This is a genomic window from Pseudoneobacillus rhizosphaerae, from assembly GCF_917563885.1.
GTDB lineage: Bacteria > Bacillota > Bacilli > Bacillales > Cytobacillaceae > Pseudoneobacillus > Pseudoneobacillus rhizosphaerae.
Window position 1 is genome coordinate 57,672 of sequence record NZ_CAKJTG010000012.1, and the last position, 56,819, is coordinate 114,490.

Below are 56,819 nucleotides of genomic sequence, written 5' to 3' on the forward strand. Positions count from 1 at the left end.
AGAACTAATATTAAATCTTGCTAATCGATAAGCACCAAACAATGGAAATAATCCTGCGACTGCTAATCCTAATAAACCAAATTGATAAAAATATGTATAATACACTAAAAAAGATGGCGCTACGCCAAACGTCACAACATCAGCAAGAGAGTCAAGCTCTTTTCCTAAAGCTCCATTTACCTTTAACATCCTTGCCAATCTGCCATCCATACTATCAAACATCATCCCGATGATAATGAGGATGGCCGCATTTTTGTACTCCCCACTCGCTGCAAAGCCAATCGAGAGAAAACCGCAATAAAGATTTCCAATCGTAAGCATGTTTGGAATTAATTTAATAAAACGCACTAGTAGATATCACTCCTTTTAAAGTTTCACCTATGTTATCATGTATTAATTTTAGCAATATAATCCATTCTTTAACTTTAAGTTTTATCTATTATAGCATTTATTTCATTTCCCTGCTTACTATACTCAGAAAAATCACGACAGGTTTCCTGTGAAAAGCCAAAGCAAAAGAGACTAATTCAAAGATCGTTAAAAAACGATTTTTAAATTAGCCTCTTATTATTTACCATATGTAGACATTTATATTGATACGTCACCAATTTTAAAGCTCCAATTAAATGCTTTTGTGATTTTTTCTAATATAGAGATTTGTGGGTCGATTAAGCCTTGTTCAAGCTTTGTAACAGTTTCAGTATCTAAACCAACCACATTAGCAAATTCTTCTATTTCTAATCCTTTTAAAGTTCTCATATTCTCTACTTGTTGTGCGATTGTCATTTTTCCACACCTTTCTATGATGTAAGCGGTTACTTAAGAACAATTATACTAGATTTACTATTCTTTTTCAATAACTCAAAGATTCAGAAATAAAATAAAGTTAAGGCCCTTAAATTTTTAAGGGCCTGTAGAATATTTTAAAAAGGTTAATAACTTCCTGTTCCTTTTTCACCTTTAACAATTGCAATACCAGCACTAGCGCCAATACGTGTTGCTCCAGCTGCTACTAATTTACGTGCTGTGTCTAAATCACGAACACCAGCAGATGCTTTAACACCAATATCTGGTCCTACTGCTTCACGCATTAAGGCAATATCTTCTGGAGTTGCAACTCCAGGACCAAATCCTGTTGAAGTTTTTACAAAGTCCGCTCCAGCCATTTTTGCTAGCATACAAGCTTTTTTCTTTTCTTCGTCTGTTAAGAAACCAGTTTCGATAATGACTTTTAAGATAGCCTGACCTTTAATGGCTAATACTAATCCTTCAATATCCTTCTTTACCGTTTCGTAATCACCAGATTTTAAAGCACCAATGTTTATAACCATATCGATTTCGGTTGCTCCGTCTGCTAACGCATCACGTGCTTCAGAAACTTTTGTGAATGTGCTAGTTGCCCCTAATGGGAATCCTACAACTGTCGTAATACCAACCTTGCTTCCTTTTAAAACTTCAGCAGCTGTACGAACCCAGTATGGATTCACACAAACAGTTGCGAAATTGTACTCGATTGCTTCCTTACAAATTTGCACGATTTGTTCCTTTGTGCTTTCAGGCTTTAATAATGTATGATCAATCAGTCGGGCCACCTGTGGTCCAGTAATGACTTTGTTGTCAAAGTAAGATGATTGTGTTGTGCTAACAGCTTGAGGGGCTGGTTGGCTTGCACCTGCATTCGTAATTTGAGTCATTACTTGTTCTGTAATTTGTTTAATCAATAATTCCATGTCCAACTGAACTCACCTCCGTAAAAACTTTAAGTTTTATGCTTCTAAGTAGTCAATAATACCAACTATTATGGCGTCGACGGCTGCATCGGGCTTTTTTAATATGTCCCGAGCAGCGCCGCCTTCTTCTAAAATTAATACAATGTCACCAATTCCCGCTTGGGCTGCATCGACAGCCATAAACGAATCACCGATTGATTTTCCATCGATATCAATGGGTTCTACTACCATAAACTTCAAGCCATTATGGCTCGGCGTTTTAATGGATGAGACAACATTTCCAATTACTCTAGCAACTTTCATTATTAAGCAAGTTGAGGTAAGATTTTCTCGATATCTGAATGTGGTCTTGGGATTACGTGTACAGAAAGTAATTCTCCAACACGGCTAGCTGCATCCGCTCCAGCTTCTGTTGCAGCTTTAACTGCGCCAACATCTCCGCGAACCATTACACAGATTAAGCCTCCGCCAACATTTACTTTACCGATTAATGTTACGTTTGCTGCTTTTGTCATTGCGTCTGCTGCTTCAACTGCTCCAACTAAACCTTTTGTTTCGATCATTCCTAATGCGTTACTCATTTTTTATTCCTCCATTTTTCGTATATGATAGTGTTCAATAATTCCTAATATCCCTGCATCAGAGGCTGTTAGTTCTCTATCAATAGGGAGAGACGATTCCTTGCTTTTTGCCATATAAACCAAGTCTCCTTGGCCAGACTGACGAATGGTATCGATCGCGATAATCGGCTTTCCTTTTGGTTCCAAGTCATCCGTCAATGGTTGAACCACAAGTAATTTCAGACCTATTAAGCTTTCATCCTTTTGGCTGCACACGACATTTCCAATGACTTTACCAATAAACATCCTGATTTACCTGCTTTCGCGCTTAATAAAACGACTCTCGATTTCCATAATTTTGGTTACACGCTTATCATGTCTGCCACCTTCAAAAACTGTTTCTAGCCAAGTTTTAGTCATTTGCAGAGCTAATCCTTGTCCTAGAAGTTGTCCTCCGATAGAAAGAACGTTGGCGTTATTGTGTAAACGGCTATTCATGACCGATGAGAGATCCCAACATACTGCAGCACGTACACCTGGAATTTTATTTAATGTCATTCCACTTCCAATTCCAGCGCCATCGATCATGATGCCAACATAATCATCATGAGTGGCTACACATTCCCCAACAAGGAAGGCAACATCTGGATAATCAACGGCTTCATGATTATGACAACCAAAATCAATAAATTGATAGCCTAAGCTTGTAAGCTGTTTCTTTACAGCTTCTTTTAATTCAAACCCACCGTGATCACTGCCGATTGCAACTTTCTTCATTGTTTCCCCCCCTTTAACAGAACGCTGAAATTATTTTTTTGAAATCGTCTGCCTTTAAGCTTGCTCCACCGACTAATAAACCGTCGATATCGTTCATCGCACTATAATCTTTTGCATTATCTGGTTTTGCAGAACCACCATATAAAATAGGTAATTGGTTAGCTAGTATTCCAAAATGCTTGATTAAGACAGATCGGATAAATTGATGTACTTCCTGCGCTTGTTCAGGTACTGCTGATTGTCCTGTTCCAATAGCCCAAACAGGCTCATAAGCAATGATGACTTTCGATATATCATTCATATTTAGAAGTGCAGTTAAAACCTGCTTCTCTACAACAGAATTTGTTTTTCCCTGCTTGCGCTCTTCTTCCGTTTCCCCAACACAAAGGATTGGAATTAAGCCAGTCTCTAAGGATTGTCTCACTTTTTGATGAATAAACTCATTCGATTCACCAATCGCTCTTCTTTCTGAATGGCCAATAATAACATAATGACAACCAACATCGAGAAGCTGATCCGCAGATACATCACCGGTGTAGGCACCAGATTTTTCGGCATGTACATTTTGTGCCCCTAATGTAAACGAACGATTTTGCTGCTTTTTCAGGGCGTCTAAAATATAAAGATACGGTGAAGGTGGGCATACTACTACTTCTGCAGAAAAGGATTCGGTTCCAAAATCATCCACAAACTTGGAAATTGATGCTAAAGTCATATTCATTTTCCAATTTGCTACTACTACTGGTTTGATTCTTTCAAACGATACGGGACTTGTCTGAAGAGAATTGGTTACTACTTGTCTAACAATCTTTTCTATATAACTCTCAATATTTGATTGAGTCATGATTGATTACACCTACTTAAGCTTTCGGTAAAATGCCTTCCACTTCGCTATTCGGTCTAGGAATAACATGAACAGAAACTAATTGTCCTACACGACCAGCTGCTTCAGCTCCAGCTTCAGTAGCCGCTTTAACGGCTCCTACATCACCACGAACCATTACACTAACTAGTCCTGCTCCAATCATTTCTTTACCTACAAGTGTTACATTAGCCGCTTTTACCATTGCATCTGCCGCTTCAATTGCACCAACTAAACCTTTTGTTTCAATCATTCCTAATGCTTCTCTCATGTGTGTTCCTCCTTGTACAATATTAGTTGTAGAAGCTGAAGCTTTTTGCCTCGGCTTTTTCACTACGTCCTTCCCAGATTTGGGTTGGCGTTTGTTCGAGTTATTCGCATTCTCAGACATCTACGTAACCTCACTTAATCTTGCAGTTTTCACAAATCTATTGATTAGACGATTCTAAAACCATCGACAAGCACGCAACGTCTTTGGCGACTAAAGGATCTAGCTGAGGTTAATCCTTCACCTGTTGGGCCAGCAATGGTCAAAGTTGTAAAGCCTTCAGCTCCAAAACCTAGCCCTGAATAGGAAGGGCCATTTTTAACAAAAATCGTCGCTTGAATTTCACGAGCCATTTTTGTTAAATTCGTAATGTTTTGTGAGTGCATAATAGCCGTATGACGATTCCCTTTTTCTGCTTTTACAGCCATTTCAATCGCAGTATCGACGTTGGCAACTTTGACGATTGGTAAAATCGGCATTAGCATTTCAGTCCAAATTAAAGGATGGTCAAAAGTTGTTTCCGCAATAACAAGTCGAACGGATGAATCTACCTTTTTTCCAATTGCAGCTAATAGAACTTCTGCATCTTTCCCAATGAAATCACGGTTCGGATAAAACTTTCCGTCCTTCTCAACTAAAATGACCTTTAATAATTTATCTAATTCAAAGCCTTTTAGTTCAATTGCACCGTTTTTAATCATTTCCTGTTTAAGGGTGTTAGCCACCTTATCGATGACAAAAACTTCTTTCTCAGCAGTACAAAGAACGTTGTTATCGAAGCTTGCGCCATTCACGATATCTTTACCAGCTTTAGCAAGATTCGCCGTTTCATCAACCACTACTGGTGGATTCCCAGGACCTGCTGCGATAACCTTTTTACCTGTTTTCATCGCCGCCTTCACGACGATTCCTCCACCTGTTACAACTAGGACACGAATAGCAGGATGGTTCATTACTTGATTGCTAGTTTCTAAGTTAGGGGATGCCACTGCAGTTAACACGTTTTCAGGTCCGCCAGCTTGAACAATCGCCTTGTTTAACAGTTTTAACGTCTGTAGAGAAACTTTTTTCGCACTTGGATGTGGGTTGTACACTACCACATTACCTGCAGCAACTAATGAAATACTATTATTAATTAATGTTGCCGCTGGGTTCGTAGACGGAGTAATCGATCCAACAATTCCAAATGGAGCATATTCAACTAAAGTCATACCATCGTCACCTGTGTAGGTAGTGCTAACTAAATCTTCTACCCCAGGTGTTTTGTTAGCTGCTAACAGATTCTTAGAAATTTTATCTTCCACTCTTCCTAGACCTGTTTCCTCCACAGCCATTTTGGCTAATTCCTCTGCATGTTGGATACTAATATCGCGCATTGCCTGAATCATTTTTCTACGGCTTTCAAGTGATACACTTCGCATTTTCGATTCAGCCATTTTTGCTGCGTTTACTGCTTCCTCTACTGTCGTAAAAACACCATTCCCAAGGGCAATTTCAGATGCAGGATTGGAAATATTCGCGCTAGATTCACCAGTCATATTGGCAAGAACCTGTTCAACTAGCTTTTGAATATCCTTTTCACTAATTTGCATTCTCTAGGTCCCCCCTTTTCAACTTTTTTCAAATGTTAATTTACCTTCAATTTCCACTTGATCGATGATTCCAATAATCGCAGCATCTACAGGTGTTCCATTTGTCACAATGGTTTGCCTTGCAGAAGAGCCACTAACAACCATGACCACTTCGCCTTTACCAGAGCCAACTGTATCAATCGCGATAACGGGCTTGCCATCTGGCTGAATGGAGATTAAATCAAGCGGTTGAACAATTAATAGCTTTTTCCCTTGCAGCTTTTCAGCTTTCATCGTTGACACTACATTTCCGATTACTTTACCAATTATCATGCGGTTACTCCTTTTGCAAAATTTTGACCCCTAATTCTCTTGCATAATCTTTACACATCGGAGTAATTAAACTATTTTTCGGTACTATTAATTGTGCCTCACCAAGATTTGCCGCTTCTTCAATATGCTTTGCTAAAACGACATGACGGTTTTCTGTAAAATTATCAAAATACGAATCTAGCCATTTATTAGCAGCAGCTAAGGTAACTACATGAACTTTATCTTCTCTCAGCGATCGTATGTACGATTGAATACGCTTGGCAACCGTGAAGGGTGTCGTTATTTTTTGAGTACCTTTTTGAATAAATTGATCTTTAGCTAATAAAATTTGTTTCCCATTTAACTGCATTTGAATGGTTATCCACATCGACAAGTTATCATCCAAAGTTAAAGAAAGTTTCGCTAACGTAGAATAACTTGCTGTTGCATAAAGCAATACATCCGCTTTTTGCATTTCCAGTTGAATTTTGTCCAAATGCACTTCGTCTAATGGAACTGTAGTTACATACTTCATATCATCTGGAACATTTGTCCATTTTTCAGATAGTAAAATGGTAGTATTATAGTTACTAGCTAATATTTTGATATCATTCCAGACATCATTTATTTTCATAACTGGCTGGTCATCAAGAATTATTAATAATTGTTTCGTCCTAGATGATTTTTTATCTTTATTTAGATAATCCTTCACCATTTTTCTGACCAGCAATTCGATTTTATCCTTCACTAGCATCCCCCCTTTTACGGAATAAGCACGCCCCATTGACCATTTTTTATTTGAGCAGCATTGGCTTCATCAACATCAATGTGCATTTCAAGCTTATATTTAGGTGAGACGCGAATTAGCACATTTTCAAAGATGACGCCTCTTTGCCCCGTTACTTTTACTTGTACACGTTGACCGTTCGTAACTTGAAACCGAGTTGCGTCATCTGGATTCATATGAATATGTCTTGCTGCACATATGAGTCCTTGATCAACTTTTAGCTGGCCTCTAGGGCCTTGAATATTGACAGAAGGGGTTCCATCAATATCACCTGAATCTCGAATTGGAGGGGTAATTCCCAATGTATATCCATCAAATAAAGAAATTTCAATCTGAGTATCACCACGTGCAGGACCGAGAACTCGTACTTTTTCTAATTTGCCTTTTGGACCAATCAAAGTGACTGTTTCTTTACTAGCAAATTGACCTGGTTGAGATAAATCTTTCCATTTATTTAACTGATAGTTTCGACCAAATAGTCTTTCAACATGCTCCTTCGAAAGGTGTATATGGCGATTGGAAACAGCAATAGGAACTTCTAATGTAGTTTGATTGTTAGCTAAAGCTCTTATTGTTACTTCCCTAATTAACTGAACTAATTCTTTTTGATCCACTACTCATTCCCCCTCCATAACAGAATTGAGTAAAATTTGAGCAGTGTGTTGATCGGTAATAAGAACATTTGTAAACTGACCTTTTAATGCACCCATAATGGCATCCACTTTTTCCATTCCACCAGCAATCATAATACTATAAGGTTTATGACTTAAATCTGACAGATTAATTCCAATCGTTCTTTCATCCAATTCTTTACTACAAATGTTCCCTTTACTATCGAAGATTCTTGAACAAATGTCTCCTACAGCATTCTGAGCTTTCAATCCATCAAAATCTTCTGATGAAAAATAGCCAGCTTTAAATAGGGTGGATTCCTTCGTAAATTCTCCTACTGTGTACAAGGCTATATGGCATTGTTTACCAAGGTTCAAAACCCTTTTAATATGACGGTCAGAGAGGATTGCATTTGCCACAACGGGATGGTCGACTACCGCTGGTAAAGGTAGAAAATGTGGTGATGTATTAAATGCGGTACTTAAAAAATTTAGTATCTCAGCAGCATAAGTATTCGATTCGGAATAACTTACCCCACCATTTAATTGAACGACCGAAACGTCTTTGACATTTTTAGGCTTAACATTCTCGGCCACTTCATATAAAGTAGTCCCCCAAGTTGTCCCGATGATATCCCCGTTTTGGACAATTTCTCCTAAATAGTTCGCAGCTGCTTTTCCAAGCTCCATTTTAATAACCTCTTCGTTATATTCTGGAACTGGGATGATGATACAATGTTTTAAGTTAAATGCCTCTTTTACTGAGTTAGCTAGTCTTTCTGTACCTTCTGATTGATCAAATATTTTGATTTGAACAATCCCTTGTTCCTTTGCTTGTTGTAGCATTCTTGAAACAGAAGGCCTAGAAATGCCTAACTTTTCAGCAATTTTTTGCTGACTAAAGTCAAATTGATAATATAACTTTGCCACTTCTATCAATTTACTTAGTTTTTCATCGCTCAATGGATTAACTCCTTACGATAATTTGTCAAACTTATTCTGAACGTTTGTGCATGTTTAGTATAATATGAATTCGCTTTCATTTGCAATATGAATCAAATAGTTTTCGGTTCTTTTTTGAAAAAAGAAAAAACTTTCATAATTCCGTAATAAAGTTAACAAATGTCCACTGTGGATGAAGTTTCTTAAGATCACAGAGGAAAACAAAAAAAACACAAAAAAACAGACTCTACAAGTAGAGTCTGCCTATATTTTGATTATTAAAATTAAGCTTTACGAACGTTAGTAGCTTGTGGTCCACGTTGACCTTGTTCTACTTCAAAAGTTACTGCTTGACCTTCGTCTAAAGATTTGAAACCTTCGCTTTGGATAGCTGAGAAATGAACGAATACATCGTCTCCAGCTTCGCGTTCGATAAATCCAAAACCTTTTTCTGCGTTAAACCATTTTACTTTACCTTGTTCCATTTGTGTTTCCTCCTCGTGTGCTTAGCACACATTGTGTTACTATCCTTGCGATCTTTAAGACGAAAGTTTTAACCACTATCAATCCTTAACGAACAAACAAAAATAATTCTTTATTAATATAACACGTATTCCTGTGAATTACAAGTGTAATGAAAATTAAATGCTACGTCATGAAATAATAATGAGGAAATTATTTTTTAAACGCCCTTTCCTTTCAAAAGAAGTTGAATAATATATACAAGATTAGAGGTGAGAATAATAATGGCAGCAAAAAAAGGTGGCAATGCAAGCAAGGGCGGTAATGCAGGTAAAGCTGGCAAAGGTGGGAACGCTAGTAAGGGCGGGAACGCAGGAAAAGCTAACAAAGGCGGGAATGCTGGGAAAGGTCGTAAGAAGAGATGAAATAAAGGTATTTCTTATGAGGTATGCCTAAAACTATAGACTATATAAACAAACTGCTAACCGGTGTCGAACTCTATGACAGCGGATTTTGGCATTCCTTCAACCAATTTTATACATTTAATAAGTTATAGGTGTACATAATACTGTTGAAGGGGCAGATTTTCCGATGGCAAACTTAAAACATTTACAGATAGACCATGATGATCCATTAAACAGCTATTATATTACGCTTTGCCACGTTTACTATTTCCATGTTACTGATGAAAATTCCGAAAAAGAAAAGCTCCAAGCAGAAGGAACCATTGAAACAATATGTAGTCTTCTTTTCCATGCCATTAATATTGAAGGTACAACGATTCGTGAAATGGATAATGAACGTTATGTAAAAGAATATAAGCGATTTTACAATGATATTATTGACGCCATTCGCGAATGCTGTAAAAACGAAGTGGATTTTGAGATATTTTTAGAAATCATTGATGAAATTATTGGTGCGGCACTTACCCTTGCCAATGCATTTAATAAATTACAAAGTGTAAAAGAAGAATATATGGAAGAAGTTGTAGTTGATGAAGCTCTCAAAGAAGAGGAATAAAATTCATAAAACAAGGCTGCTAATAACAGCCTTGTTTTTTTATATCACCCTGTGTTACGCAATCCCGCTGCTATTCCACTTATCGTCAATAATACTTGGGTTAATAATTCATCATCAGGTTCAGCCGTTTTTCTTAGCTCTTTAATAAGCTCGACTTGAATAAAATTTAGTGGATCGACATATGGATTTCGACGGAAAACGGAATCCTTTATGTTCGGTGTCTGATTTAACAGTTCGCTATCACCCGTGATCAAGAGAAGAATCTCTTTTGTTCGATTATATTCTTCAGTGATATTGGTAAAAACCCTTTCTGCTATTTCTTTATCATTCACCATCGCAGCATACTCTTTTGCCGTTGTAAGATCCGCTTTCATGAGAGCCATTTGTAAATTATCGATGGTTGATCGAAAAAATGGCCAATGCTCATACATTTCTTTTAGTACTTCCCTCTGCTCATTTCCCTTTGATGCATAGCTTTCAAGACCTGAACCCGCAGCATACCATGCAGGGAACAGCTGTCGACTTTGCGTCCAGGCAAACACCCATGGTATAGCTCTTAAATTTTCAAACTTTGCACTGTTTTTTCGACTCATGGGTCTAGAGCCAATATTCAATTCACCAAGCTCTTTTAATGGTGTTGCTTGGGTAAAGTAAGTTAAAAAATCCGGATCCTTAAAGACAAGAGATTGATATTTGCTTAAAGAGACCTCTGATATTTCCTCAATAGCTTGAACCCAGCTAGATTTACGAATATACCCTTGCTCCGACTCCTTTAAAACATGTGCAGAAGCCTTTAACAAGGTAGAAGTAGCTTGTTCTAAACTTCTAAAAGCAATATCCTCGAGTAAATAACGTGAAGAAAGGACTTCCCCTTGCTCGGTAATTTTCACTCCAGCACCTAATGTTTCAGCTGGTTGGGATAATAAACTTCTTTGTAAAGTTCCTCCACCCCGCCCTAATGAACCACCACGGCCATGGAAGAATTTGAGGCTTATCTTATAACGTTTTGCCATTTCCGTTATTTCCATCTGTGCTTTATATAGCTTCCAATTTGCCGTTAATGTTCCTCCGTCCTTACTTCCGTCAGAATAACCAAGCATAATTTCCTGTTGGTCACCTAACATTTGTACATGATTCCGATACATTGGCATTTGGAATAATGCTTCCATTATTTTAGGACCTGCAATTAAATCGTCTATCGTTTCAAGTAATGGTGCAACATTTAAATCCGTTTCCACTTTCCCGTCTGAGTGCAATCGGTAAACACCTGCTTCTTTTGCAAGCACAAGCACTTCTAGCAAGTCACTTGCCGATTGAGTCATACTTACTAGGTATACATTTATCGACCGTTTTCCAAAAACAGAGTGGGCTCTTTTAATTAATTTAAACACTTGAATCATTTCTTCTGTTTCTCTTGTGTAATTTTCATGTACCAGAAGTAGTGGTCTTGGGTCTTTAAGGATATTTTGTAATAGCTGGAGTTTCTCCTCTTCTGAGAGGCCAGAATAGTTGTTTGTTACACCAACTTTGGCAAATATTTCTGTAATAGCTGCCTCATGTTCTCCACTATGATTACGAATATCAAGTGTAGCTAGGTGAAAACCGAAAAGTTGTGCCTGTCGAATTAATTTTTGAAGCATTTTTAGCTCATGGTTAGTTGGATGATGTTGATAGACACTTCGTTGAATCAATAATAAGTCTTCTATTAATTCCTCTGATGACAGGTAACCAATGTCAGATTTCCCTACCTGTTTCACTCGTTCAATTATGATTGCCAGCTTCCTTCGGTAACTTTCTACCTCAACTGGCCATCTTTGATCTTCTGTTAAGTATTTCGACTCCTCTTCTTTTAATGTATCGAGAAGCTCCCTACCTACTTCAGCCCTTGTCGTTGAATGACTGAATCGCTTCATCAATTCTACAAGCACATGTTTATATTTTTTTAATACGAGTCTTCGTTGCCTTTCAAGAGTGTCCCAAGTTACCTCAGGAGTTACATTTGGATTTCCATCCCTGTCGCCACCAATCCATGAACCAAAACGAAGGAAATTAGGAATCTTCCAAGCTAGCTCAGGGTAATGTACCTTTAAAGAATCCTCAACTTCGTGATGGATATCTGGAAGAACGTCAAATAAGGTTTGATCAAAATAATACAAGCCATTTTTTACTTCATCCATTACGGTTGGTTTCGTATGCCTTAACTCATCCGTTTGCCAAAGGACCGTAACCTCATTAAATAGACTTTCCTCCAGCTTCTGTCTTTCCTTTTTAGACAAATCTGAATAATCGAGGCTCTTTAACAAATCTGCTATTCTTTTCTGAATTTCTAAAATAGAGCGTTTTGTTGCCTCTGTTGGATGTGCCGTTATCACAAGCTCTAAAGAAAGGGTATTTAAAACATTTTGGATTATATCTGCACTTATTTGATTGTCTTTTAGTGATAGAATAGCTGCTTCGATGGAACCAGGTTGAACGTTCATATCCGATTTCAACTGATATTCACGACGACGACGAATACGGTGATTCTGCTCTGCCGCATTAATTAAATGGAAATAGACTGAGAATGCCCGTATAACTTGCTCCCGAATAGGTGGTGTTAAATTAGAAATCACCTTTTTAAGTGATTCGTATGTAGCTTGATTATTTTCTGTTCGTAAATTTTTACACATTTCTCGGATTTTCTCGACTTTGTCCAGCAGTTCTATTCCGCCATGATGGACAAGTATTTCTCCAAGAATATTTCCGAGCATTTTCACATCTTTTCGTAGAGGCAAACTACTATCGTAGGTTTTCTGTTCAGCTGTCATTCTTTCACCTTCTTATCTGTTTTTAGTATTCCAAAAATAGGCTATTTTTGCTCATCCTTACGGAGAATCTCAATAAAATGGGCTAAAATTCTTGCTGTAAGTCCCCAAATGACCCTAGACTCGTAGAGGTAAAAATATTCATCAAGATGTCTTGTTCGCCAATTATATTCCTTCCCACCTATTAAAAGGTCGTATGGAAAATTCTCCTCTGGCTCTGCTTTAAAGTTAATTTCATAAATTTTCGGATCATTTTTCATAAAATAAGAAAGAGGGACAGTAAAAACCTCTTCTACCTCAGAAATATTAGGAGTAATTTTTTCTGGATTTGCAATGAAACCAACATAAGGATAAATAATCATTCCAAATGGGGAAAACAAATAATTCAATGGTGAAACATTGAAAATATCATTATTTTTGATCCCTAGTTCTTCAGTCGTTTCCCTAATCGCAGCACTTTTTTCATCCATATCCTGTAAGTCTATTCTTCCACCTGGAAAACAAATTTCTCCTGGTTGTCTTCGTAATTTTAACGAACGCACTTCAAAGAGAACATGGATATCATTCCCCTTTTTTACGAGCGGTAACAGAACAGCATACTTAGAAAAATTTTCACTTCCTAGAAAGGTTGGAGAATGACTTTTTAATTTTGCCAAGACGAAATCGATATCCATTACTGTACCCCTCTTTCTTTATTAAACAACTGAGGATTTTTCCCTTTAATCCTTTTAAGTACTTCGACTTTTTCCTACTAAAGCATTTTATTCTTTCTATAGTAACAAGAATCCCATACAGATTGCGAATATTTCTGTTCAATTTATCAAAATAATATTGAACCCAACAAGAAGGGTGTCCTTAAATTCCAGGACACCCTTTTGTTATAAATTTATATCTTGAACCAACCGGATTTGCTGACGTTTAACCTCTTTACGAAATATTGTAAATAAAACTAAATTGATAAATGTCAAAAACAACATAAGGAATGTCAGCTGGTATGCTTGTGCCTCAAAGGACAAGTACACATTTATTAAGCAATAAACCGCTACCGTTAAGTAAAGGTACATAAGGAATTTGCCCATAAATTTTTTCCTCCGATAACAATGATATTATTCATATTATACAGTCTATTTTTCAGAATTAACAGATTTTATTCACAGAAGGTTCATATTTTGACATAATGCAGATCAAAGGACCTGCATTTTGGAAAACCAAAGTATAATAGTAAATAAGTGGTGGTTAATTTTTCTAGTTCATTTATTTTGGGGGACAAATTTATGGTGATTCTAATTGCTATCCAGGTGTTTATCACTCTACTCTTTTTTATTTTCGGTTGGGCCATCCTTAAAAAAGAAGCCTATGGGATTATATCAGGATTTGCTACAAGACCGAAGGAAGAACAAAAGCAACTAATCGAAAACGGATTTCCTCAAAAAACAGGGAGATTGTTTATCTTCACTGGGCTTGGAATGTTGATTCTTTTACCTTTAAGCTTTACCTCTTTCATATATGCAGTGGAGGTACAATTTGGCTTCATGTTAGTCTTTTTACTTGGAGGGATCATCTATTTATCCAAATACGAATTACCTCACAAACGCAAACGCAGTTATATGATTAGTATCAGTTTGTTTGTTGTTGTTATGAGTTCGCTAGGCTATTTATCATTCCTTGGTTATCAGGACTATAAATTAGTAATGAAAGAAGACAGCTTTGAAATTACGGGGATGTATGGTGATGAATGGAAGTTCAAAGATATTAATAAACTTGAGGTATTAGAAAAAGTGCCAGAGGTTACTGTTAAGCAAAACGGATTTGGCACAGCATCCATGGCTAAAGGGGTATTCTCTGTTAAGGGTTATGGTAGCAGTTTGCTATTTATTAAGCACGGAGCTTCTTTGGAGATTCTTTATATTGAAGCTGGAAATACGAAAATCTTCATCAATGGCAAAGATATAACCGAAACAAGAGGTTGGTTTGAGCAGTTACAAAAGTATGCTGAGTAAATTTTACTCAACAAAAAACCATGTTTCGTGAAACATGGTTTTTTGTTGAATTTACTTGTAAAACACCTTGTCGATATTGTATTTCGCTTCCAACGTGTTTATGATGTATGTTTCATAGATTTCTCTTTCCATTGGATCTTCAATTTCACAGACCGTTATCTTATGTACTTCATCTCTATATTTCCTGATTGGCGATAAATTGTCTTCAAAGTTTTTTTTGATTCTTTGTCTTAATTTTCTAGCCTTACCAACATACAATAGCTGCTCATTTATATTATAGAACATGAAAATTCCGCCTTTATCTCTCGGAATGTTTCGATAATCAGTAAACCCATAAACGCTGCTTAAATCGCCTTCACTTTCTTCCCCTACTGTATTACTTTTTGTAATAACCACATCTGGTGTAGGTATCTCTATCTTAATCATTAAACGTCACTTCCTATTTTCAGTTAAATATGAATTGGTTCACTATGTTTTTTGACCAATCTATAAGTAACCTATCATAAAAATAGCTTAATAAGCAAATTTGTCATTTATTTCAGTTACGGTTTTATTCTTCCAATCGTTACGCAGTATGGCATAACCAACAGAATCATATAATTGCCCTTCTTGCGGCCAAGCTTTTCGGTGATACGCTTCTTTAACAAATCCACTATTATAGAAAGTTTTTCTCATCGCATAATTATCCCATCTCGTATGACCCTCTATTCGAATGATATCGTCGAAATTAGAAAAAACATGATTGGTAAGCCATTTTAATGCTGGAACTCCTTTCCCCTTTCCCCTGTAGTCATGTTTCAATCGAATATCAAAAAGACAGGTTGGATCCTCTAAATCAAAAAGTCTAATCATTCCTATTTTCACATTGTTATTTGTTATCCAAAAGGTTTGATTCCCATTTTCCGTATAGAACCCCTTCTGATAAGAGGCTCTAACAGATTCTTCAGTTGGATTAGGTTGGCCGTGAAATGGCCAAGTGTCTTTTGTTAAAAAACTTACTAAATCATCAATCATATGTTTTTGAAATTCGATAAATGAAAGCATGTGATCCCCCTCCTTATCTCCTTTAATTCCAAACTTCGTCTAATGTCTCTCTAAAAATCCGATTTAAACGCTCTGTCGGATCTTGAATATCATTTTTAATACTTTTAGCGTATTCTTCAAGTCTAATAATTTCACCATTAAGAAATAAATTAATTTGATCGATTCTTGGCTCTAGATTCAGCTCTTCACCAGCTATTTTTCGTCTTAGTAACTCATGGATAAGCTTTTTCAAGTCACCTTCAGGAATAATATCTTCCACTAGACTTTGAAATTGAATGGGTGGGATTGTATTATATTTTTCAATCCATTTTGCCGCTAATATCGGGCGAAGAACATAGAAGTATTTCTTAATTTTCACATCCTGGCCTTGTAAATAATCGCGATAATTACCCTTTGCCATGTTGAGATAGTGATAGATACAAGAATTTGGGGCAAAAATATTTGTGGCTAATTCACTCATTTTTTCAGTTGTAGAATAGGCTTGGTAATAGACAATACTAGATTTCAACCACTCTAAAAGTGGCGGATTCGATTTACGGAAAAGTTTTAATGCTTTCGATAACTCCCATCCACTTACATCTAATAGTTCATGTATAGGGATAGAAATTGGATCATTTTTAGGTATTTCGATAACATCGCGCCTTTGATCTATTGATAAATACCAATTCTTTTTATGTACATAGATAAACCTAACATCATAATCACTATCTTTAGAAGGAAATCCCCAAGCCCGACTTCCGGATTCACATGCATAGAGAATTTTAACATCATAATCGATTTCAATCTGTTTAATAATTTCAATTATATGCTCCCTCATATAGTAGAACACCTCACTTTTTAATCTATTCATACCTTACAATTGATGGTTCATTTTTTAGAATGGCATAAAGATTTTTAGTTAAACTAATAATAGTACATTTTGGGAGGATTTTCTATGAAGAAAAAAACGGTAATGATACGACCTCGCTTTTATACTGAAAGTCCCTATGCTAGAGAACTAATAAATGACTTGGAAGATGATTCATATGGATTAGTTTTTAACGAGTTTTTACATGAAATGGGGGCCATGCTCGAGGTTGATATCATTTATAATCAGCAAAATAAGACACAGTGGATCCACGCGGATAATAGACATATGCAAATTGTGTTAAGTAAAATGGACAATACTGGGGATCTTCTTGAATTTATTCCTAAGACGATAGAAGGAGAACAACTTATTTCAAAAATGGCTGAAGAGATTATTAAAATAAATGGTGAGTATTTAGATATAATTTAAAGAAAAAAAGGATAGAAACTTGAATTATCTATCCTTTTTCTTAGATTACGTACTCACCTAAAAACAGATGTAGGAACATTAAAGATGTTCCACAACAGAATAATAAACCCAAATGAAAGCACCCATGATATCAGTGGTCTAGTAAAATGAATTCTTAAAATGATAAAAGTTACCAAATTAAAAAAAAGCGACCACCACAAATTCCATCCATTGTAATGCTTAATAAGGTTAGCATTTAAATCAATCATTTCATTAACGCCATATAAAATCACCCAAAACAACACATATACCAGTTGCTTCCACTTATTTCGATTTGGAAATCTTGAAAGGTAAATTAATATTGTAGCAGGATATTTAATGGCCATTATCGGATAATGAAATATGGGCATTTGTTATCCCTACATCTTTATCATAGCCTTGTGGATTATATCTCCACATTGGGAATTGATCTGATAACAAATACAAATAGATAAAATCGCCTACAATAAAAAAGAGGATGGTTGGATAATACTTTTCCCAATTCCTCCAATCACCCCATTTAAACAAAATACCTAACCATACTAAAGCGTATATGGCGTTCATAAGAACTGCACCTACTCACCATTCGAATAAAATGTAATATATTTACATTTTATCCAAAGTTGAGTTTTTTATTATTCATTATAATCATCAAACCAAGGATACCCATGTTCATCGTATTCTTCTTCAGTAATTGGACTTGACGGTGGAATCTCCCCAGTGATTTTTTCAAACATTTTACTGTTAGCAAAATAAATATTTATTTCAATTCGACTATCTAGATCCCATGTATCGATTCCATACTGATCTGGATAGATATCTTGTTTCAACCTTGTCCCCTCGACATTATTATCCATAATCAAACAATCAGAAAATTTGCTGTAATTAATCTCCTCATCATCCTCTGATATTAGCCCAGGTTTTGCAGAATATATGACAAAATTCACACCATCAAATTGGTTTGTCGTTGATAGCTGTTCTTTTACTGTATAGTTATAACCAATTGGCTTAACAATAAATTGCCGTAAGTATCCATCTTCTGCATTGAAACCATCTAGCCAAGGTTGGCTTGGTGCAACAATATAGTTCTGTTCTTCCCCATCTAAAGTATTACTAATGCCCTTACCTGTAATGGCGTTAATCATCCCTGTATTTACAATCAAAGCATTCATTGACCCTGAGAAATTCAACCACATCGCTTCACTTTGGTACATTGGGATAAAATAACCTCTCTTGCCCCGCCACTCTTCAGGGACTGTTTCAACAAAATCAGATATTTTATATAATGGAAATGCACCTAGACTTGGCGGGAGTGGATATACTTTACCATCATCCGGAATTTTAAGTGTTCTTTCAAAACTAATTTGTAAACCACCGTCCGTAATTAAATGGTTTTCCTGGATTCTTGTTTCTGTCTGTTCCATCACTTTGACCTCTTCTCATTTATGTAAATCTTCATAAACCCTATTATCTAACATTTTTGAAAATAAAAAAAGAGGTGTTTGGAAAAGTCCAAACACCTCTACAATCAACGTTTTACCCTAGGGTCTCGCTCTTCTCCCATTTCCATTCCGTAAGCCATTTTCGGGTTGAAGCCTGCTTTTTGTTGCACAGTCACATCCGTATTTTTTAATAAGATACGATGGACAATGACTTCAGCACCTGTAATGAGGAATGCAGATAAAAGACTTCCCCAGCCAATTTGAACATAACTTTCTAATAGAACACTTCCAAATATCCAAACCATTGTATAATTGAGGAAAAAATCAATTGCCAGCGCATTCGAATTGCCAAGCCTCGGTAAAATGATTCTATCTCCAATTGCATAAGAAACAATCGTGACCAGCAAGCTAAATGAAATGATATCCACTATTGTTGCATCAAAAAATAAATCAAGTCCAACCGCAAAGGCGATTAAACATGTTATAAATTTTAGTAGCAAAATCGATATATGCCTCATCACAAAACCTCCTTTGCTAATAGTTTGAGAATATATTTAAAAACCATACATACCGGCTTTATCTCCTCTTTTGCTTAAACATAGCCATTTGGTAACTAAATGCCTTATAATAATAAATATTTAAAAAGCGATGAAAGTAAGGCGATAATATGGAACGATTGCACCCTTTGAAGGAAGCAGTTGTACGTTTTTGGAAAAAGAAACACCTCACACAATATATGTTATTAGTGTTATTAACCTTTTTCTTACTCGTCCTCCTTTACTTTGTATGGACCGCTAGCAGGGTTAATGTTAAATCTCTAAAAGAAGGCCTAAGCCAGCCTACCGTTATTTATGATCAAGATGGCGACATTGCTAGTAATGTTCTTACCAACCGGACAAAAGGTGTAGTTGTAGGCAAGCTTCCAAAACATGTGGGAGATGCGGTTGTCGCAATTGAGGATGAACGTTTTTATGAACACCATGGTTTCGATGTTAAAGGAATTACACGGTCTTTCTTTAATAATTTTTTAGCCGGAAGTATAACAGGTGGTGGTAGTACAATCACGCAGCAACTAACAAAAAATGCACTCCTTTCACCTGAAAAAACATACAAACGAAAAATTGAAGAATTATTTTTAGCAGTAAAAATTGAAAAGGTTTATGAAAAAGATGAAATCTTACAAATGTATTTGAATCAAGTTTATTTTGGAAGTAGTTCATGGGGAATCGGGCAGGCTGCAAGGAAATATTTCAATAAAGATATTGATGACGTATCCATTAGTGAAGCGGCAACACTGGCTGCCCTCCTTCAAGCACCAAGTGCACTTGACCCTTACAAACATTATGACCGTGCACTTAAACGACGGAATATTGTTTTAGGAAAGATGTTAGAACACGGAATGATATCTAATGAAGAACACAAACTAGCGATTGACGAAAAAATCAATCTAGAAGACGGCGGAGGAAGCTTTATTGAACGAAAGTATCCTTATTATGTAGATGCGGTTCTCGATGAAGCAATCAATGAGTTTGGGTTAACTCAAGAGGAAATTTTAACTAGAGGATATCGAATTCATACCGAAATGGATCAGAATTTGCAATCTGTTCTCGAGAAAATTTATCAACGTGATGCTAATTTTCCAAAAGGAAAATCAGGCGCTATCGTTCAAAGTGGTGCGGTTTTACTAGACCCAGCTACCGGAGGAGTTCTCGGTCTCATCGGAGGAAGAGGCGAGACAGTGTTTCGTGGTTTTAATCGAGCCACACATCTTAAAGTTCAACCCGGGTCAACACTAAAACCACTTGTGGTTTACACCCCTGCCCTTGAAGAAGGTTATACTCCAACTTCCATGCTAATTGACGAACCTATAACATTCGGTGAGTATAAACCAGAGAATGCTTCAAAGAAATATCTAGGCGAAACAACTATGTATGAGGCAATCGAAAAATCGTTAAATGTACCGACAGTTTGGCTGTTAAATCAAATAGGTTTAAAAAAAGGAACGGATGCACTCAAGCGTTTCGGAATTCCAGTTGAAAAAGAAGATGAAAACTTGGCGATCGCATTAGGTGGAATGCATCATGGGATATCTCCACTACAATTAGCAGAAGCTTTTTCAACATTCCCTAACGATGGTAAGCGAAATGATGGCCACCTAATCACCAAAATTGTTGGACCTACGGGTGATGTCATCGCTGAGCGAAGTGTTAAATCAGTTAAGGTTACATCTAAAGCGGTTGCCAATGATATGACCTCGATGCTGTTGAATGTAGTTGAATCCGGAACGGGGAAAGGTACAAAAATTTCAGGTATGCAAATTGCTGGGAAAACTGGGACAACACAGCTTCCGTTTTCAGATATAAACGGTGCAAAGGATCAATGGTTTGTCGGTTACACACCTACTATTGTCGGAGCAATATGGCTAGGATATGACAAAACTGACCGTAAACATTATTTATCAAATAGTAGTTCTGAAAATGTTGTTCCCATCTTTCGAGCAATTATGGAAGGGGCAAAACCATATATTGCATCAGAAAAATTTGAAGTTGAATCGATAAACGATAGATTAAAAGAAGACGGTGAACTTGAGGAAGCCAAGCTGGCCCTCGAAGAACGAGTAGAAAAGTTTAAAAAAGAAATAGAAGAAAACACCAAGAGTATGGAAGAGAAAATTAAAGAGGAATCCCCTAAATGGAAGGAATCCTTTGATAAAAGTATGTATAAAATCGGAAAAACGATTGATGGATTGCTTCAGAAGATAAAGAAAATTGGCGAATAAGTGAAATCTGACCCTTAATTTTGTTTCAGAACAGGATTAAGGGGTCAGATTTTTTTCACTTCCATAAATCCTTATTATTAGGTTCCCTTCTATTCCATAAACGTATAAAATCATGTACTATTGTCTATGTGTATTTTTCTTTGAATATAATCTCCAATAGACAGGAGGTAAAATAAATGAAGAAAAAAAGACTTTTAGTCTTTTATTTCATCGTGAGCATTGTGTGGATTTATGGTTCAAATTTTTTATTAAATGAACTTGTCTCTACTCAATACATTTCACAACTAGAAAGACTTAAAGAGATACTTTATGTACTTGTTACTGGTTTCTTCTTTTATTTTTTCATTAGTAAAACTGTGGAATTAAATGTGTCGAAAGAAGATGAAAAACGCCTATCCACCCTTATCAATTCGATGGTTGATTTTGTGAATTTTAAGGATGGTGAAGGAAGATGGATTGAAGCAAATGAATTTGGGTTAAAATTATTTCAAATTGATCATGTCGATTACAGAGGAAAAAAAGACTCTGAATTAGCTGATTATAGTCCCTTCTATGCAGAAGCTCTTCGTTTTTGTGAAATATCTGATGAGGATGCTTGGAAAAACCGAAAAATAACACGAATAGAAGAGCGCTTGGCATTACCAAATGGGACAATCAAAACCTTCGATACAATTAAGGTGCCCCTATTTAACCCTGACGGTAGCCGCAAAGGATTAGTCATCATTGGTAGAGATATCACAGAAAGAATAGAAATTGAAAAACTGCTCGAAGAAAGTAGACAACAGTACAAGTCATTATTTGAATACAGTCCAGACATCGTTTATATGCTGGACTTAGAGGGATATATCACAAACGTAAATGCACAATTCACAGTCATTACAGGGTATTCGCATAAAGAAATAATAAGAAAACATTTTACATATGTTTTACCGAATCACTTCCACGCCTCTGCAATAGAGTATTTATCAAAAGTCAAAACGAGCAAAATACCTGAAATGTTTGAACTTGAGATTGAACATAAAGATGGTCAGCATATTACTCTTCAATGTAACTCACTTCCGATTATCGTCGATGGGAAAATGACGGGGTTTATTGGCTATGGTAAAGATGTTACATCCTTAAGGCTAGCCGAGGAGCGATTAAGACGAACTGAAAAACTATCTGTAGTTGGTGAATTGTCAGCAAGTGTCGCACATGAAATTCGAAATCCACTCACTTCATTAAAAGGATTTGTCCAAATTTTACAAGTAGAAGATCCGAAGCATCAATTTTATTATCAAATCATGCATGATGAATTGAATCGGATTAATCATATTGTTAGCGAACTTCTATTATTAGCAAAACCCCAGCAAATGAAATTTACACACGCGAACATAAACAAATTATTTCAAGATGTACTTTCATTACTAAGAACAGAAGCAAACTTGAATGATATTCAAATTGACTTTTCATCCTCATTCCATGAACTCTGGATCGAATGTGAACCCAATCAATTGAAGCAATTATTTATCAATATTATCAAAAATGCGATGGAATCCTCTTACAAAGATGGAGTTGTTTCGATCTTTTTAGAAGAGTTAGAAAATGAATTTGTTTCCGTAAAAGTAATGGATAAAGGCTGTGGAATATCGAAGGAACTGTTAGAAAAAATAGGTGAACCTTTCTATTCTTCAAAAGAAAAAGGGACAGGCTTAGGACTTACAGTAAGTTTTAAGATTGTTCAATCTCACAATGGTTCTATCCAATTTGAGAGTGAACAAGACGTAGGAACAACAGTTACAATTAATTTACCAAAACAACAACCAAAATAAGGTTACTTCATAAAGAAAGAACGCTTGTTGATCAAGCGTTCTTTCTTTTACCTTTGATACTGAACTCTATGAAGGTTAGCAAATATACCTCCTAGCTCAATTAGTTCATCATGCCCACCCTCTTCAGCTATACCATCCTCGGTGACGACTACAATTCGATCTGCGTTTCGAATGGTTGCTAATCGATGGGCAATTACAAGCGTAGTACGGTTCTTGGCTAGTTCTGTTAACGCAGCTTGAATAATTGATTCTGTTTCCGTGTCTAACGCTGAAGTAGCTTCATCTAATATTAAAATGGGAGGATTCTTTAAAAACATTCTTGCAATCGCAAGCCGTTGTTTTTGTCCCCCTGATAACTTAAGTCCACGTTCCCCTATCTGGGTCTCAAAGCCATCTGGTAAAGACAAAATGAAATCCTCTAGATGTGCTCGACGTGCTGCCTCCCTTATTTGCTCTTCCGATGCATCTAACATTCCATACGCAATATTTTCTCGTAATGTCCCGGTGAATAAGAATACATCCTGTTGCACAATTCCTATTTGAGAACGGAGTGATTTTCTTGTCATTTGTCTAATATCAAATCCGTCAATAGTAATACTACCTTCAATCACATCGTAGAAACGGGGTATCAAAGAACAAATGGTTGTTTTACCTGCCCCAGACGGTCCAACAAACGCAACCGTTTCTCCTGCTGGAATATGTAAGTCAATTTCTTTTAAAACTGGTTTTTTGTCATCATAACTGAAGCTAACCTGATTAAACACAATATTCCCTTTTAGTGATGAAACTTCTATAGCATCTACAACATCCTTAACATCCGGCTCTGTGTCTATTAGTTCAGTAAAACGTTTAAATCCTGCCATTCCCTTAGGATAAAGCTCCATAAGTGCACTAATTTTATCAATAGGTTTGAAAAGAACATTTACATATAAGATAAAACCAACAAGTTCACCGTAAGACATTTGGCCTGTAAAGCTTAACCATGCACCGTAAACTAAAACGACCAAAATCATCATTCTCGTCATCATAAATATTCCTGCTAAGCTAAATGACATTACTTTATAAGCACCTAGCTTCGCTTTGCGAAAAGTACGGTTATTTTTTCTAAATCTCGCAATCTCAAACTCCTCGTTTGTAAAGGACTGTACAACCCGAATTCCAGAAACACTGTCTTCTACACGAGCATTAATATCAGCAACATTACTATACATTCTGTCCCAAGCCTTGTTCATTTTAAAATTACACACTGTTATTAACCAGACCAAAAATGGCACGATAATAATCGTTACCAACGCCAACTTGACATTAATAGTTAACATAATCCAAAAAGCACCGACGAAGGTCATAATCGAGATAAACAAATCTTCAGGACCATGGTGTGCTAATTCCCCAAGATCAAAGAGGTCAGTTGTAATCCGACTCATAATATGTCCTGTTTTCGTATTATCGAAAAAGCGGAAGGATTGCTTTTGAACATGCTGAAATAACTGCTGCCTCATATCGGTCTCAATATTTATTCCTAGCTTATGCCCCCAATAATTCACCACAAATTGCAAAAGCATACTAAGAATAAAGACAAGTAGCAATCCTACACTAACTGAAACAATCATAGACCAGTTTCCAGTCGGTAATAGTGAATCTATGAACCAGGATACAGCTAAAGGGAAAGCTAACTCTAAAACGGCTACTACTACCGCACAACTAAAGTCAAGCATAAAGAGTTTTTTATGAGGAAGATAATATGAAAAAAAACGTCGAATCATAGATGTTCTCCTTTAATGTTAAATATACTTGGATTATAGGCTTCTGCGGAGAATATTTCAAGAGTTCTGAATTTTTCAACCAACTATAAATTTTTTCGAAATAATAAAAACCATGGTCAGATTATATAAATAAAATGACCATGGTTTTATTTAGCAAATTTCAATTTCAATCCATCTGTCTATTTCACCGAACACCTTTTTCTCATGATAATGGGGTTTATACCTATGGAAAAAGCGCAAGCGTAACTCTTCAAAGCCTTCCAACTCATCAATTGTTTTTTCAATTCTCTCTATCTCTATCGGAGTAGCTAATATATTTGATTTCTTTACTGTTAAGGGGATTTTCATGGCTCCTAACTGAAGCGATTCCTTAGGGATTCCAGTCCTTACCAACCTCTTTAGCTTGCGATTTACTTCCCAAAGTGAAACCCCATCGACAACTTGAAAGGTATGTATAGTTTGATTCAATACTTCCTTTTTCTCTTCCTTCATTTTCTTAATATAAAGGATTTTTTTATTTTTTTCGTTTTCTAAAAACTCAAATAAAGTGACATCTTCTAATTTAGTCTTAATTTTTTTTATTACTTTAATTTCTTGCATTTTTGAAAGTAACATCCTGTTGTCCCTCCTCTACCACCTATATATATACGAGGCAACCTCGATATTTATAAGGGTACAAAACTAAAAATGTATTTTTTCACCGCTTTTATCAAATACTTTAAGGGATATTCCTGTAATATCAATCGTTTACAGATTATCCAATCCTATTGATGAGGTGATTCGACTTATGAGTTATCAAGATCATTTAGATCCACATTCTCAGCAGTTTCACCATAATTGGACAAGACCTAAGCGTTCAAAGTCACAGGTTAATGGAAATACGCAACCTTCGATACAAAACATTATTCTGAGAAGTAATGCTAAGGCTCACAGATGGTAAAGGATATCTGAAACGAGAAAAAAGAAGACCTTTTTCGGGGTCTTCTTTTTTTATGTTCATTATTATAGGATTGCGAATCTAAATATTAATTTGGCTCTGTATACCCTTTAGCTCGTTCACTATCCCCTACCCCTTTAGTTGTTGGGTCTTGGACAACTCCAAGCAAGGATAACAAGACGAATACAGCATTGGCGATATTAAGAACTTCTTGTTTGATCTGATCAGTTAATTGAAAATCAATTACACCTAGAGTGTGTAACGCAACTAAAAGAACTTCAACCAAAATTAAAATTTGGGAAACGAAAGCCATCACCCAGGCTTTATTTTTAAAACGAACCTTCCAGTTAATCATTTTGAAACCTCCTAATATAAGTACTAAGATATCTTAGTACTAACATATGTTGAAGAGTCAAAATGGTTGTCCGCACCTGTCCTCTATATTTAAAAATATTTTATATTATCTCGAAGGCGTCCTCTGGAATCAATTTCAAAAGCGGACTTCGAGTTTCTATAGAAAACAGATGTAATTCATGCATGGCTCTGGTGCATGCCGTATAAAACAGTTTTCTTTCCTCATCTCTAGCATATTGAGAGGTATCAAAAATGATGACGGCATCAAATTCAATCCCTTTTGCTAAGTAAGCTGGGATAATTAAAGTTCCTTCTTCGTACGCCAATGTACCTTTTTCTATTAAACGTACTGTCATTTCATTTTTTAAGCTATCATAAGCCATCTTACTTTCTTTAGCTGTTTTACAAATAATCGCAATCGTTTTATACCCGTTCTCTTGAAGTGATTGGACTTTAATTATAAGATTCTTCTCTAATTCCCAAAAATCATTAATTACTTTTAATGTAGGCTTTTTTCCCGGACGATTAAACGCTTCTATTTTCTCTCCGTTATCAATAAGACCTCTGGTGAATTCAACTATTGGCTTTGTCGAACGATATGTTTTCGTTAATATAATCGTCTCTGTTTCATTCTCACTCGACACCGTGCCTTCAAGGACCGTTTCCGAATTAGTTACACCTGAATATATTGCCTGGTTAATGTCTCCCAGCAACGTCATTTTACTAAAAGGAAAAAGTTGTTGAATAAATGAAAATTGAAATGGTGAATAATCTTGTGCTTCATCGATAAATACATGGCGAATCGCTGTATCGGAGTTTCTTCCCAAAATTAAATCCTGTAGATAAACAAATGGTGTCGCATCTTCATAGGTCATGTTCATGTCATTTAATGACTTCACAGAAAATTTACTAATTTCATTCCACTTCAGTGTGTTATTCTCCAACATAAATATTCTTTTATACATATCTAATAAGTTCACAAATCTTAGTTTTTTAACCGAGTTAAATAGGCGTTTAAAACGTTGTTTAACAACCATCTGAGCTAAGTAAGCTTCTTCACGGTCAAAATCATTAAAGGACTCTTTTGAGAAGCCATCTTTCTCTTCAATCGTATTAAAAGCCTCTAAGTAGTCTTCTTTATCTAAATATTGAATTTCTTCTTGCACCCAGTCTTCCGATTGTTCAAGTTTCATTGACTTTTTTAATTCTTTCATTAACCAGTTTCTCACTAATTCTATTTTATTTGGGATGGAGATGGCGGGATCTATATTGTAGAAATATTGATATATCTCTTCCTTAGTGACCAATATTTTACGACGAAACACTACATTTTGAAAAATCATCCCCTCCATTTTAAGATTTTCTCCATGCTGGTCAATAAGTTGTTTAAACTCCAAACTTGCTTTATACCGAATACTTTCCATCCTAGTCTCGTATTCTTCATCCTGCTGAGTAGTCAGTAAGTATTCCATTTGGTCATAGGCATCCTCAAGAAAACATTCTCGATGAATCCGACTGTTTAAATATTCTTGAAAAGTCGTTTGCTTCATATTTTCTTCACCAAGCTCAGGTAATACCGTTGCGACATAACTATTAAATAGAGTATTCGGTGAAAATAACATGATGTTCTCTGAATTTATTTTTCCTCGATAACGATAAAGCAAATAAGCTACACGTTGTAGTGCTGCCGAGGTTTTCCCACTGCCTGCCACACCTTGGACTACTAACAACTTTGCCTTTTCATTACGAATAATTTGATTTTGTTCTTTTTGTATGGTTGCTACAATACTTTTCATTTGTGTATCTGCTTGGTTGGCTAATACCTCTTGTAGCATTTCGTCACCGATTGTTACACCTGTATCAAACATCGCTTTTAGTTTTGCGTTTCTGATAATGTACTGCCGCTTTAGTTTGATTTCACCATTAAACTCACCACTCGGTGTTTCGTAATTGGCTGGTCCTGGCGAATAATCATAATACATACTTGATATAGGAGCTCTCCAGTCGTATATTAAAAAATTTTCATCCTTTTTATCCATAAGGGAAGCGATTCCGATGTATATTTTTTCAGTGATGTTTTCTCCATCTTCTAAGAAATCAATTCTCCCGAAATACGGAGAGTTTTTTAACCGATTTAATACATTTAATTGTTTGTCAATGATCCCACGCGTTCTTTCACGTTCTGAAAGCAATTGCGATTGTTGTTTTATACTATAATAAGTTTCGATAATATCATCAGGTTCATCCATATTGATGGTTACATCATTCCAAAACGTTGTTTTTATTTCCAAAACATCAGAAGAAATCTTATTATTTTTTTGTTTCAGTTTTACTTCTTTTTGATTTACCATTTGGACTAGTTCATTTATTAGTTTCTGTTCTTCTACCAATTCCTGTTCTTTAATATCACTCATTAAACCACTCCCCTGATAAAATAAGGTTAAATATTTGACTTTTTAATTCATATGTGATAATGTTAATATAGGATATTTATTATCTATAATAATAAATTTTTATAGTGACCATTTTTTATTTTACATTGTCTCTTCCTACATATCAAGCTTTTTTTCAAACAAGATTCCCCACCATCCACTGGTGGGGTTTTTAATTTATATTCACCTACTCTTGATTAGTATCTATTATATTTCCAATTATATGAGAAAAAAATGAAATAGATTCTCAATATTGGGTTATACACATCCAACAACTTCCATTGAATCCCTTAAATAAATCATGTAATATACAAGTATAAGCTGCATTGTACGTAACGATAATTAAGTTTTAACCTTTAAGCTGTAATAGGGAGTTTTTTTATCAAAGCGAAAATGACAAGCCTCTGTCTAGATGACATGGAGGACAAGCAGGAAGCTTTTTGCGAACACCCACTTTGAGGAGTGGTGGTTTAAAACTTTCTTATCACATAAATACGGCAAAGGCGGCAATTAAATACGACACTTAACCAGTTTCCAATCGGGAACTGGTTTTTTATTTATATATTTTCCGAGTAGAATAAATAAACTCATTACGGCGAACGATAATACAAAAATAAGCACGAGGAGTGTTCATATGAAAAAGGTTTCAATCCTAATGTCGTTACTGGTATCTGGTTTTTTCTTATTCCCCCTAAACCAGCTATTAGCAGTTAATCAGCCTCAGCCTATTCAAAAGTATGAACCTATTAGGGGGATTTATGTTACGGCGTCTAATACAAAAGAACCTCAGTTTTCTAGGTTATTAAATTTAGTAAAGAATACTGATTTAAATGCTATGGTCATAGATATTAAGGACGATCATGGTCATTTAACCTTTCTACCTCCCAAAAGCTCACCTTACCATTCAGTTAGCCATCCTTACATAAAGGATCCAAGTTCTCTCATGAGTACTTTAAACGCAAACCAAGTTTATCCCATCGCGAGGATAGTTGTTTTCAAAGATAACGTATTACCCAAAACTAAACCGAATTTGTCATTCAAGACAAATAAAGGACTTTGGAAGAACAACAAGGGCGATTCTTTTACAAATCCATACTTAAAAGAGGTTTGGGATCATAATGTAGGGATTGCTATCGAAGCTGCTAAAATTGGATTTAAAGAAATCCAATTTGATTATGTAAGATTTCCAGAAAAGTTTGAGACCTTTGGGAATAAACTTACCTATAGTATGGGGAATTTTCAAGCTACAAAAGATGGTCGAGAACGAGTAAATGCTGTAACAGAATTCGTTAAATATGCTAGTGAAAAATTAAAGCCCTATAATGTGAAGGTTTCAGTCGATACTTTTGGGAATGCGACCGTCATTCCTGAAGCTAAAGGAATTGGTCAAAACTTTTCGAGAATTGCTCAGCATGTAGACGTGATTTCCGCAATGATTTACCCTAGTCATTGGACTACTATATTTGGTATTCAAAAACCAGATTTACAACCCTACCTTCTTGTAAAAGAGTATGCAAAGGTTGAAAATAATCGTCTACAAAAACTGGCAGACCCACCAACTTCCCGACCTTGGCTTCAAGACTTCAGTGCCACGTGGCTTGGAGCCGGTAACTATAAGGTATATGGAAAAAAAGAGATTGAAGATCAAATCCGCGCCTTACATTCGCAAGGAATAAATGAATTTTTACTCTGGAATGCTGGTAACAAATATACAGCAAACGTTGATTATACACCGTATTAATTCCCAATAGGACAACATCAATTTGGATGTTGTCCTGTATTTAATGTTTAAAAGTCACTTGGTTATGACAAGTTATTCTTTTTCATTATTGTTATTTCACGTTGTAAGGAGTCGATTTGGTTTTGCATTTTAGTTAATAGCTGTTCTTGATCCTGTTTCTCCTGATTAGTTTTTTTTTCTTCCTCGATGCCTTCTTCAATTAATATACCAGCAGATACTGTTGCTAACATGTCTCCTATCATCGAAATCACAGTCGCAACAAAAGCCAATCTTTCGCCAAAGGTTGGTCTTCTATTTTCAGTATTTTCCTCCTGTTTACTAAATAAATTACCACTTAACGGCAATCCAAACCCCCCTCAAATGCAAAATCCTTTTTGTATAATATGATATTTGCCCAATTTTGGTCAATGAATGATAGTTGTTGCTAATCAAAAATATATAAAAAAGCCACTGACATAGGTCAGCAGCCTAACATTTACTTTATTTTGCTACAGCATCTTTAGCGAACGCCGTAATAGTACGGGTAACTCCATCTGGACCTTTAACATTTCAGGATAGTTCATTTCCTTTAAATGTTGTTTCAAATGCATTAACTTGTAAACCTACTTTAAAATTCTCTTTCTTGGCAGTTTCGTTTTTTAATACATTACCAGTAAATGTGCTTCCCAATGCATTTACTGCAACAAAATTTTGATTGTGCTAGCCCCAAACAGCTGTAAATGTCCCATTTCCATTATTTATTACTTTATTAACAGTTGGTAGCAGTGCAGTATATTTTGGTGAATTAATAGAAGTAGTCTTCATTTATAGTCAATATCTTAATGAACTCTTAATAAATTGTTCATATTTTGTTCATGTTTAGTTGCTAAAATAAAAATAGGTTAAAGGCAAGCCTTTTTGCATATCCCCCTTTTTTAGATATCCGGCATTTTGCCGGGTATCTTTTGCCATTCTACCATTACCGCATTGAACTTTATCAAAAAAATCGAATTAACAACAAATAAAAAAAGCTTACAGTGAGTTTCCCCCTGCAAGCTTTTCATTTATTAAATAAATCGGTCAAAAAATTCTAAAACAGCCCGGTAAACCTTCATCTCGTTTTCTTTCTTCGAAAATCCGTGTCCTTCATCATCTAGAACAATATATTCAACGTTACCATCATTATTTTGAAGTGCTTCTACAATTTTATCAGATTCAGCCTTTACTACACGAGGGTCCATCGCCCCTTGAATAACCAGCATAGGTTTTACCATTCCATTTAGATAAGTAATTGGCGAGTACTCGATTAGCTTCTCACGGTCTTTAACCGGATCTCCTACCCATTGGTTCATAATAGGCTTCCAATGCTCTGGAACAGATTCAATAAAGGAGAATAAATCACTCGGTCCAAAGATATCTACAACAGCTTTGAAATACTCGGCATGACGTCCATGAAGAAGTAAAGCCATGTAACCTCCATAACTTCCACCCATTAGAAGGATTTTGTCCCGGTCTGCAAAGCCATTATTAATTAGAAATTCAAGTCCTGCCACATTATCTAGACGCGGACCATAACCCCAATCACCTTCAATCATTTTGGTAAACTTCAATCCATAGCCTGTTGAACCACGGAAGTTTGGTGCAAAAATGCTATATCCTCTATTCACCAAAAATTGGAACAAGGAACGGAACTGTTTTCTTTCTGCTGCTTGAGGACCACCGTGTGGCCAAAGAATGACATGACCATTACTAGTTTCTTCTTTAGCTTTAAAAAATAATGACTCAATTTCCAGACCATCATATGATGCATAAGATAACACTTCAGGTTCTACTAAATCCTCTGTTGCTACTCCCGGCACACCATAATTGGTTAACGACTCCCAATTTGATTCATTTACCTCTTTTTTATAAATATTAAAAGGACGAGTAGCGGAACGAGAAAGAAGGTAAAGGTTTCCGCTTTCTGTAACCACTAATTTCTCCACGATACTTGCTGGCGTATCAATTGAAGTTAAATTACCGCTTTGTAAGTCAAATTGGTAAAGAAAATCCTCAACACCTTTGGATGTAACAAGGTAAAGTGCATTTCTCTCTTTATCAAATTTTATTTCAGTAAAGTCTTCGCCATCTTTTGAAAAAACTTTCGTGAATTCTTTTGAGTTCAAATTAAACTTAGCCAAATAGGACATATCATCCATGTAGTTGGTAATTAAATAAATTTCTTCCTCGGAAACAAAAATAGCTCCTGAAACGGTATGTTGAGGTTCTGTTTCAGGTGTAAGTAAAATCTCTTCACCATCACGTTTCACATAAGCAAGTGCGTAAGTATTTGCAAAATGCTTTACATATAAAAAGCTCTTTTCTTCCGGACTTGTTGTGACTAGGAAGGTTCCAGCAGAATCACCATCGACAACGACCACTTCTTCTTCAGTTTCTAGGTTATAGCAATAAGCCTTCAAATATGTTGGGTCATCTTTTGAAGAGGTATAATATAAGCGATTTCCATCTTTTGATAGGAATGGACCCATATGACGATGGCCTTCTTGTACCCTAAGCGGCTTTAATTCTCCACCTTTTGGAGGAATTGCATAAAGCTGTGCATTTTCATCCCCATCTTTATCAAAACCTACAACAACATAACGTCCTTGTTTATCAAAAGCGATTCCGTGACTACTTTGATCTATAAAGGTTAAAGGGTAAGGAAAAGTGTTTGGTAAATCCATTGCCCACAAATTAAATTTTCCACTTAAGTTCGTGCTAAAAATAAGCTGTGATTCGTCGTGATTGACTGAAAAATCTTGAATCGCATATGTACGGAAAAACTGTTCAACATCTGGCTTTTTGAATGTTATCATACTATAACCTCATTTCAATTGGATTCTCTAATATGTATTCTAGGAAAATGGTTCTAATTCCTGCTGGATTATTTCGAATATTGAAATTGAATAAGTGGAAACAAATAGTGTTGAGCCCTTCCATTACTCCATATTGGATAAATAATGAGTTTACTATATCTACAATATGTTAATATAGAAATACAATATTTAAGGAGGAACTTCTCAAAATGAATTCGATTGAACAAAACGGGGAAAAGGTTGCACGGTTTGAGGCGGCCTTTAATCGGATCCATGAAAAATTGAAGGAGCTTGTAAAGGAAACGCACGAGCATGCTGCTTATAGCGATGTTTTATACGGAGCTCGGAAATTGCACAATGTTGTCCGATATAATTATGAAAACTTAAAACAATTTGGCTATCTACGCAATGCCATAGTTCATAAGAAGATTCGTGAAGATTTCTATATCGCTGAACCACATGATAAGGTTGTTGAAGAAATTGAACGAATAAGTGGTATTTTGCTCCAACCACCACTTGCCCTTTCAGTGGCATCTCAACCAGTTAAATCCTATAGTCCACAAACATCACTTATTGAAATATTAAGAATGATGGATGAAAAAGGGTATTCACAATTTCCTATTTATGCTGAAAATGCTTTCCAAGGTTTATTAACTGACGGAGGTATTGCGAAATGGTTATCCCGAAATTTGATCGGAAAATTAGCTAATCTTGAAGGCGTAACTGCCGCTGATTTAATACCATTAGAGAAAAATCATAGTGTTAAATTCTTATCTCGTAATAGTTCCATTTATGACTTGGAAGCCATTTTTGAAAAAAGCTTTGAAGAAAATAAAAAATTAAAAGCGATCCTCATTACAGAACATGGTTCCAGGAACCAGAAGCCTATTGGTATTGTTACAACTTGGGACCTCGTTAGAATTGACCATGCTACTTTTATTAGTTCAATATAACTTTGTTTACCTTTACAGTACTTATTAACTCTAACTCCAACTCCATTTAGTTACCACTATAGTTTAATAAACCTCAAAAAGATGATTGTGACTTTCTATGCACAATCATCTTTTTATTTTTCCATTAACCCATATTTCCTTTTAAATCGAGTAAGGATTTTTATCCAAGATTTACTAAATAGTACTAAAAAAATAACATTTGAGATTGAATGGAAGAAGTCAAACAACACACTACTTGCTAAATATGTATAAATAGATTTAATATTTAGAGCTTCTCCTGATTGAGCAATGGCGAGTAAGGACCACAAATTCATGATCCAACCAAATAAGAACCCCCAGACGATGCCAAATATAATCTTCCCTTTTAAAGTAGACATCAACCTAGATTGATTAAATAGACCTGCTGTTAATCCAACCAATCCCCATGCCATCATTTGCCAAGGTGTCCAAGGTCCCTGTCCTAAGATCATGTTTGAGGCTAAAGCAGCTATAACCCCAATCATAAAGCCACTTTCTGCTCCAAAGACTAATCCAGAGATCATGATGACAAAGGTTGTCGGCTGCACACTTGGAATACTAGCAAAAGGTATACGTCCTACTGCTGCAATGGCAGCTAACACGGCTAAAAGGACCAATTCTCTCGCTTCCATTTTCCTTTTTTCAAACCGAAGAATAATAAATAGAAATGAAATAAGGACAAAGCCAAAGCTAAGGAGCAAATAATTATCGCTATAACGGAGGGATAGCCACAATAGACCGACCATAAAAATAAAGAGACCAGCATATACTATTTTACTTCTTATTTGCATAGCGAAATAGCCTCCCCTAAAGTCACTATTTCCTTATCAGGAAGATGCCTAAATAGTCGCTGCACCATTGTAGTATAAAAGTAATTTCCTTTAAAAAATTCCTTTGGCTCATTTTCTGAAGTAATATTACCTTGAAACATCATCCCACATTTCGTGGCATTCTGAGCAGCAAATTCAATATCATGAGTGGACATGACGACTGTTATACCCTCTTCTTGTAAATTATGTAGGATTTTAGAAAAGCTGTCCTTTGATATAGGATCTAGCCCTTTTGTTGGCTCATCAAGTAAAAGAATATCCGGTTTTCTTAAGAGCACACATGCTAATGCAGCTTTTTGTAGCTCTCCACCACTTAAATCATATGGATGATTATGTAAGAGATGAGATATTCCTAAACGTTGAAGTAAGTTATTCACTTCAGTTTGATTGGTGATGTTCCATTTTTGCATCGTATCATTTATTTCTTTCTCTACCGAGTCATGTACAAAAAATATTTTTGGATTTTGTGGTAAATAGCCTACTTTTTTAGCTATCTCTAATGATTTCCATGCTTTTAAAGGCTTATCCAAAAGGGTAACTTTACCATTAATCGGCTTCAAAATTCCTACTAAAATCTTTAATAAGGTCGATTTACCAGATCCATTTCCACCTAGTAACGCGTATATTTCGCCTTTATTTAAGGTGAAATCTAATTCATTTAAGACAGCGGCTCCTTCTTTTCGGTATTGGAAAAGGAGATCTTTTACTTCTAGTAGTTTCTTATCTTGTATTTCCTTATGGGCTCTATTTTCTTTACTTTGGCCAATCAAATTTAGTTCTTGTACCCAGTTTCGCCCTTCTTTTACAGACAACGGTATATCCCTTCGATTTTCCTTTTTGGTAGTACTTAAATAAAGCGTCGGAATATTAGGGATAAAGGGCTGCTCTTGTGAGTCCCAAATTGTTTCGATCACCTGTTTGGGCTCACCTTCTGCAATACATTTTCCATTTTTCAACAGAACAATCTTATCAGCAATTGTGAAAACATCATCAAGCCGGTGTTCAGCTAGGATGATTGTCATACCGAATTCCTCATTAAGACGAACAAGCATATCTAAAAATTCTCTAGCACTAACAGGATCAAGTTGTGCGGTCGGTTCATCTAGAAGTAAAATATCTGGTTGCATTAAGAGAACAGATGCTAAATTAATTTGTTGCTTCATCCCACCAGAAAGCTCATGCGTTTTTCGATGAAGTAAAGATTCGGCCCCGAAGAAGTGAACCATTTCAGCAACCCTACTTCTCATTTCATTCGTCATTACGCCCATATTTTCAAGTCCAAATACGACTTCGTGTAAAACATCATCTGCTACCACTTGATTTTCTGGATCCTGAAATACAAATCCAACCTGACTTGAAGGCATTCCATCCTGAGATAGGCTATGTCCATTAATCATCATTTCACCTTTTAACACACCATGTGGCTGAATCTCCTTCTTTAACAAACGTAGAACCGTACTTTTTCCAGAGCCTGAAGACCCAAAAAGCACAACAAATTCGCCTTTTTCTATGGAAAGGGAGAAATCATCAATGGCTGCGTTATCCGCTGAGGGGTAGGTAAAGGATACATGTTTTAATTCAATAAACGCCATCGGATAACCTCTCCAATCTCAACTAAAAGTGGAAAACATAAAAACAAAGCATACACAAGTAAAATGAAATATTCTACTGGTACAAGCCCAATAGATTCCATGAGCGGATATATTGTCAATGTCCCTAAGCCAGTAAATCGACCATAAAGACAAATAGATAACAGGATTACTAAAAAAAGAAGTGTCAAGCTATCCTTCTTATTTAATCGGAAATATTCATAGGTAGATCGTTTTTTCTGTCCGTATCCTCTTGCCTTCATGGAATCTGCCGTTTGAATCGCTTCTTCTAATGAGTAGGTAAGTAGAATTTGGACATAAAGCATCCCCTTTTTGATTCGTTCCTTCCAAGGACCTTGTTTAACGGATATCCCTTTGCTAACTTGAACGGCCGCTATTTCATCTAATCGTCTTCTCATTAATGGAATAAACCTAAGTGTCAGCATCAGTAAAATTGCAAACTGTGGTAAAAACTTTGAAAATAAAAATAATAACTTGTTAGGCGTCATTACTTCGTTATACGAAATAAACAACATCAGCACGCTAATAATTGATAGTGCTGACATTCCTCCATATAGTGAGGCTTCTAAAGTAACACGATGTCCCATTACCTCAAATAAGACGTGTCTACCTCTTTCATTAAACAGAGGATTGATTAGAAAAATCAATATTCCCGTTGTAAACATAAAGAATAGCCATTGCTTCATATGATTAAAGCAATCGTTAAAAAAATGAAATGTTATTAAAATAGAAAATGCTACAAATAAAAATATAGGATGCTGATTAATCATTACCAAGAGAATAGCACCCATATAATAGCTAAAGTTAACTATAGGGTGAAACGCATAAAATCGACCTTTCATTCATTATCCTCCGTAAAATCCTCTGAATAGCTCCATTCAATACGATCATCTTTATTAACCTTTACAATTCCTGAACTTTTACTAATTGTGATGCCATTTAGTTTAAAATTCCATCCACTTTTAGGGCCATAATCAAATTCATAAATATTATCGATTCCTTCGATATACGCCATTGCCCCATTACCACTATGTTCTACCAATTGATTTTTCTTTTTAGCGGCTTTAAGGAGCACATCTAGAACGGTATCTCCTTCACTAATGGTAACTTTTGTTTTTGGTAAAATGACTCCAAAATCTTTTGGTCCAATAATCATGATTGATACAGTTGGTTTAGTCTCTGTTTGTTTAGTAGCTTCCGTTGTTGCCTTAACAGCAGTAGTCTTGGTATCTTTTTGTGTTTCTTCTTTAGTAGATGTTTTTTTAGTAAGATTCTCTTTATCCGTCTTGGCAACTGTTTCAGTCTTTTCCGTTTCCTTTTTAGAAGGGACTTCCTCCTTTTTTGTTTCAACTGCCGTTACAGCCGAGGACTGTTCCTTCTTCGTTTTAGAGGATACTTCTTCTGTTGCGATTAATTCAACATTATCGTTTAAAGAACTCTCTGTTTTAATCTCATGTTCTTCTGAAGTTTTTGAAACGATTACTGAATTAACCTCAGTTTCACTTTCTTCTACTTCCTGTTTTACTTCTGATTCAATATTTTGAGATGTTACTGATGTCGAACTACAGCCAATTAAGGTGAAAATCAGAACCACGGCCATCAACAAACTTAAATATTTCCTCGATTGATTCATAATTTCCCTCCTATCCTTTTCGAATCGCATTTACAATATAACGCTGTGGTGCATTTCCTATAAAGTTAAAAGGGTAACATGTTGTAATTGTTAATTTTTCGATTGGAGCGGTTGGACGAATAACTGTTCGATCGTCCGCCTCTACGACAAACGTTTCCTCAATAATATAAGTAAATCTCCCATAAGACATCTCAACAATCACTTCATCACCTATTTGTAGTTCCCCTAATCGTTTAAAGACGGTATCTCTGTGACCAGATAACACGATTTGGTCCTGTTTGTCAGGTAATGCAGTCCCTTCGTAGTAGCCAACACCTCTTTCTAGAGCCTCATCTGATACACCTTTAACAATTGGTAACTCTTCTCCTATTGAAGGTAGTTGAAGAATTCCTAGGATTTCACCCTTTTGTGAAGTAGCAGAATCTTTATCTAGCAGCTGCTGCTTGTTTTCTTTTGCCCTTACAACTTCCATTGCCGTTGCCATTGCTTCAGACTGCTTCGAGTTGGACTTGTATGATTGAATTCCATATAGACTGATAAAAAAGAACCCTCCTGCCAAAAACAAGAGGGATATTTTTATTTTCATAGATCATTAAGCCTTCTTTCTATTTTCGATTATGAAAAGAAAAGCACCTATCATCAACAAGAGAAGGCCAATCAATAGGTAATTGTACGTATTTGTTGCTGTGTTTGGAAGTGGCAACCCTTCTTCTCCCTCCAATGTATCGTTATCTGCCTCCGGTGCAGTCACGTTGCTATTATCATTTATTGGTAGTTCAGGAGTATCTAGATTTAAAGGTAGTTGATACAAGCCACCTTGTTTATTTGTAAATAATTGGTAAGCCACAACCCCTTGAATTCCTTGGCTTGTAGACATGACATCACTAACATTTCCACCTTGCCAATCAAATCCACCGTCGGCATTTTGAAAGGTTAATAGATATGAAATTAAACTTATTTCATCTTTTGTAAATAAAGGATTATTTGCATCCACATCAATCGATGAAAGAGCTACAATAACCTGTGCAGCTGTTGAACTATTATCAATCTTAGACGATTTATATTGTGAAGATAAATATTGTACTGCCTCATCAATAGCCGCTTTTATATTTAATTCGTTCTTATAAGGAGCTAGCGCAGTTAAGACCATTGCTGTTGTATCGATGTCGCTTTTTTCACTACCATCCCATGACCAGCCATGGTCCATATTTTGTTTTTCCAATAGATGGCTCACAAGCTTCTCTCTAGTCCATTTTGCATTTTCAGGTACTTCAAAGTTGGCACTATCTAAGGCTATTAAGCCGTAAAATACTCCGTTTAATCCTTGTTTTGTCACATTACCATTATAGATAGCTTCAATTAAATTATAGCCAGCTACATTAGTCGGATTTCCACCTGCTGCAAGTATACCAAGTGTGTAGCGTTCATAATCCGTGATTTTAGAAAATTTACCTTTTTTATCTGTTATTAGCTTCGTAACATTTTCCAAATAGTGAGCAGGTAGTTCTTTACCAGCTTGTTTTAGAGCCACCGCTTCCCATTCCCCAACTTGATTACTGATTGCATATTGACTAACAGCATTTATTGCATTTAAAAGTTTTGCTTTTGAGATAGGTTCAACCTGCGGAGTTGTCGGTTCAGGTTTTGTTTCTTCGTTTGAGCCCTCTTCAGGTACTTCGCCTGGAGTTTCCCACGATTCGTATTGAAAGCTGATTTGGTCATTTGTTTTAAGCTCGTAACTGTCAGCCCCAACAGAAGCCATTTTGCCATTTACATAAAATGCCCAATAATTCGTCCCTTCCATTTTTACTCCATTAATGGAAGTAATCATTTTTCCGTATTCAGACTCACTAAATTCTAATTGGTCCCCTAGGACAGCTTGTAGTAATTGAAAAGCTGTAGGTTTGTTGATAAAAGATATATTTTCTGCTTCTTTTAGAATTCCTTTGTCTCCTACTACTTTAATTGAAACACTATTTTCAGGAGCTACAGTCCAGTCTATATACTTAAAGCTTAAACGGTCACCTTTTTGGACAATATATTGATCGGCTCCAACTTGCGCTGAAATCCCATTTATGTAGAAAGCCCAAAAAAAGTTACCTTTTGCTTGCAACCCTTTTATACTGGTAATCATTTTACCGTAATCAGATTCAGAGAATTCTAGATTATTAGAACCAACTGTGTTTAGAAGTGCATCAAAAGCAGTTGTTTTATCTTCATTTTTTATAGCTGTTTCTTCTAATAAGACTTCAGCTTCCCCAAATACGGTTATTGTTTCTTGTGTTTTTTCTGCTGCATGAATTGGTGTTTGAAAACTTCCTGAGATTAAAGCAAACACTAAAACGAACAACATAAAAATTTTCTTTGTTTGTTTCTCTACCAATTTTTTCTCCCCATTCCTGACTAAGATTTTGCATAAAAAAATCCCCCTAATAAGGAGGAGATTTGGTTAAGCAAAAACGCACACTGCTGCGTTACATACTTAACACCCTCCTATCCGCGTAGGCAATTGGTGCAATAAAAACAGGCAGGTTTCCTGGCTCATGATCATCGCTTCCTATGTCTTCCCATCCGGAATCAGACAGTGACATTATATAGGTTGCTCTCATTTACAGTGGCGGGACCGCGTTGGTTTTTCACCAACTTCCCTATTAAGCTAAAATTTTGAATTTTTAGCACCTGTTTTTTGCCGATTCAATTTTTTTATGATGATTTTATTATACAGAAATTATTTTGATTTTGTATAGGATTTTCATAAATAATACCAAAGTACTATTTTCATAATCTGTTAAGGTCATTACTTAATTGCCAGCTATAGTGATGTCAGAGTCTTTTGTGACTTTTTTACTTTTACCTTTTATCCCAAAAACAAGACGTAAAATTGAAATATGTTGAATGACAAAATGATAGATTAGCATAATGATGATAAATGACATCAAGGTTAATAATAGTAATTTACTTGGTGTACTCCACGATAGTTGATACAGATAAAAACCAATACCCACTATTATAGGTTGATGCAGAACATAAAACGGCATCGCTGCTTGACTTAGATATCTCAACCCCTTTTTTGGAGTCGTAAAATATTTTTCACCTAAATAAAATATAAATAATAACCAATTCCAACTATTAAACACTTTAATATAAGTGAAGATTAAAGATACAAATGAATTTTTACCTGCCATATCATTAATAAATCCGAAAATGTAAATAAAGGATGTTATTAAAGTGACTACAGCGATTAATAGGTTATTATTGCGAATAAATTCTTTAAACGAATTCTGAGAAAAATAGATGTAACCTAATAAATATATAACTAAATAATATGGTAATCCCCAACCACCTAAATTCACGATCTCTACAAATGCTGCCACTATTAGTAGGATTATGGGTAGGAGTAGATATTGAGAATATGTAAAACTCTTCGATTCTTTTATCTTTGGAAATATTGGAAAAAGCAACATCGAAAATACAAGCAGTACTAACAAGTACCATAAATGCAATCCAAAAAAGGCAAAGTTACCTGATCCATTGATTTCCAAGTACAATCCATTAAAATATTGAGATAAAAACTCAAAAAATGATCCTTTAAATTGTTGGTGTGTTAGTCTTTCGATATACACTTGAGGTGGTGTTAATACAAGTACCCCAAAAACTAATGGAATTCCTAAGCGAATAAGCCTTTCTTTAACAAATTCTTTCCCGCTTCTTCTTTTCAGAGCATGATAAGTAGTAATACCGGATATTGCGAAGAAAATTGGCATAATCCATGTACCAACTAAAAGTGAAAATACTAAAATATAACTCTGGTCAATGGTGCTATTTTTCACATGCCACGGAAACGGATTAAAGAACATTGAAATGTGATATAAAAAAACAATTAAGGTAGCAATTACCCGAATCCAATCTAAATCAACTTGACGATTTAATGGAACTTTCCCCATTAATTATTCCCCTCTCAATAACAATATACTTAACATCTGCAAAACAATTCGGTAAAAAATGTAAAAATCCTTTATTTCTTTGCTGGATTTTTTACTTTTAGATATTTTCCGTGAATCCTCTAATAAAAAATATTAATACTATTTATCCCTACAATCCTAGTAAACTTTTCGATGATAATGTAAACTATTGTTTTGTAAGTATGATTAAAGGAGTTTTTTATGAACAAGCAAGCTATTACCCCTCAATATGACCCATGGGAAGCCTATTTGGATGTTGAACAATATGGGAAGATGACCTTAACTAATATTGAATTTACTACTACCACCCTTTGCAACATGCGTTGTGAACATTGTGCAGTAGGTTATACTTTACAGACGAAAGACCCGAACGCTCTACCGATGGACTTAATTTTAAAAAGATTAGACGAAATTCCAACACTTCGTACTTTAAGTATTACAGGTGGGGAACCGATGTTAAGTCTGTCTTCTGTTAAAAACTATGTAGTACCAATCCTGAAATATGCACAAGAGCGCGGAGTCCGTACACAAATTAACTCTAATCTAACATTGGGTTTGTCCCGTTATGAAATGATTATTCCTTATTTAGATGTATTACATATTTCACATAATTGGGGAACGTTAGAGGATTTTGCGGAAGCTGGGTTTGCACGAATGGCATCAAAACCTAGCTATGATCAACGAATTCGCTATTTTGAGAGAATGATTGAGAATAGCCGTGCACTCGTTAAATCTGGAGTTACTGTGTCAGCTGAAACGATGTTAAATAAGCGTACATTACCATATTTGGAGAAGATCCATCGTCAAATTGTTAATGAAATGCTATGTCAGAGACATGAGGTGCACCCAATGTACCCAAGTGACTTTGCCAGTAATCTAGAAACCTTGACTTTGAATGAAATTCGTTCCGCCATACATCACTTATTAGATGTTCGAGATGAAAATGTGTGGATGTTATTTGGTACATTACCATTTTACGCTTGTAGCTCGAATGAAGAGGATTTAAGTTTACTTAACCGTTTATATACTAGTAAAAATGTAACGGTCCGAAATGATCCTGATGGGCGTTCTCGATTAAATGTAAATATTTTTAATGGCGATATTATTGTCACTGATTTTGGAGATACACCTCCGCTTGGAAATATACAAAATACTCATTTGCTTGATGCTTATGAAAAGTGGAATGCAACTTCTTTAGCATCAGAATTAAATTGTCATTGTCCTGCTGTTAAGTGCCTTGGTCCCAATATTTTAGTGAAAAATAGTTATTATCAGGATATTGATTTTTCTGGTCAAAAAGCAAAAATCTTGAGATAAGAAAAGCGCAAGCGCCCGTTAACCGTATGATAGGTGCCCTCCGCCTGCCATTGGATTTCAACCTACCAGAGATATTAGAGGAAGAAATTTCCCTTATTTTAAAAAGAGCACTGAAATTAGCCATAATAGAGGAAGAAATTTCCCTTATTTACTAAAAAAATGTAAAAATGGGGGACTTTTTTCTTAATAAGGGTAAATCCTTCCCTTATTTTCCCCGAAAAGAGCTATATTCTAGATTTAACGGTAAAATCTCCTCTTATTTTCTTTTAAAGGTTACATAATAAAGTAAGCCAACAGGTAATAGGAGAAGAGACTATAAACATGTGCCTTGACAGACCCGAAAAGGGGCTAGACACTGCTCTAATTGGCAGAATTTTATACACATTCTTATCTGGTAAAAAAAGGCAGACAAAGTTAAGTTGACTTTGTCTGCCTTTTCAATACAATTATTTATTTCTGGAGCTTGGTCTTGAACTTTTATTATTTTTTCTGGCCTGTTGTCCTAAAGGTTTTCTATCCGAAAATGAAGATCCCCTCCGGTCACTTCCGTTTTCACCACGTCTTGTCGCAGAACCCTCTTGACTTCTAGGAGAATGATTCCTTGAATCTTTTCTCGGGGTAGAACCTTGGAACCCTTCCGTCCGATTTCTTGGTCTTTCGTCCCTTGAATCTCTTCTTGGAGCAGAGCCCCGGAACCCTTCTGTCCGATTTCTTGGTCTATCGTCCCTCGAATCTCTTCGCGGAGCTGACCCCTGAAACCCTTCCGTCCGATTTCTTGGTTTGTCATCCCTTGAATCTCTTCTCGGAGCTGATCCCTGAAACCCTTCCGTCCGATTTCTTGGTTTGTCATCCCTTGAACCTCTTCTTGGAGACGAACCCTGAAACCCTTCCGTCCGATTTCTTGGTTTGTCATCCCTTGAATCTCTCCGTGGAACTGACCCCTGAAACCCTTCTGTCTGATTTCTTGGTTTGTCATCTCTTGTATCTCTTCTCGGAGCAGAACCCTGGAAGCCCTCAGTTCGATTTCTTTGCCCTCTTGAAGAAGGTTTTCTCGATTCAGAAGCTTTACTATCGCTTCTTCTATTCGCATTTCTTTCGTTTTTCCCTCTTCTAGCACGTTTTTTACTTTGATCTTCAACGGCTTGATCGCCATTTTCCAAACCTGTTTCTCCTGCCTGCACCTTTTTCTCATTGCCAATATTCTTTTTAGGGATAGTCAGGTTTAAATCTTTTTCAATTTGTAAGAGCTCTTCACGATCTTTTGGCGCATAAAGTGTTACCGCAAGTCCTTCTCCACCCGCTCTGCCTGTTCTACCAATTCGATGAATATAGCTTTCCGTATCTTCGGGAATATCATAGTTAAATACATGCGTAACACCTTCTACATCTAGACCTCTAGCTGCTACATCTGTCGCAACTAAAAACTGAATTTCTGCCTTTCTGAATCGCTTCATTACCTGTTCCCTTTTTGCTTGTGACAAGTCACCGTGTAACTGATCACAATTAAAGCCATTTTCCTTTAAAGCTTCATAAAGCTTGGTTACCCTACGCTTTGTACGACAAAATATCACACCAAGATATGGCCGATATAGATGGAGTAACTCAATTAAATCTCCTTGTTTTGCACGATCATCTGTACTGATGGCAATTTGCTTAATATTTTCAAGTGGAGCCTGTGTTTTTTCAACTTGAATGTTATGAGGATTTTTCATATGACGACGTGCTAATTGACGAATCTCATCAGGCATCGTTGCCGAAAATAACATCGTTTGACGACTTGCTGGAGTTTCATCAATAATTCGTTCTACTTCGGGTAAAAAACCAATATGGAGCATTTGATCCGCTTCATCTAGAACAAGAAAGCTTGATTTAGAAAAATCAACGGTTTCCCTTCTAATGTGATCCAGCAATCTTCCTGGAGTTCCGATGACAATATGTCTTCCATGTTTTAGTTTTTTCAATTGAGACTCAACATCCTGGCCACCATAAATGGCTAGGACCCGAATATCCTGTCGTTCCTCAAGTAATTTTTTTACCTCATTTGTAATTTGCAAAGCAAGCTCTCTTGTCGGAGTGACAATTAAGGCTTGAATATGTGATTCATTGGAGTCAATTTTTTCAAGGATTGGTAAAATAAAAGCAAATGTCTTACCTGTTCCAGTTTGAGATTGGGCTATAACATCTTTACCATCTAATAATAATGGAATAGCTTGCTGCTGAATCGGTGTTGGAACAGCAATTCCTAGTGTTTTTAATGTGTCGACCATTGTTTCGGTGATTCCGAGTGATTTAAAATTCGTCAAAAAATAATCCCTACTTTCAATTCTACATTCTTCCTATATTACCATATCTCTTCACATCTTTTCCAAAATTTATTATTTTATAAAAAAAACCACCTATAAGATGGTTTTCTCATAAGTGGATTTATTTATCTTATTGCTCCATGTGGTAAAACGGCATGTACGCCTTTCGTTCCATTGACAATTTGGGTTATTCTTAAATCTACAACAACACTTGCTAAAGCAGTTGCTTCTGCTTTCTCCAGTCCATATTGCTCCTCAATTAATCGAACCATTCCTTCTAGAGCTATAATGGTTGCTTTATTTAAATCCAAATCAAACCCGAATGTAATCCAGCCAGTAGGCGTTTTGGCTCTTGGGACTGTTAGAGACATATCCTTATGTAGGGTAATAGTTAGATCGACAAAATCCATTGGACATTCGATTCCTTGCCCTGAAACTTCTCCATCCCCCTGGGCAGCATGCCCATCTCCGACAGTTAAGAGTGCACCATCCACTACAACGGGTAGAAATAAACTGCTCCCTTTTACAAGTTCTTTACAATCAATATTTCCTCCAGTGTACCTAGGCGGGATAGTCGATTGAACACCATCTTCATTTGGAGTTGTTCCAATTAGACCTAAAAACGGATGAAGCTCAATCGAAAAACTTTTATCTCCATAAGAACAAGTACCAATGTTTTTCTCTGTATCTAAATCCCAATCAAGTGTTACCTCTGGAAGATGGGAAATATCTAGCCTGTCATTCGTCCAACTACTCTTCCCTGCTGCACAATTCCATCCATACCAACCTGGGACAATGTCGTTTATTTTAATTTCTACAACCATTCCAGGCATTGCTTCTTTTACTTTAATGGGGCCAATCATTGGATGCCCCCACACCAATTCCTTCTCTCGTGAAGAATAACGAATTCTTTCACCGTTTTTCGGGCTATACCCCCATCCAATGTCAGGTGTACTTAAATGTATGGAATCACCTGATTGAAGAGTAAGGATTGGTTGATACTCTTTGTTATACGAACCTTGTAAGTTTTCATTTTTCAATTCTAGTACATGTATATTTGCCATATCTCTTACCTCCTTTATTTAAAATGAATGACAATGGAATCGATAAGTGGTTTATAGCCGATTTCCATATAGATTTTATTAGAGGTTGGGTTATCCAAGTCAGTATATAGGCTAGTCGTTTTATAACCACTATTCAACATTAGATGTGTTAGAGCTGAAACACAGCTAGAAGCATAGCCTTTTTTCCTTTCAGAAAGTGGGGTAAAAACAAAATTAACGGTTATGTTTGATTTAGTCGGTCTGGATGCATTTGCCATCGACACGATTTCTCCATCTATTTCCCATCCATACACGCGACCTCTTTCAATTAAATCCTTTGCTTTCGCTTCCGCATCTTCTCTACTCATTGGCTCATTAATATCGATGCAAAATTGATATACCCATTCTTTTACTAAAGGAAGATTTACAAATCCCATCCTTTTCAGTTTTCCATTCTCTGCGGGTTTTTTCTCAATTTCATTTAAACTATACAGACGTTGGTTCATTTGAATATGGGGGACCCGCTTACGTAAATTAGTTATTGCTTTTGCTAACTGATTAGTTAAGTCTTTTTCTCCTATAAAGCCTGGAATGTCAGCTAAATTTTCATCTAATAGAACCGCTAATTGTTGGATTTCATCTACTGTAAATTCAACTGCTTTTGAAAGAATAATTTGTTTTGGGTGGGTTTGGAATAATGCCATAACCATCTTATTCTCTTTAGTTACTGTTGCCATTACCATGGGTTGCTCATTTTTCACGCCTAATAATAAGCCTAAAGCCAGATTATTTATGATTTCGTCTTGTTCTAAAAAAGGGATTACTTCATTTTTATATGTTTGAATGTCATTGAAAGAATTTAATTTCAACATTTTATTCACTCCTTCTCGAAAAACTTTAGAAGTATTAATTCGATAAGATTAAAGAAAAAACCTTTTTAAATAGCCAAACATTTTGCTTTTCAAACGGTTTAGCTTATAATCTAAAGGTATGCTTTTACATATTGATTTTGAAAGGGGTTCGTACATATGAGCAAATACGCAGTAATCGACCTTGAAAAAGGCGGACAAGTAAAAATTGAATTATTTGAGAAGGAAGCTCCTGGAACGGTAGCAAACTTTGAGAAATTAATTAAAGACGGATTCTACAATGGTTTGAACTTCCACCGTGTTATTCCTGGATTTGTAGCACAAGGAGGTTGCCCAGAGGGTCGTGGAACTGGTGGTCCCGGCTATTCAATTAAATGTGAAACACAAGGAAATCCTCATAAGCATGAGCGTGGATCACTATCTATGGCACATGCTGGAAAAGATACTGGTGGTTCTCAATTCTTTATCGTATTCGAGCCACAACCACACTTAAACGGAGTTCATACTGTATTTGGTAAAGTCGTTGAAGGTATGGAACACGTTGACCAAATTAAACAAGGCGACAATATGAGAGAAGTAACTATTGTTGAAGAATAGAAAAAAAGCTCTTGAACTTTTGTTCAATGAGCTTTTTCTTTGTTTTATGATTTTAATACATCATGATCAACGTATCTCTCACCATTAAGTTCACTAATAAGATTAATTGCCACTTTCGCTCCATCACCAGCTGTAATAATGGTATGTACACTTACTCCAGCACATGTACCAGCTGCCCAAATTCCATCAATATTTGTTTTACCTTGTCCATCTACATCAAATACTGTTTTAATTCTTGGCTCAGTACCATCTTTTGTATTTAAACCAACACTATCTGCAAGTGTCACTAGAGCACCTGTAGCAATAATGATATTTTTTGCTTCATAAGAATTCCCTTCAGATTTAATTAAAAATCCATCAGCTTGCTTTTCAATAGCAACCACTTTTTCTTGTACTAATTCAGCACCAAATTTTGTAGCTTGTTTTGTTCCAATCTCAATTAAGGCAGGTCCAGTAATGGCATCTACACCGTAGTGATTTTCTAACCAGGCTCTTTTAGTCATACTTTGATCGCTATCGATTAGTAATGTTTTTTTACCAGCCTTTGCTGTAAATATAGCTGCACTTCCACCAGCTGCTCCTGCACCAATAATTGCTACATCAAACATTTAACATCATCCTTTTTCATATCGTTTTATGATTTACCAAACTTTCATAAACATTACTTCTGTTTTACTAGATAATTTCTTTTCTGAAAAAAATCTATTATATAAATAGTATAACTAACAATTTTCTTAAGTCCATTTTTCAGCTTACCGTAAACTCTTGAAATTAAAGTAAAAACTTCAAGAATTTCTAATCTCTATACTTTTTTGCACGGTTCACATAATCACTATGCCAGGACTTATGAACATACTCTTGCCCTTTTAACGAATAAATTAATCCAGCGCTGGAAACAACTCCTGTAAAGACAAATCCAATAAAAATTCCTATTTTCCAATAACCTAGGAAAAAGCTAAAAAGAGTTGCAATTAAAAGAATGACCAGCGAATACAATAATACATTTTTCAAAATTCCCTCTCCTCTTGACAGTAAAGCATTTATTCAAAACCCCTGCTATAAACAGGGGTTTCATAACTATGTTAATAATGAAGCTAATTCAATTGGCGTTAAAGCTTTTGTTTCATCAATAAAGATAAATGCATCGTATCGTTCCGACATGACAGAAGGTACATAGTTACCAAGATGCTCATATTCAGGATTATACACTACTCCAATAGCTCGATGTCCAATTTCATTGTTAAAAAAGTGAGCATTTTCATTATTAAAGAGGATATATTTATCATTTGGACCAGCAGCATGCATTAAATCCTCCCAGCTTCCTAAAGCAGCCTGCGGAACATTCATTACTTCCATTTCTTCTCCCCAGCGATTAGCCGCCATAACTGTACCTCTATGAGTTCCAAACCCAACTGCATATACTTGATCCTTACCATACTTTTCACGGAGAATTTGTCCAACATTTACTAAACCTTCCTTAGCCATATCAGTTGCCCTTGCATCACCAATATGGGTATTGTGTTCCCAAATGATAACCTTTGTTCCTTCCCCATAATACTTAACAATCTCCTCGATTGCACTTACCATGTGATGGTCTCGAATATTCCAATCATCAGGTCCACCTTTGACCATTGATTGATAATAATGTTCAGCATTGAGGGCTACAAGTCCATTTACTTTCAAATTAAGTGATTCTTCATGACCATTTTCATATTGAAGATGATTTTTGCGTAAAGTTGTTAGTAGTTCTGTTACCTCATCTAAGCAATCCTCTCCATAGAAGGCAGCTGAAATTCCATAACTTTCTGGTTTTCTATGGAAGGGTTCGAAACACGAAAGGGCTTTTTTTGCCTTTTCAACATCTCCTGACCCACTTTTCTCTAGTTGTCTAATAATTTCTTCCATCGATTCCCAAAGACTATAAACATCTAAACCGTAAAAACCAACGTTATTTTGTGTTTTCTGGTTGTATTCTTTTAACCATTTTATTAATGATAGTACTTCCTCATTCGCCCACATCCATGTTGGCCAACGATTAAAGTCCTTTAGTGCGTCTAACGCTGTACTTGGATTAAAACCTTTAACAAAATTGTTTACTGTAAAACAGGAAGGCCAATCCCCTTCTACTCCAATAACTTGAAATCCTTTTTCTTGAATAAGTATTTTTGATATTTCAGTCCTTACTTCATAAAATTCTGAAGTTCCGTGCGATGCCTCGCCAAGTAACACAAATGGACACTCACCGACTGCCTCAATAAGAGCTGATAAATCACTTTTGCTTTCGAACGGAAATGCTTCTTGTTTAATTGCTTTTATGATTTTTTTGTCATCAAACAAAATAAATCCCCCCTCGTCAATAGCATTCCCTTCATTTTTGAACTTAAAAACGGTACCTAATGACATAAAATTGCCAACTTCATGCTGTATTATCAGGTACCTACAAGGACAATATATCTATGTGCGCAATTCCAAGAAGGGTGGCACAAACATGAATGTACTTAGGAGGTTTACGATGGGAATTTTAAGTGGAAACCCGAAAGAGGAACCAATGCATTATGGTGAAGTTCATGGGTCATGGTCCTATTTATTTGGGGCAAAAGGTAAGATTGCAGGATATCAAACAATGTTAAACCATGTCGGAGATTCCGATTTGTATAAACTTGTCGTCGAGGCAATTGAAGGATGTCAGCAAGAAGTAAAACAGATAGAGGTCCTGTTAAAGGAAAATGGAATTGGACTTCCTCCTACACCTCCTGAGCGTCCAAAAGCTTGTTTGGAAGAAATACCAGTAGGAGCAAGATTTCTTGATAATGAGATCGCAGCAGCTGTTGCTGCAGATATTGCAGCAGGTCTTGTAGCATGCAGCACGATGATGGGACAATCGATAAGAGAAGATATTATCATGATGTTTGGCCAATTCCACACACAAAAAGCAACTCTTGGTGGAAAATATTTACGACTTATCAAAGAAAAAGGTTGGTTAGTTCCTCCTCCCCTACACATTCATAAATCTGAAGACTGCTAATACTTTAGAAAAACACAACCCCTAGTTTTATTTACTAGGGGGTTTTATATTAGTTCATTTTGATGAATCCTTATATACTAGCACATAATAACCCAAAATAAGTTGGAGCTTCATACGATAGTAACTTCACTTGACGTTCTTCCGGTAGTATTGCCCCAGCAAGAATTAATGTTTGCCATATTCCATCAGGCTTTGCTGCATCCACAAAATCATCAGTAAAATCACTCATTTTTTCTAATTGATTTTGCCTAATTAAGGTAACAACCTCCTGATCAAGTTCTTTAGCTGCTAAATGATAACCATATGGTCCATTCTCGTCATGAGTATGAGACCAATCACAACTAGCAATCAAACCTATCCGTTTTTTGGATGCTTGGACAGCCTCTCTTAATGCTTTTCCAAACTGAAGATGTTTTTCATAGGAAAGTTCCCTTGAGGGAGTTATGACAACAATTGGCACATCCGGCATAAATCTAAGTGGAACTATTGCCCCCCAATCAAGAGGCAAGCATGAAAAAGGTCCTGCTGCAGTTGCATAGTTTATTGTTCCTACAGGTAAATTTGCCTTTGCAACCGCTTCTGCGATATTTTTCGCTAGGTATCTATCAATCTTTCTATTCATTGAAAAGGTAGCTTCATTCTCGGCTACGGAGCCCTCCATTCTTTCGGAATCAGAAATTGAAAATTGTCCATTTATCCGAGTTCCATGGGGAGTTAGGACGATGATTGTATCAGGATTTGCATTATTCATTTCATTTCCCAGTCGTATTAAACTTTCACGTGTTAATGACATTCTCTTTGGTTGACTTCCCTCTAATTCAGGGATTATTTCGCCACCATGTGGAGCAATACATGAAAATACAAATGGATTCATATACACACCTCAATTCTTATTTTATCTTTATATAATTTGATATAGATTTAAAAAAACCTTTTCATTTTCATAAAAAAACAGCCACTTTATAAAAAGTCGCTGTTTTTTAAAACGATTAGGTCCAAACTCGTTTGTTTTCCATCCTTTTAGTTAAGCCCTTTGAATCTAAACGCTCCAAAAACGGAATCATATATTTACGAGACAATTCCAAAATTTCCTTTGCTTCACCCACTTCAAACTCTGAATCAGTCCCGTTTCTTAATAGATCAACCGCTTTTTTAAAAACTTCGCCATGATAATAATATTGATCATCCAGTGGTACAATGAATTCCTGTTCCTCTAGGAACCTTTTTAAATCAGGCACAAGTAGGTCTGGTATCCCTGCCTTTTTTATATAATCGATAAAATATTGAGTTTTCAGCCCATCCTTATTTAATTCCACCAATAAATTATCAACTCTTTTTTGCCAGCTTTTAGAGACATGTGGTTGGAATTCTGCTAATGATACAAATTGTCCTTTCCTAGTAAGCTTTCCATTTTCGATACTTTTTTCAACAGTAAAATCAAGTAAGTCCTTTGGATACCGATTCGTCATAACTTGGAAAAGTTCTGCTTTATTTAACCCCTGTTTCATTGGATAGTCATCATGATAAATTTCCAATCTTCCGATCATCTCTTCTTCTATTCCATCAATTAAAAGCTGAAGAGTATACTCTTTTCCATTGTAAAAAATAAACCCTTCTTGTTTAAGATTTTCGCTTACCGTTTCTTCATCTAAAGAGGTGCGTTTTATTAGTTCATTCAAAGATACGCTTTTAGCCTCATACAAAGCAGCAGTTATCCGTTCAGTTGGTGAACCAACTTTCTTTTTTTCGAGCTCTTCAATCGTTTTTCCACCATAACGATATTTATTTCCACTGGGATCTATTACCCAGCCGCCACCTATTGTTTCTTGTGGACTTGGTCTGCGGATGATAAAGCGGTCACCCCGCTTCGTGACAATCTCTTCTTCCAATCGAAGCTGACACAAAATTTCCTGATTGTCTTCCTTCAATTCATTACGATCAAAAAAGACAATTCGCCCCATCACTTCTGTTGTACCAATATGTAGTTTAATGGGCATTCGTTGTTTAACCATATGATCAAGGTCCTCAACGACTTGAATCGCGACATCAATCATATTTGTAACGATAAAATGTTCAGAGGATACAAGAACATCTCCGCGTTCCAAATCTTCTTTCGAAACACCTGAAATATTTATTGCTGCGCGTTGACCTGCATATGCTTTAGTTGAAGACTGGTGATGCACTTGAATCTGCCTAGCACGTACCTCAGTCCCTTTAGGCATTATTTTTAGAATTTGACCTTCTTCAACCATTCCTTCGTAAACCGTACCACGGACAACAGTTCCTTGACCCTTGACTGTAAAAACCTGATCAATTGGCAATCTAAATGCCCCTTTTGAATTACGTGTAGCTTGTTCCTTTAACGAGGTAATAATTAAGTGCTTTAAATCTTCAATTCCCTTACCTGATATACTATCCACTAATATAAATGGTGATTTTTCGAATACGGTTCCTTCTAATTCTCCGAGAATATCGTCTTTCACAAGATCAGTAAATTCCTCATCTACACGATCGATTTTTGTAATGGCAATAATCCCATTTTTAATTCCAAGAAAGCCTAATATATCTAAGTGCTCTCTTGTTTGCGGCATAACTCCTTCGTCACCTGCCACCACTAGGACAACAAGATCAATTCCCGCTACACCAGCGATCATTTGTCGAATGAATCGTTCATGCCCAGGAACATCAATAACGGATATTTGTAGTTCTTTATCTTCATAAAGTGGAGCAAAGCCAAGTTCAATCGAAATTTGTCTTTCCTTTTCTTCCTTTAGGCGATCTGTATCGACATTGGTTAGTGCCTTTGTTAACGAGGTTTTTCCATGGTCAATATGTCCCGCCATCCCAATTGTAAAATACCGCTTTTCCAAATCAGACACCTACTTCTAATTGTTACTTCTATATTACTGTAGCTAATTGGTAATGAAGTTTCAAGAAACGTTTTGTGACATTGCTATATTAATTATGAAACTATTCTCCTCTATGAAAAGGAAATTTCTATTTAACTAGTTTGCGAATGAACATTCTTTTTCTTAGCAAAAGGTAACCATAATAGCCAAAACAGACCGAGTGCCAATCCTTCTAACGAAAAAATATAATATGGATATGGTCCTAAATAATCTATTAGGGAAGCGTTTTCTGGTTGTTGTGCTAAAAACATATAATTACCACCAGTTAGATGATTTACACAAAATGCACTAAAAGCGCTCAGGTTTAGGAATAAAAATGCCAACCATACTCCCTTACTTTTTGGATAAAAACCTTTAACCCAAACGTAATAAAGTGCTGTCCAAATAATAACCATATGGGTAATAAAAAATTGAAAAAAGCGAAAATGAGGAAAACCTAAAAAGAGCTCTGGGGTTAAGAGAGCAGCAAAAGCACCAACACCGCCAATAAAGTACAAAACATTGGCGAGAAATTTCGAATTCGTAATTAATAAAATTAAACTTAAAATCAAACTAATTGAACAGAGTTGAAATGGGAGGGTATACGTAATATCCCAATTCCCACCTTGATATAGCCATAAGTGATAAAATAACTCGAGACTCAATAGTGTAATAAAAAAAACTGACCTAATCCATAAATCATATTTGAAAATGTGGTTTCTGAAGCGATACAAAGCAAACGTTAGAAAAAAGAATAATACCAAGACTATCAAATGTTCAAAAGAAAAAAAAGCAAACGGATATTTGGAATAATCATGTCCAAAGAAACCACCCATAAAAATCCTCCCGTACTTTCATTTACTGTATTTTAACATACTTCTATCTTGATTTAATTAATTATTTTAAATATTCAACTAGTTAAACATTTTGCCTTGCCTCTTCTATTGAAATGATCTAGAAGTAGTAGATTCCCCCCTAATCTATTTAAGGTTAGCCGTTCCGTTTTAAATAAGCGGAGATTTCCGGTTAAACTTCGTAATAGGGCTTGGTTCGGGGGAAATAAGCGGAGGTTTTCCGGTTAAGCAAAGGAAAATGACCTATTTTGACGTTTTTTGAGTAAATAGTCGGAATCCTTGAGAACGTCTAAAATTTTGTGTAAATGGTTATACTTGCCAATTAAGGAGATGATCAATTATGCAAAAATTTTGGGATATGACAATTAGGGAATTAGCTAGTCAATGTGAAACAGTTGATGATATTCATTTAATGATGAAGGATCTATTTAAGGAAACACTACAACAGGTTTTTGAAGCCGAAATTGAGGAACACCTAGGGTACTCCAAACATAATTCGGCTGGTAATAACTCGGGAAATAGTCGTAATGGGTATAGTAAAAAGACTATTAAAACTAAGTTGGGTGAAACAGATTTAAAAATTCCAAGAGACCGAATGGGCGAATACGAGCCTCAAATTATTAAAAAGTATGAAACATCCATCAATGGATTAGAGGACCAGATTATTGCATTATATTCTAAAGGTATGTCCACACGAGACATCGAAGATCATATGAAAGATATTTATGGTATTAATGTATCTCCTAGCTTAGTAAGTAAGGTTACAGATAAGATTTTGCCACTAGTTTATGAATGGCAATCGCGTCTACTAGACCCTGTATACCCAATAGTGTTTTTAGATGCCATCCATTTTAAAGTTAAACATGAGAATAGAATTATCAGTAAAGCAGCTTACACTGTTTTAGGCATTAATACCGATGGTATTAAGGACATTCTCGGCATTTGGATTGGTGAAAATGAGAGTGCTAGTTTTTGGCTTAATGTGTGCCAAGAAATAAAAAGTCGTGGGGTTCAGGATATCCTAATTGCTTGTAAGGACGGGCTTTCTGGCTTCTCTGAGGCTATTAATGCAACTTTCCCTAAGACTGACATTCAAACATGTATCATTCATCAATTACGGAATAACGTAAAGTTTGTTCCTTCCAAAAATCGCAAGGAAGTCATGGACGATTTAAAAAAGGTATATAAGGCCTTCACAATTGAACATGCTGAGAAAGCCTTCAATGACTTTAAAGAGAAATGGGGTCAGAAATATCCTTCCATTATTAAATCCTGGGAGACAAATTGGATTGAATTGACTACCTTTTTTTCTTACCCAGTTGAAATTAGAAAATTAATCTATACCACAAACACCATTGAAGCGTTCCATAGACAACTGAGAAAGGTAACTAAAACAAAGACTGCTTATCCAACCGACAATGCTTTAAGAAAGATTGTCTATCTAGCTACAATAGGGGTTACGGATAAATGGACTAACTCTGTTCCTGGATGGTTAGAATGTAGACAACAGTTTGAAATTATGTTTGAGGGTCGACTTGGGAAATAGTCAATTATGTTTGTTATGTTACGTGTTGGGGCGATGCCCCAAGGGTTTATCGCTTTCGTTCTCCCAAAAGGAAAAGAGAGGGGATCACCCTCTCTCCTTTTGTACAGAACCCTACTAGGTGCTCGGGTTGCTCCCCAGCATTGCCCTATCCCCCTAGTAGGTAAGAGCACATTGTTTAAAGTATAGTCTTTCAATAATTAATTTAATCATTTACACAAAATAATTTACACTCCC

At 36.0% G+C, this 56,819-nt stretch carries 59 protein-coding genes, 1 other RNA gene and 1 riboswitch (1 of these 61 only partly in view); of the genes, 14 read left to right on the forward strand and 46 right to left on the reverse strand.

What is annotated here, in order from left to right:
• The 15 genes from pssA to LRP83_RS12315 all read right to left on the reverse strand — a co-directional run.
• Positions 1 to 348: the start of a CDP-diacylglycerol--serine O-phosphatidyltransferase gene (gene pssA / locus LRP83_RS12245; RefSeq protein WP_230496980.1), read on the reverse strand. Its footprint begins 348 nt before the window's first position; only the first 348 of its 696 coding nucleotides appear in the window; the start codon lies at positions 346 to 348; the stop codon falls past the left edge of the window.
• Positions 349 to 588: 240 nt separating this feature from the next.
• Positions 589 to 786 carry a helix-turn-helix domain-containing protein gene (locus tag LRP83_RS12250; RefSeq protein ID WP_230496981.1) on the reverse strand — a complete coding sequence of 66 codons (198 nt, stop codon included), beginning with the start codon at positions 784 to 786 and terminating at the stop codon, positions 589 to 591.
• Between the two features lie 146 nt (positions 787 to 932).
• Positions 933 to 1,736: a deoxyribose-phosphate aldolase gene (deoC, locus tag LRP83_RS12255; RefSeq protein WP_230496982.1), complete on the reverse strand. Its 804-nt coding sequence runs from the start codon at positions 1,734 to 1,736 to the stop codon at positions 933 to 935.
• A gap of 30 nt (positions 1,737 to 1,766) precedes the next feature.
• On the reverse strand, positions 1,767 to 2,033 hold the full coding sequence (locus tag LRP83_RS12260) for a EutN/CcmL family microcompartment protein (protein ID WP_230496983.1): 267 nt from the start codon (positions 2,031 to 2,033) through the stop codon (positions 1,767 to 1,769).
• Positions 2,034 to 2,035: 2 nt separating this feature from the next.
• Entirely contained in the window at positions 2,036 to 2,311 is a 276-nt protein-coding gene (locus LRP83_RS12265) for a BMC domain-containing protein (RefSeq protein WP_230496984.1), read from the reverse strand.
• Between the two features lie 3 nt (positions 2,312 to 2,314).
• Complete coding sequence (locus tag LRP83_RS12270) at positions 2,315 to 2,596, reverse strand: EutN/CcmL family microcompartment protein (protein ID WP_230496985.1); 282 nt, start codon at positions 2,594 to 2,596, stop codon at positions 2,315 to 2,317.
• 6 nt (positions 2,597 to 2,602) lie between these two features.
• Positions 2,603 to 3,067, reverse strand: coding sequence for a ribose 5-phosphate isomerase B (rpiB, locus tag LRP83_RS12275; protein WP_230496986.1), 465 nt, complete (start codon positions 3,065 to 3,067; stop codon positions 2,603 to 2,605).
• A 13-nt stretch (positions 3,068 to 3,080) separates the two neighbouring features.
• A complete protein-coding gene (gene tpiA / locus LRP83_RS12280) occupies positions 3,081 to 3,911 on the reverse strand; it encodes a triose-phosphate isomerase (RefSeq protein WP_230496987.1) in 831 nt (276 codons plus the stop codon).
• A gap of 16 nt (positions 3,912 to 3,927) precedes the next feature.
• Positions 3,928 to 4,200 (reverse strand): BMC domain-containing protein, encoded by a 273-nt coding sequence (locus LRP83_RS12285; RefSeq protein WP_230496988.1) that lies wholly within the window; start codon positions 4,198 to 4,200, stop codon positions 3,928 to 3,930.
• 164 nt (positions 4,201 to 4,364) lie between these two features.
• On the reverse strand, positions 4,365 to 5,789 hold the full coding sequence (locus tag LRP83_RS12290) for an aldehyde dehydrogenase family protein (protein ID WP_230496989.1): 1,425 nt from the start codon (positions 5,787 to 5,789) through the stop codon (positions 4,365 to 4,367).
• 18 nt (positions 5,790 to 5,807) lie between these two features.
• Complete coding sequence (locus LRP83_RS12295; RefSeq protein ID WP_230496990.1) at positions 5,808 to 6,101, reverse strand: EutN/CcmL family microcompartment protein; 294 nt, start codon at positions 6,099 to 6,101, stop codon at positions 5,808 to 5,810.
• Between the two features lie 4 nt (positions 6,102 to 6,105).
• Positions 6,106 to 6,828 carry a hypothetical protein gene (locus tag LRP83_RS12300; RefSeq protein ID WP_230496991.1) on the reverse strand — a complete coding sequence of 241 codons (723 nt, stop codon included), beginning with the start codon at positions 6,826 to 6,828 and terminating at the stop codon, positions 6,106 to 6,108.
• A 14-nt stretch (positions 6,829 to 6,842) separates the two neighbouring features.
• Positions 6,843 to 7,481 (reverse strand): phosphate propanoyltransferase, encoded by a 639-nt coding sequence (locus LRP83_RS12305; protein ID WP_435531351.1) that lies wholly within the window; start codon positions 7,479 to 7,481, stop codon positions 6,843 to 6,845.
• 3 nt (positions 7,482 to 7,484) lie between these two features.
• Positions 7,485 to 8,441, reverse strand: a complete 957-nt coding sequence (deoR, locus tag LRP83_RS12310) for a DNA-binding transcriptional repressor DeoR (RefSeq protein WP_230496992.1) — start codon at positions 8,439 to 8,441, stop codon at positions 7,485 to 7,487.
• Positions 8,442 to 8,704: 263 nt separating this feature from the next.
• Positions 8,705 to 8,905: a cold-shock protein gene (locus LRP83_RS12315; protein WP_007083691.1), complete on the reverse strand. Its 201-nt coding sequence runs from the start codon at positions 8,903 to 8,905 to the stop codon at positions 8,705 to 8,707.
• A 261-nt stretch (positions 8,906 to 9,166) separates the two neighbouring features.
• Between LRP83_RS12315 and LRP83_RS12320 the strand changes: the two genes are divergently transcribed.
• Together LRP83_RS12320 and LRP83_RS12325 are read left to right on the forward strand one after the other, a co-directional pair.
• Positions 9,167 to 9,307, forward strand: a complete 141-nt coding sequence (locus LRP83_RS12320) for a hypothetical protein (RefSeq protein WP_230496993.1) — start codon at positions 9,167 to 9,169, stop codon at positions 9,305 to 9,307.
• A 166-nt stretch (positions 9,308 to 9,473) separates the two neighbouring features.
• Positions 9,474 to 9,902: a hypothetical protein gene (locus LRP83_RS12325; protein ID WP_230496994.1), complete on the forward strand. Its 429-nt coding sequence runs from the start codon at positions 9,474 to 9,476 to the stop codon at positions 9,900 to 9,902.
• Positions 9,903 to 9,946: 44 nt separating this feature from the next.
• Here LRP83_RS12325 and ppc read toward each other — a convergent pair whose 3' ends face one another.
• Both ppc and LRP83_RS12335 read right to left on the reverse strand, forming a co-directional pair.
• Entirely contained in the window at positions 9,947 to 12,709 is a 2,763-nt protein-coding gene (gene ppc / locus LRP83_RS12330; RefSeq protein ID WP_230496995.1) for a phosphoenolpyruvate carboxylase, read from the reverse strand.
• Positions 12,710 to 12,750: 41 nt separating this feature from the next.
• A complete protein-coding gene (locus LRP83_RS12335; protein WP_230496996.1) occupies positions 12,751 to 13,380 on the reverse strand; it encodes an NUDIX hydrolase in 630 nt (209 codons plus the stop codon).
• Positions 13,381 to 13,980: 600 nt separating this feature from the next.
• On the opposite strand from LRP83_RS12335, the gene LRP83_RS12340 reads away from it, so the two are divergent.
• On the forward strand, positions 13,981 to 14,706 hold the full coding sequence (locus LRP83_RS12340; protein WP_230496997.1) for a DUF3784 domain-containing protein: 726 nt from the start codon (positions 13,981 to 13,983) through the stop codon (positions 14,704 to 14,706).
• Positions 14,707 to 14,757: 51 nt separating this feature from the next.
• Here LRP83_RS12340 and LRP83_RS12345 read toward each other — a convergent pair whose 3' ends face one another.
• The 3 genes from LRP83_RS12345 to LRP83_RS12355 form a co-directional block, all read right to left on the reverse strand.
• Positions 14,758 to 15,132, reverse strand: coding sequence for a nucleotide excision repair endonuclease (locus tag LRP83_RS12345; protein ID WP_230496998.1), 375 nt, complete (start codon positions 15,130 to 15,132; stop codon positions 14,758 to 14,760).
• Positions 15,133 to 15,219: 87 nt separating this feature from the next.
• Complete coding sequence (locus tag LRP83_RS12350; RefSeq protein ID WP_230496999.1) at positions 15,220 to 15,750, reverse strand: GNAT family N-acetyltransferase; 531 nt, start codon at positions 15,748 to 15,750, stop codon at positions 15,220 to 15,222.
• A 22-nt stretch (positions 15,751 to 15,772) separates the two neighbouring features.
• Complete coding sequence (locus LRP83_RS12355) at positions 15,773 to 16,567, reverse strand: nucleotidyltransferase domain-containing protein (RefSeq protein WP_230497000.1); 795 nt, start codon at positions 16,565 to 16,567, stop codon at positions 15,773 to 15,775.
• A gap of 117 nt (positions 16,568 to 16,684) precedes the next feature.
• Between LRP83_RS12355 and LRP83_RS12360 the strand changes: the two genes are divergently transcribed.
• A complete protein-coding gene (locus LRP83_RS12360) occupies positions 16,685 to 17,026 on the forward strand; it encodes a hypothetical protein (RefSeq protein WP_230497001.1) in 342 nt (113 codons plus the stop codon).
• A 53-nt stretch (positions 17,027 to 17,079) separates the two neighbouring features.
• Here the strand turns inward: LRP83_RS12360 and LRP83_RS23230 are convergent, their stop codons facing one another.
• From LRP83_RS23230 to LRP83_RS12375, 4 genes are all read right to left on the reverse strand, one after another.
• A complete protein-coding gene (locus LRP83_RS23230) occupies positions 17,080 to 17,415 on the reverse strand; it encodes a CBO0543 family protein (protein WP_354002343.1) in 336 nt (111 codons plus the stop codon).
• A complete protein-coding gene (locus tag LRP83_RS12365) occupies positions 17,381 to 17,608 on the reverse strand; it encodes a hypothetical protein (protein ID WP_230497002.1) in 228 nt (75 codons plus the stop codon). The genes LRP83_RS23230 and LRP83_RS12365 overlap by 35 nt, the downstream gene beginning before the upstream one ends.
• Positions 17,609 to 17,679: 71 nt before the next feature.
• Entirely contained in the window at positions 17,680 to 18,468 is a 789-nt protein-coding gene (locus tag LRP83_RS12370; RefSeq protein WP_230497003.1) for a hypothetical protein, read from the reverse strand.
• Positions 18,469 to 18,572: 104 nt separating this feature from the next.
• Entirely contained in the window at positions 18,573 to 19,004 is a 432-nt protein-coding gene (locus LRP83_RS12375) for a YndM family protein (protein WP_230497004.1), read from the reverse strand.
• Positions 19,005 to 19,153: 149 nt separating this feature from the next.
• Between LRP83_RS12375 and LRP83_RS12380 the strand changes: the two genes are divergently transcribed.
• Both LRP83_RS12380 and LRP83_RS12385 read left to right on the forward strand, forming a co-directional pair.
• The gene (locus LRP83_RS12380) at positions 19,154 to 21,265 is read left to right on the forward strand and encodes a transglycosylase domain-containing protein (protein ID WP_230497005.1); all 2,112 of its coding nucleotides are present in this window, start codon (positions 19,154 to 19,156) and stop codon (positions 21,263 to 21,265) included.
• Between the two features lie 176 nt (positions 21,266 to 21,441).
• Positions 21,442 to 23,076: a PAS domain S-box protein gene (locus LRP83_RS12385; protein ID WP_230497006.1), complete on the forward strand. Its 1,635-nt coding sequence runs from the start codon at positions 21,442 to 21,444 to the stop codon at positions 23,074 to 23,076.
• Between the two features lie 47 nt (positions 23,077 to 23,123).
• Here LRP83_RS12385 and LRP83_RS12390 read toward each other — a convergent pair whose 3' ends face one another.
• Both LRP83_RS12390 and LRP83_RS12395 read right to left on the reverse strand, forming a co-directional pair.
• On the reverse strand, positions 23,124 to 24,839 hold the full coding sequence (locus LRP83_RS12390) for an ABC transporter ATP-binding protein (protein ID WP_230497007.1): 1,716 nt from the start codon (positions 24,837 to 24,839) through the stop codon (positions 23,124 to 23,126).
• A 150-nt stretch (positions 24,840 to 24,989) separates the two neighbouring features.
• The gene (locus LRP83_RS12395) at positions 24,990 to 25,454 is read right to left on the reverse strand and encodes a hypothetical protein (RefSeq protein ID WP_230497008.1); all 465 of its coding nucleotides are present in this window, start codon (positions 25,452 to 25,454) and stop codon (positions 24,990 to 24,992) included.
• Positions 25,455 to 25,626: 172 nt separating this feature from the next.
• On the opposite strand from LRP83_RS12395, the gene LRP83_RS12400 reads away from it, so the two are divergent.
• Positions 25,627 to 25,779 carry a YpzG family protein gene (locus LRP83_RS12400; protein WP_230497009.1) on the forward strand — a complete coding sequence of 51 codons (153 nt, stop codon included), beginning with the start codon at positions 25,627 to 25,629 and terminating at the stop codon, positions 25,777 to 25,779.
• Between the two features lie 85 nt (positions 25,780 to 25,864).
• Here LRP83_RS12400 and LRP83_RS12405 read toward each other — a convergent pair whose 3' ends face one another.
• Positions 25,865 to 26,131, reverse strand: coding sequence for a phage holin (locus tag LRP83_RS12405; RefSeq protein WP_230497010.1), 267 nt, complete (start codon positions 26,129 to 26,131; stop codon positions 25,865 to 25,867).
• Positions 26,132 to 26,231: 100 nt separating this feature from the next.
• Complete coding sequence (helD, locus tag LRP83_RS12410) at positions 26,232 to 28,544, reverse strand: RNA polymerase recycling motor HelD (RefSeq protein ID WP_230497011.1); 2,313 nt, start codon at positions 28,542 to 28,544, stop codon at positions 26,232 to 26,234.
• A gap of 333 nt (positions 28,545 to 28,877) precedes the next feature.
• On the opposite strand from helD, the gene ssrS reads away from it, so the two are divergent.
• Together ssrS and LRP83_RS12420 are read left to right on the forward strand one after the other, a co-directional pair.
• A non-coding RNA gene (ssrS, locus tag LRP83_RS12415) (6S RNA) lies at positions 28,878 to 29,076 on the forward strand.
• 120 nt (positions 29,077 to 29,196) lie between these two features.
• The gene (locus LRP83_RS12420) at positions 29,197 to 30,303 is read left to right on the forward strand and encodes a putative glycoside hydrolase (protein ID WP_230497012.1); all 1,107 of its coding nucleotides are present in this window, start codon (positions 29,197 to 29,199) and stop codon (positions 30,301 to 30,303) included.
• Between the two features lie 62 nt (positions 30,304 to 30,365).
• On the opposite strand, the gene LRP83_RS12425 is transcribed toward LRP83_RS12420, so the two are convergent.
• Together LRP83_RS12425 and LRP83_RS12430 are read right to left on the reverse strand one after the other, a co-directional pair.
• Complete coding sequence (locus LRP83_RS12425; protein ID WP_230497013.1) at positions 30,366 to 30,647, reverse strand: hypothetical protein; 282 nt, start codon at positions 30,645 to 30,647, stop codon at positions 30,366 to 30,368.
• A gap of 702 nt (positions 30,648 to 31,349) precedes the next feature.
• Complete coding sequence (locus LRP83_RS12430; RefSeq protein ID WP_230497014.1) at positions 31,350 to 33,137, reverse strand: S9 family peptidase; 1,788 nt, start codon at positions 33,135 to 33,137, stop codon at positions 31,350 to 31,352.
• A gap of 209 nt (positions 33,138 to 33,346) precedes the next feature.
• Here LRP83_RS12430 and LRP83_RS12435 point away from each other — a divergent pair, with 209 nt between their 5' ends.
• Positions 33,347 to 34,090: a CBS domain-containing protein gene (locus LRP83_RS12435; RefSeq protein ID WP_230497015.1), complete on the forward strand. Its 744-nt coding sequence runs from the start codon at positions 33,347 to 33,349 to the stop codon at positions 34,088 to 34,090.
• A 113-nt stretch (positions 34,091 to 34,203) separates the two neighbouring features.
• Here the strand turns inward: LRP83_RS12435 and LRP83_RS12440 are convergent, their stop codons facing one another.
• The 7 genes from LRP83_RS12440 to LRP83_RS12470 form a co-directional block, all read right to left on the reverse strand.
• Positions 34,204 to 34,899, reverse strand: coding sequence for an ECF transporter S component (locus LRP83_RS12440; RefSeq protein WP_230497016.1), 696 nt, complete (start codon positions 34,897 to 34,899; stop codon positions 34,204 to 34,206).
• Positions 34,890 to 36,530, reverse strand: a complete 1,641-nt coding sequence (locus tag LRP83_RS12445) for an ABC transporter ATP-binding protein (RefSeq protein ID WP_230497017.1) — start codon at positions 36,528 to 36,530, stop codon at positions 34,890 to 34,892. The genes LRP83_RS12440 and LRP83_RS12445 overlap by 10 nt, the downstream gene beginning before the upstream one ends.
• Complete coding sequence (locus LRP83_RS12450) at positions 36,512 to 37,390, reverse strand: energy-coupling factor transporter transmembrane component T (RefSeq protein WP_230497018.1); 879 nt, start codon at positions 37,388 to 37,390, stop codon at positions 36,512 to 36,514. Before LRP83_RS12450 ends, LRP83_RS12445 begins: the two co-directional genes overlap by 19 nt.
• A complete protein-coding gene (locus LRP83_RS12455; RefSeq protein ID WP_230497019.1) occupies positions 37,387 to 38,181 on the reverse strand; it encodes a DUF4430 domain-containing protein in 795 nt (264 codons plus the stop codon). Before LRP83_RS12455 ends, LRP83_RS12450 begins: the two co-directional genes overlap by 4 nt.
• Before the next feature lie 10 nt (positions 38,182 to 38,191).
• Positions 38,192 to 38,767: a class D sortase, LPxTATN-specific gene (gene srtD / locus LRP83_RS12460; RefSeq protein ID WP_230497020.1), complete on the reverse strand. Its 576-nt coding sequence runs from the start codon at positions 38,765 to 38,767 to the stop codon at positions 38,192 to 38,194.
• Between the two features lie 6 nt (positions 38,768 to 38,773).
• Positions 38,774 to 40,564, reverse strand: a complete 1,791-nt coding sequence (locus LRP83_RS12465) for a DUF4430 domain-containing protein (protein ID WP_230497021.1) — start codon at positions 40,562 to 40,564, stop codon at positions 38,774 to 38,776.
• A gap of 126 nt (positions 40,565 to 40,690) precedes the next feature.
• Positions 40,691 to 40,879: riboswitch (cobalamin riboswitch) on the reverse strand.
• A 103-nt stretch (positions 40,880 to 40,982) separates the two neighbouring features.
• Positions 40,983 to 42,125 (reverse strand): acyltransferase family protein, encoded by a 1,143-nt coding sequence (locus tag LRP83_RS12470; RefSeq protein WP_230497022.1) that lies wholly within the window; start codon positions 42,123 to 42,125, stop codon positions 40,983 to 40,985.
• 219 nt (positions 42,126 to 42,344) lie between these two features.
• On the opposite strand from LRP83_RS12470, the gene yfkAB reads away from it, so the two are divergent.
• Positions 42,345 to 43,460 (forward strand): radical SAM/CxCxxxxC motif protein YfkAB, encoded by a 1,116-nt coding sequence (gene yfkAB / locus LRP83_RS12475; RefSeq protein WP_230497023.1) that lies wholly within the window; start codon positions 42,345 to 42,347, stop codon positions 43,458 to 43,460.
• Between the two features lie 446 nt (positions 43,461 to 43,906).
• On the opposite strand, the gene LRP83_RS12480 is transcribed toward yfkAB, so the two are convergent.
• From LRP83_RS12480 to LRP83_RS12490, 3 genes are all read right to left on the reverse strand, one after another.
• Positions 43,907 to 45,763, reverse strand: a complete 1,857-nt coding sequence (locus LRP83_RS12480; protein WP_435531352.1) for a DEAD/DEAH box helicase — start codon at positions 45,761 to 45,763, stop codon at positions 43,907 to 43,909.
• 125 nt (positions 45,764 to 45,888) lie between these two features.
• Entirely contained in the window at positions 45,889 to 46,827 is a 939-nt protein-coding gene (locus tag LRP83_RS12485; RefSeq protein ID WP_230497024.1) for an acetamidase/formamidase family protein, read from the reverse strand.
• A gap of 14 nt (positions 46,828 to 46,841) precedes the next feature.
• Positions 46,842 to 47,678 carry a GNAT family N-acetyltransferase gene (locus tag LRP83_RS12490; RefSeq protein ID WP_230497025.1) on the reverse strand — a complete coding sequence of 279 codons (837 nt, stop codon included), beginning with the start codon at positions 47,676 to 47,678 and terminating at the stop codon, positions 46,842 to 46,844.
• A 156-nt stretch (positions 47,679 to 47,834) separates the two neighbouring features.
• Between LRP83_RS12490 and LRP83_RS12495 the strand changes: the two genes are divergently transcribed.
• Entirely contained in the window at positions 47,835 to 48,272 is a 438-nt protein-coding gene (locus tag LRP83_RS12495) for a peptidylprolyl isomerase (protein ID WP_230497026.1), read from the forward strand.
• A gap of 44 nt (positions 48,273 to 48,316) precedes the next feature.
• On the opposite strand, the gene LRP83_RS12500 is transcribed toward LRP83_RS12495, so the two are convergent.
• The 3 genes from LRP83_RS12500 to LRP83_RS12510 all read right to left on the reverse strand — a co-directional run bounded on the left by LRP83_RS12500 (position 48,317) and on the right by LRP83_RS12510 (position 50,609).
• The gene (locus tag LRP83_RS12500) at positions 48,317 to 48,880 is read right to left on the reverse strand and encodes an FAD-dependent oxidoreductase (protein ID WP_230497027.1); all 564 of its coding nucleotides are present in this window, start codon (positions 48,878 to 48,880) and stop codon (positions 48,317 to 48,319) included.
• Positions 48,881 to 49,067: 187 nt separating this feature from the next.
• A complete protein-coding gene (locus tag LRP83_RS12505; RefSeq protein ID WP_230497028.1) occupies positions 49,068 to 49,283 on the reverse strand; it encodes a hypothetical protein in 216 nt (71 codons plus the stop codon).
• A 66-nt stretch (positions 49,284 to 49,349) separates the two neighbouring features.
• Positions 49,350 to 50,609 (reverse strand): erythromycin esterase family protein, encoded by a 1,260-nt coding sequence (locus LRP83_RS12510; protein WP_230497029.1) that lies wholly within the window; start codon positions 50,607 to 50,609, stop codon positions 49,350 to 49,352.
• A 175-nt stretch (positions 50,610 to 50,784) separates the two neighbouring features.
• Here LRP83_RS12510 and LRP83_RS12515 point away from each other — a divergent pair, with 175 nt between their 5' ends.
• Positions 50,785 to 51,297, forward strand: coding sequence for a DUF3231 family protein (locus tag LRP83_RS12515; protein WP_230497030.1), 513 nt, complete (start codon positions 50,785 to 50,787; stop codon positions 51,295 to 51,297).
• A gap of 70 nt (positions 51,298 to 51,367) precedes the next feature.
• On the opposite strand, the gene LRP83_RS12520 is transcribed toward LRP83_RS12515, so the two are convergent.
• The 3 genes from LRP83_RS12520 to LRP83_RS12530 form a co-directional block, all read right to left on the reverse strand.
• A complete protein-coding gene (locus LRP83_RS12520) occupies positions 51,368 to 52,171 on the reverse strand; it encodes a DODA-type extradiol aromatic ring-opening family dioxygenase (protein ID WP_230497031.1) in 804 nt (267 codons plus the stop codon).
• 115 nt (positions 52,172 to 52,286) lie between these two features.
• Complete coding sequence (gene selB, locus LRP83_RS12525) at positions 52,287 to 54,167, reverse strand: selenocysteine-specific translation elongation factor (protein WP_290369547.1); 1,881 nt, start codon at positions 54,165 to 54,167, stop codon at positions 52,287 to 52,289.
• Positions 54,168 to 54,298: 131 nt separating this feature from the next.
• Positions 54,299 to 55,021, reverse strand: coding sequence for a YwaF family protein (locus tag LRP83_RS12530; RefSeq protein ID WP_230497032.1), 723 nt, complete (start codon positions 55,019 to 55,021; stop codon positions 54,299 to 54,301).
• Between the two features lie 358 nt (positions 55,022 to 55,379).
• On the opposite strand from LRP83_RS12530, the gene LRP83_RS12535 reads away from it, so the two are divergent.
• The gene (locus LRP83_RS12535; RefSeq protein WP_230497033.1) at positions 55,380 to 56,585 is read left to right on the forward strand and encodes an IS256 family transposase; all 1,206 of its coding nucleotides are present in this window, start codon (positions 55,380 to 55,382) and stop codon (positions 56,583 to 56,585) included.
• Positions 56,586 to 56,819: the final 234 nt, after the last annotated feature.

Coding starts and splice junctions, on each gene's coding strand:
- LRP83_RS12450 (WP_230497018.1), bottom strand. CDS start 37,390: ATGAAAGGTCGATTTTATGCGTTTCACCCTATAGTTAACTTTAGCTAT.
- LRP83_RS12515 (WP_230497030.1), top strand. CDS start 50,785: ATGGGAATTTTAAGTGGAAACCCGAAAGAGGAACCAATGCATTATGGT.
- LRP83_RS12405 (WP_230497010.1), bottom strand. CDS start 26,131: ATGATTAACTGGAAGGTTCGTTTTAAAAATAAAGCCTGGGTGATGGCT.
- LRP83_RS23230 (WP_354002343.1), bottom strand. CDS start 17,415: ATGCCCATATTTCATTATCCGATAATGGCCATTAAATATCCTGCTACA.
- LRP83_RS12320 (WP_230496993.1), top strand. CDS start 9,167: ATGGCAGCAAAAAAAGGTGGCAATGCAAGCAAGGGCGGTAATGCAGGT.
- rpiB (WP_230496986.1), bottom strand. CDS start 3,067: ATGAAGAAAGTTGCAATCGGCAGTGATCACGGTGGGTTTGAATTAAAA.
- LRP83_RS12430 (WP_230497014.1), bottom strand. CDS start 33,137: ATGATAACATTCAAAAAGCCAGATGTTGAACAGTTTTTCCGTACATAT.
- LRP83_RS12485 (WP_230497024.1), bottom strand. CDS start 46,827: ATGGCAAATATACATGTACTAGAATTGAAAAATGAAAACTTACAAGGT.
- LRP83_RS12500 (WP_230497027.1), bottom strand. CDS start 48,880: ATGTTTGATGTAGCAATTATTGGTGCAGGAGCAGCTGGTGGAAGTGCA.
- LRP83_RS12385 (WP_230497006.1), top strand. CDS start 21,442: ATGAAGAAAAAAAGACTTTTAGTCTTTTATTTCATCGTGAGCATTGTG.
- yfkAB (WP_230497023.1), top strand. CDS start 42,345: ATGAACAAGCAAGCTATTACCCCTCAATATGACCCATGGGAAGCCTAT.
- LRP83_RS12340 (WP_230496997.1), top strand. CDS start 13,981: ATGGTGATTCTAATTGCTATCCAGGTGTTTATCACTCTACTCTTTTTT.
- LRP83_RS12295 (WP_230496990.1), bottom strand. CDS start 6,101: ATGATAATTGGTAAAGTAATCGGAAATGTAGTGTCAACGATGAAAGCT.
- LRP83_RS12315 (WP_007083691.1), bottom strand. CDS start 8,905: ATGGAACAAGGTAAAGTAAAATGGTTTAACGCAGAAAAAGGTTTTGGA.
- LRP83_RS12365 (WP_230497002.1), bottom strand. CDS start 17,608: ATGAACGCCATATACGCTTTAGTATGGTTAGGTATTTTGTTTAAATGG.
- LRP83_RS12390 (WP_230497007.1), bottom strand. CDS start 24,839: ATGATTCGACGTTTTTTTTCATATTATCTTCCTCATAAAAAACTCTTT.
- LRP83_RS12370 (WP_230497003.1), bottom strand. CDS start 18,468: ATGGAACAGACAGAAACAAGAATCCAGGAAAACCATTTAATTACGGAC.
- LRP83_RS12325 (WP_230496994.1), top strand. CDS start 9,474: ATGGCAAACTTAAAACATTTACAGATAGACCATGATGATCCATTAAAC.
- LRP83_RS12440 (WP_230497016.1), bottom strand. CDS start 34,899: ATGCAAATAAGAAGTAAAATAGTATATGCTGGTCTCTTTATTTTTATG.
- LRP83_RS12470 (WP_230497022.1), bottom strand. CDS start 42,125: ATGGGGAAAGTTCCATTAAATCGTCAAGTTGATTTAGATTGGATTCGG.
- LRP83_RS12445 (WP_230497017.1), bottom strand. CDS start 36,530: ATGGCGTTTATTGAATTAAAACATGTATCCTTTACCTACCCCTCAGCG.
- LRP83_RS12400 (WP_230497009.1), top strand. CDS start 25,627: ATGAGTTATCAAGATCATTTAGATCCACATTCTCAGCAGTTTCACCAT.
- LRP83_RS12380 (WP_230497005.1), top strand. CDS start 19,154: ATGGAACGATTGCACCCTTTGAAGGAAGCAGTTGTACGTTTTTGGAAA.
- LRP83_RS12530 (WP_230497032.1), bottom strand. CDS start 55,021: ATGGGTGGTTTCTTTGGACATGATTATTCCAAATATCCGTTTGCTTTT.
- helD (WP_230497011.1), bottom strand. CDS start 28,544: ATGAGTGATATTAAAGAACAGGAATTGGTAGAAGAACAGAAACTAATA.
- LRP83_RS12285 (WP_230496988.1), bottom strand. CDS start 4,200: ATGAGAGAAGCATTAGGAATGATTGAAACAAAAGGTTTAGTTGGTGCA.
- LRP83_RS12250 (WP_230496981.1), bottom strand. CDS start 786: ATGACAATCGCACAACAAGTAGAGAATATGAGAACTTTAAAAGGATTA.
- srtD (WP_230497020.1), bottom strand. CDS start 38,767: ATGAAAATAAAAATATCCCTCTTGTTTTTGGCAGGAGGGTTCTTTTTT.
- LRP83_RS12435 (WP_230497015.1), top strand. CDS start 33,347: ATGAATTCGATTGAACAAAACGGGGAAAAGGTTGCACGGTTTGAGGCG.
- LRP83_RS12265 (WP_230496984.1), bottom strand. CDS start 2,311: ATGAGTAACGCATTAGGAATGATCGAAACAAAAGGTTTAGTTGGAGCA.
- LRP83_RS12490 (WP_230497025.1), bottom strand. CDS start 47,678: ATGTTGAAATTAAATTCTTTCAATGACATTCAAACATATAAAAATGAA.
- LRP83_RS12345 (WP_230496998.1), bottom strand. CDS start 15,132: ATGATTAAGATAGAGATACCTACACCAGATGTGGTTATTACAAAAAGT.
- LRP83_RS12535 (WP_230497033.1), top strand. CDS start 55,380: ATGCAAAAATTTTGGGATATGACAATTAGGGAATTAGCTAGTCAATGT.
- LRP83_RS12495 (WP_230497026.1), top strand. CDS start 47,835: ATGAGCAAATACGCAGTAATCGACCTTGAAAAAGGCGGACAAGTAAAA.
- LRP83_RS12290 (WP_230496989.1), bottom strand. CDS start 5,789: ATGCAAATTAGTGAAAAGGATATTCAAAAGCTAGTTGAACAGGTTCTT.
- LRP83_RS12395 (WP_230497008.1), bottom strand. CDS start 25,454: ATGTTACTTTCAAAAATGCAAGAAATTAAAGTAATAAAAAAAATTAAG.
- LRP83_RS12455 (WP_230497019.1), bottom strand. CDS start 38,181: ATGAATCAATCGAGGAAATATTTAAGTTTGTTGATGGCCGTGGTTCTG.
- tpiA (WP_230496987.1), bottom strand. CDS start 3,911: ATGACTCAATCAAATATTGAGAGTTATATAGAAAAGATTGTTAGACAA.
- LRP83_RS12360 (WP_230497001.1), top strand. CDS start 16,685: ATGAAGAAAAAAACGGTAATGATACGACCTCGCTTTTATACTGAAAGT.
- LRP83_RS12375 (WP_230497004.1), bottom strand. CDS start 19,004: ATGAGGCATATATCGATTTTGCTACTAAAATTTATAACATGTTTAATC.
- LRP83_RS12335 (WP_230496996.1), bottom strand. CDS start 13,380: ATGGATATCGATTTCGTCTTGGCAAAATTAAAAAGTCATTCTCCAACC.
- LRP83_RS12270 (WP_230496985.1), bottom strand. CDS start 2,596: ATGTTTATTGGTAAAGTCATTGGAAATGTCGTGTGCAGCCAAAAGGAT.
- LRP83_RS12260 (WP_230496983.1), bottom strand. CDS start 2,033: ATGAAAGTTGCTAGAGTAATTGGAAATGTTGTCTCATCCATTAAAACG.
- LRP83_RS12520 (WP_230497031.1), bottom strand. CDS start 52,171: ATGAATCCATTTGTATTTTCATGTATTGCTCCACATGGTGGCGAAATA.
- LRP83_RS12355 (WP_230497000.1), bottom strand. CDS start 16,567: ATGAGGGAGCATATAATTGAAATTATTAAACAGATTGAAATCGATTAT.
- LRP83_RS12420 (WP_230497012.1), top strand. CDS start 29,197: ATGAAAAAGGTTTCAATCCTAATGTCGTTACTGGTATCTGGTTTTTTC.
- ppc (WP_230496995.1), bottom strand. CDS start 12,709: ATGACAGCTGAACAGAAAACCTACGATAGTAGTTTGCCTCTACGAAAA.
- LRP83_RS12350 (WP_230496999.1), bottom strand. CDS start 15,750: ATGCTTTCATTTATCGAATTTCAAAAACATATGATTGATGATTTAGTA.